Raw genomic sequence first — 45,072 nt, 5'->3', positions numbered from 1 at the left:
CTCCAAAAGGGCCGCCAACAAGACAGCGAACACCTTTTGAAGAGTTCTGACTAATTGTTCCTCCAGCTCTTTTAATAAAGGCCATTCTGTGGTAAAATGTTTCATGGACTCTCTCCCTCCTGTTTTATTGATGTTGGTCATCACCATCATAGCAGGGAGAGAGTCCTTTTTGCATGACATTTGCTTTTTTCTACCGCGCTTCGCTTGGTGGCCCCGACGAGCGTCGCGAACAAAAGTTCGCAACCCTCGTCGGGGAATCATTCCTGAATGTCACCCACAAATATTTTACTCACACAATCCAGCTTGTTTCAAATTGTACTCTAATAGAGTGACGATCGAATGCTCATCATCGACAACTAACACACGTTTCGACATAGCCATCCTCCAACAACGTAAATTTGTTACATTTTTATTATAACGAGTTACTTTGAAAGATAAAAATAAAAAAAGAGGCGATGCCCCTTTTAAAAGTTATCTAATGCTTTTTCTTCAATAAACGGATATGGCGGAACGACACGCAACGCTCCAACTAATATTTCTTCCTCATCTCGAACCGCTTGAACCGCAATATGAATTTCATTGTTTTCTTCATCAACATGCGTTACTTCAAATAAAAACTCGACATGCTCATAATGATATACGGGTCGTTTAAATTCAATCGTTTGGGAAACGATATGGCTTCCTGGCCCCGGTAAGTATTTTGAAATAGCTGATGTAATCATACCTGTTAACATAATCGCTGGTACGATTGGACGTTTCAACGGTGTTTGGGATGCATAATCATGTTGAATATAAAGCGGGTTGGCATCATTTGTGAGCCCTAAATATAACAATAAATCTTTATCTTCAATCGCTTCCGTTAATACAAGCTTCTCCCCGACCGAAATGTCCGAAATTAAACGCCCAATTTTACGCTTTTTCCCTAACATCGTCATCTCCCCTTTGTTTGACCATATACAAAAATTCGGGGAAAAATCCCCCGAATTTTTTATCATTGTAACACTTTCATCACGTTTTTCACCGATTGAACAGATTTCGCTAATGCTTCTTTTTCCTCGTCTGTTAACTGTAATTCGATCACTTTTTCGATTCCGTTGCCACCTAAAATCGTTGGCACACCTAAATAAATGCCTTCATATCCGTATTCGCCTTCTAAATAAGCGATGGCTGGAAGAACTCGGCGCTGGTCTTTTACGATCGCTTCAACCATCTCAGCAAGGGACGCAGCTGGCGCATAATAAGCGCTACCGTTGCCTAGCAAGTTGACGATTTCACCGCCACCTTTACGCGTACGTTCAACAATGGCGTCTAAACGCTCTTTAGGGATTAACGTTTCAAGCGGAATGCCTCCTGCATATGAGTAACGCACAAGCGGTACCATATCATCTCCATGACCGCCCAAAACAAATCCTGTAATGTCTTTAACAGATAAGTTTAACTCTTGTGCAACAAACGTTCGGAAACGCGCGGTATCTAATACACCGGATTGACCGATGACGCGGTTTTTCGGAAAGCCTGATTCTTTAAATACTGTATATGTCATCGCATCTACTGGATTTGTTAAGACGATAATAAAGCAGTTCGGTGAGTATTTGACGACTTCTTTCGTTACAGCTTTCATAATTTTTTGATTTGTCGTTACTAAGTCGTCACGACTCATCCCTGGTTTGCGTGCAATCCCTGCAGTGATGACAACGATGTCCGAATCAGCCGTATCCGCATAATCCGACGTACCAATAATGTTGGCGTCAAAACCAAGAACTGGGCTTGACTCAAGCATATCGAGCGCCTTGCCTTTTGTCGGATTTTCCAATTGCGGAATGTCGACAAGAACGATATCACCTAGCTCTTTTTGCGCTAAAATAAACGCTGTTGTCGCTCCTGTAAATCCAGCACCGATAATTGAGATTTTTTTACGTTTCATACCCACGTTCTTCCATCCCCTTTTTATTTTATTCGCTCATGTTTCGAATGAGGGCATCCGCAAATTCAGAGCATTTCACCTCTGTTGCACCTTCCATTAAGCGCGCAAAATCATACGTGACTACTTTGGATGCAATTGTTTTTTCCATAGAGTCAATAATGAGTTTCGCTGCCTCGTTCCAACCGAGATGTTCAAACATCATTACACCAGATAAAATGACAGACGACGGGTTCACTTTATCTAATCCTGCATATTTTGGTGCTGTGCCATGCGTTGCTTCAAAAATTGCATGACCTGTTTCATAGTTAATGTTTGCACCTGGAGCGATACCGATGCCGCCTACTTGTGCTGCAAGCGCATCAGAAATGTAGTCGCCGTTTAAGTTCATCGTTGCAACGACATCAAACTCGCGTGGACGAGTTAAAATTTGTTGTAAGAAAATATCTGCAATCGCATCTTTAATGATAATTTTTCCTGCTGCTTCTGCTTCCGCCTGCGCTTTGTTTGCAGCCTCTTTTCCATCCGTTTCAACGATGCGATCATATTCTGCCCATGTAAACACTTGATCTCCAAATTCTTTCTCAGCTAATTCATAACCCCAGTTTTTAAACGCACCTTCTGTATATTTCATAATGTTTCCTTTATGAACGAGCGTCACCGATTTGCGACCATGTTCAATCGCATATTTAATCGCTGCCCGTACTAATCGTTTCGTCCCTTCTTCTGAAATTGGTTTAATGCCAATTCCTGATGTTTCAGGGAAGCGGATTTTGCGTACGCCCATCTCATTTTGTAAGAAATCGATCACTTTTTTTACTTCTGGCGTTCCTTTCGCATATTCGATTCCAGCATAAATATCTTCCGTATTTTCACGGAAAATAACCATGTCTGTATCTTCAGGGCGCTTAACTGGAGAAGGAACTCCTTTAAAATAGCGAACCGGACGTAAGCATACAAATAAATCGAGCTCTTGGCGAAGCGCAACGTTTAATGAACGAATGCCACCACCGACCGGCGTTGTTAACGGACCTTTAATCGCAATTATGTATTCACGAATCGTATCAAGTGTTTCTTGTGGCAACCATTCACCTGTCAACTTAAACGCTTTTTCACCAGCAAGCACTTCTTTCCAAACGATTTTCCGTTCACCTTTATACGCTTTTTCAACAGCTGCTTCCAATACGCGAGAAGCGGCTGCCCAAATATCTGGACCTGTCCCATCCCCTTCAATAAATGGGATAATTGGATAATTTGGAACGTTTAATACTCCGTTTGTAACTGTAATTTTTTCTCCTTGCATCATCATACCTCCAAATCGTGTAGTGTAAAAAGGTGAGAGGCGAACTTCTCACCTTTTCTAAACAATCGTTATGCGCGTTCTTCAAGCGGTACGTACACTTGTCTCATCGGTCCTGTATATTCTGCACGCGGGCGAATGAGACGGTTGTTTTCGTACTGTTCTAAAATGTGTGCAAGCCATCCAGACATACGGCTAATTGCAAAAATTGGTGTAAATAAATCGTGATCAATTCCTAAACTATGGTAAACAGAAGCTGAGTAGAAATCAACATTTGGTGGTAACCCTTTTGTCGATGTAACAATCTCCTCAATTTTCACCGACATGTCATACCAATGTGGTTCACCTGTTAACTTCGTCAATTTTTCAGACATTTTCTTCAAATGTTTTGCGCGTGGGTCTCCGTGACGATAAACGCGATGACCGAAGCCCATAATTTTTTCTTTGTTGTTTAATTTGTTGTGAATGTACGTTTCTACATTTTCGAGCGTACCGATTTCCGTCAACATTTTCATGACCGCTTCGTTTGCTCCGCCATGAAGAGGTCCTTTTAATGCTCCAATCGCTGCAGTAATGCCAGAGTATACATCTGATAAAGTAGCAACACAGACGCGTGCCGTAAACGTTGAAGCGTTCAATTCATGATCCGCATGAAGCACAAGCGCTTTATTAAACGCTTCTTCAGCGATTGGATCCGGCTCTTTACCTGTTAACATGTATAAAAAGTTTGCCGCAAAACTTAAATCTTTGCGCGGTGGTACAGGCTCTAATCCTTTGCGAATGCGGGAAAACGCAGCAACAATTGTTGATACCTTCGCCTGTAAACGAATCGCTTTGCGATAGTTCGCTTCCGGATTCATCGCTTCCGCTTCTTCATCGTACAATCCAAGGAACGAAATCGCTGTGCGAAGCGCTGCCATTGGATGAATTTTGTCAAGCGGATACATTTTAAAATGATCAATGATTTGTTGCGGGATATCGGCATTTTCTGCCAACTGTTTCGTTAACGTTTCTAGCTCTTCTTTGTTTGGCAATTTGCGGTGCCAAAGCAAATAAACAACCTCTTCAAACGTAGCATGTTCTGCTAAATCATCGATATTATACCCAACGTACGTGAGCGTATCATCGATGATCGAACTAATTGTGGAAGTGGTTGCGACAACCCCTTCGAGACCGCGAGTTACTGTCATCTTACATCTCTCCTTTTCTCTTTTATTCCCCTTTTCCCATGTTAAAACGCGTCGTCGAGCGATTGCTCAAAACAGTTGAATAAAAATGCAAAGAAAATGCTTACATTTTGTTATATATTCACCTGTCCGCTTAACAAAGCGAGCAGGGAAATATATACGATAGTTTCGTACATGCTCCAATACCATTATAAACAATTATCAGACTTTTGTGAACTAAAAGAAATCATAATTCAAAAATATTATTATAAAAAAGTAATAAATCACGAAAATACATCGACCATTTTCATGAGCATATATGCAATACCCGCACCAATTAACGGCCCAACCGCAACGCCTTTGAATAAAGATACAGCTAAAATCGTCCCAATGACAAGCGCAGTCGTCATATGCGGGTCTTTTGCAAGCAGCGTGACGCCTCCTTTTGCTAATAAAGCGACCGCAATACCTGATAACATTGCAATCCACGCGTAAACCGATCGAACGGACTCTATCAGCTCTTTAAAACCTATTTTTCCAGAGGCAATCGGAACTAATACAGCAATCGTGATGATTGTCACCCCAAGATTGATTCCTTTTTGTTGTAAGTAAGGGAACACTTTTGAACTTAGTCCGATGCTTTTCACAACGAGTAAAAAAAGCACTGCGACAATAAGAGAATGATTTTTTGCCATCATGCCAATGACAAGAAGAATAAATAAAAAAATAAACGGCTGCATCAAATATCACCTTCTTCTTTGAAACTTTTTCTTCTTTTGCATTGTATATTATAATAGTCATAAATGACAAAAGACAGGAGGTGAAGACGTGCCAAATCAATATGTACATCGCTCCCTTCGCTTTTTATTTGTCATCTTTGTCATCATTGCTGGGTTAGCGAGTTTATATTATGTATCAACGTTAACGTATCCGTTTTTAATTGCGTTAGCGATTTCCTTTTTCATTAATCCGATTGTGGATGTATTAGAGAAAAAAGCGAAAATGCCGAGGGTGCTAGCGGTCATCGTTGTTTTAATTTTTTTACTTGCACTCGTTGCAGGGCTTGTCACTCTTCTTGTCGCAGAAATTGTGACGGGCACACAATATTTAGCAACGGTCGTTCCAAGTCATTTTCAAAAGCTTGTTGTTTACATGGAACAGTTTGTCGCCAGCCAAATTATTCCACTATATAACCAGCTAGCTACGCTCTTTAAAAATTTAGATACATCTCAACAAGATACGATTATGGCAAACATTCAGTCGGTTGGGACGAAAATTGCTACAACAGTTGGACAATTTATCCAAAATATATTACAAAATATCCCTTCGATTATCGGATGGTTGCCTAATTTTGCGACAATCTTTATTTTTTCATTGCTCGCTACATTTTTTATAAGCAAAGATTGGTATCGTCTAAAATCGTTGTTTCAAAAGCTATTACCGAACAAAGTACAAACGAGCAGCACAAAAGTGTTTACTGAACTAAAAAAGGCGCTATTCGGCTTTCTTAAAGCGCAAGCAACACTCATTTCCATTACAACGCTCATTGTATTAGTCGGGCTGCTTGTGTTGCGAGTAGAATACGCGATCACTATTGCGCTTATTATTGGCATAGTAGATATTTTGCCGTATTTAGGAACAGGTTTAGTATTCGTTCCATGGATTGTTTACGCAGCAATAAGCGGGGATACTCATTTTGCCATCGGTCTTGGCGTGCTATATATCGTTGTTCTCGTACAGCGACAAGTGATGGAACCGAAGCTTCTTTCAACTAATATCGGGCTCGATCCATTAGCTACATTAATTGCTTTATTCGTCGGTTTCAAATTGATCGGGTTTCTCGGATTAATCGTTGGCCCGGTATTGCTTGTCATTGGACGCACACTACATCATGCTGGCGTATTTCAAGACATTTGGCATTTCATTGTTGGAAAAAAAGAAGCATAAGCGACGAGCTTATGCTTTTTATTTTCGAATGTATATCCAAGTTTTCGTATAGAACATCCACTTAAACAAACGGACGAGCCACGGTTTCATTTTTTCGCGCGCAAATGGGAGAAGCAAAATAAAACCTGCTGTATCAGTAATAAATCCTGGCGTTAACAATAACGTCCCGCCAACTAAAATGCAAATCCCATCTAATAGCGCATCGCTTGGGATACGTCCATTCATCCATTCGTACTTCGCGCGCTGAAGCGTGTGCAATCCTTGCTTTTTCGCTAAAAATGCACCGATAATGCCTGTCGCCACGATGAAAGCAAATGTTGGCCATACCCCGATTGCCTTTCCAGACAAAACAAGAACGACAATTTCTAACGCTGGGATAACGATAAAAAGAAGAAAAAAGATATTACGCATACATATCCCTCCAAAACAAGAAAAGAAGGGGTTGTCCCCCTTCTTATTATAGCACGCTTGCGTGACCACGATAAATGGCACCAAAACTTGCGTCTACTGTAATATCTTGTCCGTCTTTTAAAATGGTTGTCGCATTGTTTACACCGACGATGACCGGGATGCCTAAGCTTAAGCCGACCACAGCTGCATGGCTTGTTAAGCCGCCTTCTTCTGTAATGATCGCAGCAGCTTTTTCTAACGCTTTCATCATATCCGCATCTGTTGCAGGAGCAACTAAAATGCCACCTTCAATCATTTTTTCAACTGCTTCTTCAGCTGTTTTCGCCACAACAACTTTTCCAAATGCTGATTTGCGACCAATGCCTTGGCCTTTTGCAATCATATCGCCAATCATATGCACTTTCATTAAGTTGGTCGATCCCGTTTCTCCAACCGGAACACCTGCCGTAATGACGACGAGATCACCATGTTTCACAATACGCGTATCAAGAGCTGCTTCAACTGCGATATCAAGCATTTCATCTGTTGATGTGGCATGTTGAGCAACGCGTGGGTAAACACCCCAAACGAGCGCTAATTTACGCGAAACACCTTCATTCGATGTAACAGCGATAATTGGCGCTTTTGGACGGTATTTCGAAATCATGCGGGCTGTATGGCCGCTGACTGTCGGCGTAACAATCGCTGCGACATCTAAGTTTAATGCGGTGTGAGCAACCGATTGTCCAATGGCATCTGTAATCGTTGTGCCGCTTTGTTTGCTTCGCTTCGATAATAAGTCACGGTATTGTAACGCTTGTTCTGTGCGCAAAGCAATACGATGCATCGTTTGTACCGCTTCTACTGGATAAGCACCTGCTGCTGTTTCACCTGACAGCATAATCGCATCTGTTCCATCGAAAATGGCATTCGCGACGTCACTTGCCTCCGCACGAGTTGGACGCGGATTGCGCTGCATTGAATCAAGCATTTGTGTCGCTGTAATAACCGGTTTTCCGAGCGCATTACATTTTTTAATTAATTCTTTCTGCACAAGCGGCACTTCTTCTGCTGGAATTTCAACGCCTAAATCCCCGCGGGCAACCATCAAGCCGTCTGCCACTTCTAAAATTTCGTCAATATTGTCTACGCCTTCTTGGTTTTCAATTTTTGGGATAATTTGAATGTGCAACGCGTTATGTTCTTCGAGCAATTCACGAATTTCAAGCACGTCAGAAGCGCGGCGAACGAACGATGCGGCAATGAAATCGATGCCTTGTTCAATACCGAAACGAATATCTTCTGCGTCTTTTTCAGTAATACCCGGCAATTTCACTTTTACGCCTGGGACGTTCACACCTTTTTTATTTTTCAGTACGCCACCGTTTAACACTTTCGTCCGAATTTCTTTTGCCTCTTTATCGATCGCTAACACTTCTAATCCGACTAATCCATCATCTAATAAAATAGTTGAGCCAACGTGAACGTCATCAATTAACCCTTCATAAGTGATCGAAAATTTTTCTGGCGTTCCGAGCACTTCTTTCATGGAAATCGTCACTTCAGAGCCTGCCTTTAACTCAATCGCCCCATTTTCCATGTTATGCGTACGAATTTCTGGACCTTTCGTGTCTAATAAAATCGCTACCGTTTTCCCAGTTATTTTTGACGCTTCACGAATGTTGCGAATGCGCGCTGCATGTTCTTCATGACTTCCGTGCGAGAAGTTAAGACGAGCGACGTTCATTCCTGCTTCAATAAGTTGCACAAGCTTTTCTACACTTTCACTCGCTGGACCGATCGTACAAACAATTTTCGTTTTGCGCATAAACACCCTCCTACAATTTGCATATGGAAACGATACCATAAATATACATTAAATTGAAAGCTCTTTGGACAACTGATACATTTTTTGGTCAACTGTATGTTTTTGTGCTAACGCTTCAATGATGTCATGATCAACAAGTTGATTGTTTTGAATGCCGACGCAACGTCCGCCTTTTCCTTCAAGCAACAATTCTACGGCACGAGCACCTAAACGACTTGCAAGCACACGATCAAACGCTGTCGGTGAACCACCACGTTGGACGTGACCTAATACGGTTACACGCGTTTCAAAGCCTGTTGCTTCTTCAATTCGTTTACCGAATTCCACACCGCTACCGACGCCTTCTGCAACAATAATAATACTATGTTTTTTGCCGCGTTCGTGTCCACGTTTGAGACGTGCAACAATTTCATTCATATCATAATCCGCTTCTGGAATCAAAATGCTTTCTGCTCCGCCAGCAAGACCGGCCCAAAGCGCAATGTCACCAGCATGACGCCCCATGACTTCAATGACGTATGTACGCTCATGAGATGTCGCTGTATCACGAATTTTGTCAATTGCATCAATAACCGTATTCAATGCTGTATCAAAGCCGATCGTGAAATCTGTTCCTGGAATGTCGTTATCAATCGTTCCTGGCACGCCGACACAAGGATAGCCGTGTTCTGTTAATTTTTTCGCTCCTTGATACGAACCGTCACCACCGATCACAACGAGCCCTTCAATGCCATGCTTTTTCAATTGCTCAATTCCTTTTAACTGTCCTTCTAACGTTTTAAATTCTGGGCAGCGGGCAGTATATAACATCGTTCCACCACGATGAATAATATCGCCAACATCCCCGATTTCAAGCTTTTTAATGTTTCCGGCAATTAACCCCGCATATCCGTGGTAAATGCCGTACACTTCTAATCCATGGTAAATTGCTTTTCGAACAACTGCGCGAATGGCCGCATTCATTCCTGGTGAATCGCCACCGCTCGTAAGCACACCAATTCTTTTCATCGCTCTTCACCTCTTTAAAAAAATAAAATAAGAAGTATGACCTCTTACTTTAAGATAACATGAAGGTATATGGAACACAATACATAATGAAATGTTTCACAAAACGTTGATTTTTTCACGCTACAAAAAGTTTACCCAAAGTCGCTTATTTCATGTAAATAAGAAAAGCGCAAAGCGCCCGCCTATCGGCGAAAAGCACACAAGCCCCACCGAAGAGAGCTCGAACCAATCAGTTGATTGGTTCTGCGTGAGCAAACTCACCGAAAGCTTCTCAGCGTGTCGCCGTCGCAGTGTGGGACAAAGCGACTCGAGCCGATGGAGCTTGGAGCTAGACATGAACCCGAAATTTTATACTTTCTTATTTTTTTAAAAAAAGGCCATCGAAATAGATGACCTTTTTTACATAACGGACACATGTTGTTGTAACTCGATAAAATCGCCAATTTTCTTATATTTTTCATATCGTTGTGCAATTAACTGTTCAGCGTTTAACGGAAGCAATTCACGCAACGAACGTTGAAGAACGTCATCAATATATTTCGCTTGTTCATCCACATTTCGATGCGCACCGCCGCGCACTTCTGGAATCATTTCATCAATGACGCCAAGCTCCTTTAAATCTTTTGCTGTAATTTTCATCGTTTCGGCAGCTTTTTTCGCGAGTGACGCATCTTTCCATAAAATAGCCGCCGCCCCTTCTGGCGAAATAACGGAATACGTTGAATTTTCAAGCATATGAACATAGTTTCCGACACCAAGCGCAAGCGCGCCGCCGCTTCCACCTTCACCGATCACAATGCATACGACAGGGACAGCCAACCCCGCCATTTCAAATAAATTTCGCGCGATCGCTTCACTTTGTCCGCGTTCCTCAGCAGCTTTTCCTGGATACGCCCCTTTCGTATCAATAAAACAAATAATTGGACGTCCAAATTTTTCGGCTTGTTTCATTAAACGAAGAGCCTTTCGATACCCTTCCGGATGTGGCATGCCAAAATTACGGCGAATATTTTCTTTCGTATCTTTTCCGCGTTGATGTCCGATGACTGTCACAGGCAATCCGTGATATTTCGCAATTCCTCCGACAATCGCTTCATCGTCGCCAAAGCAACGATCACCGTGACATTCAAAAAAGTTCGTAAACAACCGATCGATATAATCGAGCGTTGTCGGACGATTTGGATGTCGGGCAATTTGCACACGATCCCACGGGCTTAAATTAGCATAAATATCATTTTCAAGCTTTTCAAGTCGCGCTTCTAACTTATTGATTTCATCTGAAAAGTCGACGTCACGATGTTTCGTAAACTCTTTCAGTTCGCTAATTTTTTTGCGCAGTTCTACAAGCGGCTTTTCAAATTCTAATTCATATGCCATTCGTCTCCACCTCGCGATTGGTGAATGTCTAATACATTCGTTAATTTATCTTTTAATTCATGACGCGGAATAACAGCATCTAATTGTCCGTGTTTCAATAAAAATTCCGCTGTTTGAAAATCATCTGGCAACTCTTCCCGAACCGTTTGTTCGATGACTCGTCTTCCCGCAAAACCGATCAACGCCCCCGGTTCAGCAAAATTATAATCTCCAAGCGAGGCGAAGCTTGCTGATACACCACCTGTCGTTGGATGGGTCATGACTGAAATGATGAGTCCACCTTGTTCGCTAAACAGTTTTAATGCAGCGCTTGTTTTCGCCATTTGCATTAAACTTAATACACCTTCTTGCATGCGCGCTCCACCTGAAGCGGTAAAAATAATAAAAGGTACCGATTTTTCCATCGCTCGTTCGATGGCGCGTGCAATTTTTTCTCCGACAACTGATCCCATGCTCCCCATACGGAAACGGGAATCCATCACTGCAATAACAACAGGAAAGCCGTTTATCGTTCCTTCTCCTGTCACAACCGCTTCATTCAATTTCGTTTTCTCACGATCTTCCTCAATTTTCTCCATATACTGTGGAAAATCAAGCGGATTTTTAGAAAGAAGGTGACGATCGTATTCATGAAACGTTCCTTCATCTAACAAACACGCAATGCGTTCAGGAGCAGACATCGGATGATGATAGCCGCACGATATACAAACGCGCAAATTTTTCACTAATTCTTTCGTATACATAATTTTTTTACACTTCGGGCATTTTGTCATGATGCCTTCAGGTACATCTTGCTTTGCTTGTTCAGATGGAATGGTAGCATACTTCTTTTTTTTGGAGAACAAATCTTTCAGCACATGTTTCCCTCCCCTACTTAGTCCATTTCTACTTTACTGGATAAAGACAACTTTGTTTGTCACATTGTGTCAATTCTCTTTCGACATTTTTTGCATCACGTATTGCTCATAAACGGCTATTGCTTCTTCGCACGACCGCTTTTGGAGTGCCTTACACATCTGTTCGTAACATTCGGAAGGGAGCTCGACCGTATATACGTGTTCAAAAAAATCGCTTAATACAAGCCAAATGCGCAACAATAAATAATTATCGGTCGCTTGTACAATCCGTCGGAAAAATGAATGGTACGTATGCTCCGTTTGTAATATAAGCTCGAGCTTTTCATCTGTCAGTCGTTCGCAAGCAAGTTGTAAGCATATGCGCTCTATGAATATTTTTGTTTCTATTAAATCTCGTTTTTCCCGATTTCCTTGCAAAATAAACGAGCCAAGTAGTTGAATGAGCTGATGGTCGCCAAACGGTTTCATAAACGTTCCTTCGCCGCGGCGCGTTTCAATTAATCCGAGCAACTCTAACGCCCGCAACGCTTCACGAACAGAAGAGCGTCCGACTCGCAATCGGTCAGCTAACTCTCGTTCAGATGGCAATCGATCGCCAGGTTGAAGACCTGATTCTTCAATCATGCGATGAATTTTCCAAAACGTTTCAATGTATACTTTAGAAGTAGTCATGTTCCCCCTCACCTGCAATCAAAGCTAATTGTCGTGTTCGCTTTTCTACTTCTTTCGGATCAACAATCACTTGTGCAACCCCTGTTTCGATGGCGGCTTTCGCCACAGCAGCAGCAACAGCTGGAGCGACGCGCGGATCAAGAGGGGCAGGAATAACATAATCAGCACGCAATTCATCTTCTGTAATTAAATGCGCAATGGCTTCCACAGCGGCCATTTTCATTTGTTCATTAATTTGTTTGGCGCGCACATCAAGCGCACCTCTGAAAATACCTGGAAATGCCAACACGTTATTCACTTGATTCGGATAGTCGGAACGTCCTGTCCCAACAACTGTTGCCCCTGCTTGTAACGCCTCTTCCGGCATAATTTCTGGCGTCGGGTTTGCCATCGCAAAAATGATTGCATCCCGATTCATCGTTTCAACCATGCTCGCTGTCAATGCTCCAGCAACAGACACACCAATAAATACATCCGCACCAACGATGACTTCCTGTAACGTTCCTGCTTTTTTCTCATCGTTTGTCCATTGGGCAATCTCATGTTTTATCTCATTCATTCCATATGGACGCCCTTCATAAATCGCTCCTTTTGAATCGCACATGATGATATGTTTAACCCCGTAACAACGAAGCAGCTTCATAATCGCAATTCCTGCTGCTCCCGCCCCGTTAATGATCACTTGAATATGTTCTATTTTTTTGTTCACTAACTTTAATGCATTCATTAAACCAGCAACGGTCACAATCGCTGTTCCATGTTGATCATCATGGAAAACAGGAATGTTCATTTCTCGCTTTAATCGTTCCTCAATCGTAAAACAGTGCGGAGCAGCAATATCTTCTAAGTTAATGCCTCCAAATGTCGGCTCAAGCAATTTAACCGTTTGAATCATTTGTTCCACATCTGATGTATTTAAACAAATAGGGAATGCATCAACCCCAGCGAAACTTTTAAAGAGCACCGCTTTTCCTTCCATTACTGGCAACGCCGCGTCTGCCCCAATATTTCCAAGCCCTAACACTGCACTCCCATTGGAAACGACCGCCACTGTGTTCGCTTTTAACGTATAATCATATATTTTGCTCGGTTCCGCATGAATGGCTTTGCACGGTTCTGCTACACCAGGAGAATACGCTAAGCTTAAATCGTAAGCATTTCTTAACGGCACTTTCGCTTTCACTTCGAGCTTTCCTTGATAACACTCATGCATATGAAGCGCTTCTTTAAACAACGACACGACATATTCCTCCCTAACAAGCGGCCCACTGGTCTGACCACTTAACTTCTATAAAAATATAATAAAAATGAAAAATAGTAAAGCATTTTTATTTCACAACGACATTCCCATCCCCCAGCAATGCCGTTAGTTGATGAATGCACTCATCGTGTGGGGACACAGCATATTCATGGGAAAGCTGCACTTTTTTTCGTTCTGCTTCATAGTACAAAATGACAGGTGCATATCCGCGATGAGCGATTAACACTTCTTTTAACTTCTGCAATACAACTGGTGACGCGTGCTGTTCATCAATTTTCACGTAAACACATACCGGCTTCCTCACTTGTTGTACAATGAGATGCCAGCCATTTGGTCGCTGCTCTATTTTCCCTTCCATGTACAACACGCTTCCTTGTTGTAATAAAGAATGAAATTGACCATAAATCTTCGGAAATGCGATGGCATACCATTCATCGCTATCATCACAAATCGTCACAAACGCCATTTCTTCCCCTTTTTTTGTCCGCTTTTTCGTCACCTCCTCAACGTATGCGATCACTTTGCCAACATTCGCTTTTTCTATTTCCCATTCGTACATACGTTTTGCCCCCCACATCGAATAAAAATGGGCAAATGATTCAGCCGGATGAGGGGAAACGTATACGTTAAGCCATTGCTTTTCGTATTTTAATTGGTCGATGAGCGACAACGGTTCAGCATGAACGTATTTTGGTCGTACGTCGAGATCAGGGGTCAGAAACTCGGCATGCTCAAGCGCCACGTCAATACTTGCATAAAGGGTTGCACGCTCCACCCGAAATTCGTCAAAACAGCCGGAAAAAATAAGCGCTTCGACTATCTTTCTTTGTGAAGGCTCGATACGTAGTCGCGAAACGAAATCAAAAAAATCGGAAAATGGTTGTCTTTGACGCTCCCGAATCACTTGTTTAACAAAGGCGGAACTTACTTGTTTAATCGCTAACAATCCAAAACGAATATCGTTTCCATCAACGGTAAAATGCCCTTCACTTCGTCCGATGGAAGGAGGAAGCAAACGTATTCGTTTTTTGCGAAGTTCATGCACACATTGCATCATCTTTTCTTTTTGTCCGATGACATTTGTTAATAAAACAGCGTAAAAATCGAGCGGATAATGCGCTTTGATATATGCAAGCATATATGCGATATAGCTGTATGCTACTGCATGGCTCCTGTTAAACCCATAACCAGCAAAACGAACGATTAGCTCATACAATTCGTTTGCCATATGGGCAGCGTACCCATTTTGCATACACCCTTCAATAAAACGTTGTTTCTCTTTTTCCATTTGTCCAACGTCTTTTTTACTTATTGCGCGACGTAACAAATCGGCTTCTGCTAACGAATAGCTCGCCATTTGTTCAACAATTTTCATAATTTGTTCTTGATACACGATGACTCCATATGTTGATTGTAAAATCGATTGCAAATCATCATGCATGTAAACGATCGGCTCACGCCCATGTTTGCGGGAAATGTATGTTGGAATTTGTTCCATCGGTCCCGGCCGAAATAAAGCGTTTACTGCTACAATATCTTCAAACGTTGTCGGTTGTAATTCGCGCAACACCCGCTTCATTCCTTCTGACTCAAGCTGAAACACACCAAAAGTATCCCCTTGACTTAAAAGCGCATACGTTTGTTCGTCATCGAGCGGCATGTTTTCAAAACTCAAACGATAGCCTGTCCGCTGTTCAACGCTGTGAATCATTTGTTCAATGATCGTTAAATTTTTGAGGGCAAGTAAATCAAATTTTAATAACCCGATTTGTTCAAGTGCATCCATCGCATATTGCGTCACATACGTTGTCGTTTGTCCGACTTGAAGGGGGACGATGTCTGTTAACGGGCATGGACTAATGGCAATACCAGCAGCATGAATGGACGTATGCTTTGGCAAACCTTCAATCCGTTGTACAACGCTATGCCATGGACGTGTATGATCGAATCGTCCCGTAGCTAACGTTTGCTCTATTTCTTGTTCATCTACCTCAAACACACGACCGACTTCACGAATGGCTGAGCGTGTTCCAAATGTCCCGAACGTAATAATTTGTGCGACATAATCTTTTCCATATTTTTTTTCAATATAACGAATGACTTCTTCGCGACGATGATCAGGAAAATCGATATCAATATCTGGAAGTGATAGACGAGCCGGATTTAAAAATCGTTCAAACAAAAGCCCATATTGTAGCGGGTCGACCTGTGTAATTCCGAGTATGTAAGCAACGAGGGAACCTGCGGCTGATCCACGCCCCGGTCCTGTCAATATCCCTCGTTCGCGCGCAAAGCGAACAAAATCAGCAACAATTAAAAAGTAGTCACTAAAATTCATCTGTTGAATGATTTGCAGTTCATATTGTAATCGAGTAACATATACTTCTGGGCGATCAGGAAAACGTTTCGTGAATTGCTCCCAACACCACGTTTGCAAATATTCGTCAGCTGTTTTCCCCGAAGGAACAGGATAACGCGGCATAAACCATTTTTTAGCCTCAAACGTCACATTGCATCGCTGTGCAATACGCACCGTCTCCTCGATGGCTTCACGATACATTGAAAATAATGAGATCATTTCGTCGGCGCTTTTGAAATGGTATTCATTCGTTAAAAAACGTGGACGGCTCGGGTCGGCCATTTTCTTTCCATGTTTCATCGCAAGTAAACATTCAAAAGCAAGAGCATCTTCTTTACACATGTAACGTACATCGTTTGTCGCCACGAGCGGCATATCCCATCGTTTACTATGTTCAAGAAGTAGCGGCAACAAATATTCTTGTTCTTGTAAGCCGTGTCGCTGCACATTTATATAAAAATCGCCGCGTTGAAATAACTTCGCGTACGTGTGAACGAGCGTTTCTGCTTGACCGATTTCCCCATTCAGCAAATGCTGCTCCACTCTCCCATGTACTCCGCTTGTCATACCGATTAATTCGCTCGTGTAGCGGGATAAGTCACATAAAGAAATGCCCTTTCCGTCATTTAATTGAATGGCTGTAGCAATATGGACAAGTTGACGATACCCGTCGTTATTTTTCGCCAACAGCACAAGTTGATCTGCATGACCGTGTTCATCAATCACCGTTGCAATCATACCGATAATTGGTTTGATTCCATGCGCTTGACACGCCTTATAAAACGGAATCACCCCATACAAGACGTTTTCATCCGTTAACGCAACTGCTGAAAATTGAAGCTCACACGCCCGCATGACGAGCTCCTCAATTTTCACCGTGCTACTTAATAAGCTATAACCACTTCGCACTTGTAGATGGATAAACGACAATGTGTCTCCCACCTTTTCTATTTTTTTTTATTATATATGTTGAAAAGCAAAACATACCTTGCTTGTTTGTCCCATATACATAGTATACAGAAGGAGTGAGCAAGATGGAGATGAAAACAGCGTTTTTGCCTGCTTTTATTCAAAGCTATTTCATCGCTTTAGGTGTGTTAGTTGGAGGGGCGTTGATCGGTGGATTTGGAGCTTTTTTATCTGGAGAACCACCGCTCACAATGATGTATCGTTTTGCAAGCAGTTTAAAAATTTGGGCTTTGATTGCAGCGATCGGAGGGACGTTTGATACGTTTTATAGTGTTGAACGTGGATTTTTCCAAGGAGAAACACGAGATGTCATTAAGCAATTTTTACTCATTTTATCAGCAACGGGCGGCGCACAAACAGGTATGACGTTTATTCGCTGGTTTACACAGGAGCATAGCGCATGAGGGTCCCGCCGTATGCACGCGATCCAGAATGGCAACGTTTTTTTGCTGGAGCGGCAATCGGAGCAATCATTAGCTGGGTCGTTTTTTCACAAATTTTTGGTATTTTACAAGAAAAACAAGTTCGCCAGCTCAACGTACAACGAGAAATCATCGCCCAGTTGAAACACGATTTAAACATTTGGCAACAAGATTACATCGAACTAAATAAAGAAAATAAAAAACGACTAACGATTCAATCAATTGATGTCAAAGTCATTAACGCGCAATCATACGGCATCGATACGTACACAGCGTTTCGAATTGAAGAAGATATAAAAAAAGACATTCAACATATCACAGCGAAAGATATTGAAACAGTATATAAAAGTAAGGAGTTACTAAAAAAAGCGATTGAAAATAAAACGTATATCATCGACAACCGTACGTACCATCTTCATATCGAAACAATTTTATTTTTCACAAATATATCTATTGAACTAAAATTAAAGCAACAGTAGAGACATCTCTACTGTTGCTTACATACTTCGTTTAAATCAGCCAACACGTGTTCAACTTCTTCCCACGAATAAATGGACGCTCCTGCTGCTAGTGGATGGCCACCGCCTCGATATTTTTTTGCCACTCCGTTGACGATCGGACCTCTTGAACGAAGACGGACGCGAATTTGATCATCTTCTTCCACAAAAAACACCCATGCTCGTATTCCTTCAATATTTCCAAGGACACTAACAAGTTGCGAGGCCTCTGATGGTGTTGCATCATATTGTTTTAATAATTGTTTCGTTAATATGATATGAGCCACTCCGTGTTCAGATAGTTCGAAATTTTGCAACACATATCCGCTTAAATGCGCAATAGATAGTTTTGTACGATATAACTGATCATACAAGTCGACAAATGAAAATCCGTATTCAACTAATTCGCTTGCATATTTAAATGTTTTTGGATTCGTGCTTGGGAAAAGAAAACGACCTGTATCCCCAACAATTCCTGCGTAAATCAGTCGAGCGGCTTCTTTCGTTAAAACGAGACCGTGTTCCTTACCGACTAAATACAACTCATAAATCATTTCACTAACCGAGCTAGCGTTTGTATCTACCCATAAAATGTCACCATACGGATCTTCATTTGGATGATGATCAATTTTAATAATTTTTTTTCCAAGTTTATAACGTTGATCACATACTCGTTCTTCATTTGCCGTATCGCAAACGATCACAAGAGCGTCGTTATACGTTTCATCAGGAATGACATCCATTTTACGCAAAAATTCGAGCGACGGTTCATCTTTTCCAACGGTATATACGCGCTTCTCTGGAAACGACGCTCGAATAAGCTCTGCTAATCCCCCTTGCGAACCGTACGCATCAGGATCTGGTCGAACGTGACGGTGAATAATAATCGTATTAAATTGTTGAATATGACGAATAATTTCCAAAACCTTTTGTTCCATGGTACTTCTCCTTTTTTCTCCATTAAAACATATTTTATTATGATTCGAAAAGATGTAAAATAATCACGCAACGATTTTTTTGTTGGAGGACTGACTATGCCGATATTTGTTATACTTATCATTTTTTCACTTTCGTTTTATTTGTATTACAAAATCAAATACTTCCGCAGCAAACGGCCGATGGAGCGCAAATGGATTAGTGCCAAATCGAGCATTGCGCTTGGCTCATTTGTATTTTTCTTTGCGATCAATCAATTTTTTATTCACCGTTCGACTGTCTCCCTTATCGTTGGCATCGTCTTTCTTTTCGTTGGTGCAGGAAGCATATGGGGAGGTTATCGTGCCCATCGCTACTATTTTCCACTTGCAGTAAAAGAAGCGGAGGAAACAAAATAGGCTGCTATATGCAGCCTTATTGTCGTTCAAGCAACTGACACATCATTAACGCCTTTCCGACAAGTGTTCCTTCATTAAACACTTCGACGTCAACCTTCCCAAACTTACGACCTATTTCTAATAGCTTCGGTTTAATGTCGATGACGCTATCAATTTGGACAGGTTTAATAAAATAAATGGTGATGTTTTCTACGACGAGGTCACCTCGTTTATGTAAGCGAAGCGCACGCGTCGCTGCTTCAGCTACAATCGTTGTAAATACCCCATATGATAACGTCCCTAAATGGTTCGTCATTTGTGGAGTAATGTTGCAGCGGAAAACACCGTCAACCGTTTCAGTTAAAAACTGAGTTGTGACAATATCATCGATTGTCTCACCAATTTGCGGTTGACGTTGCACCATTTGCAATGCCTTTAATACGTCTTGACGGCTAATAATTCCTTGCAGTCGATTATATTCGTCGACGACCGGCAAAACTTCAATTCCTTCCCACACCATCATATGCGAAGCAGAAGCGACTGACGTTTTTCCGCTTACCGTAATCGGATGTTTCGTCATCACTTTCTCAATAAGCACGTCACGCTCATAGCCCATTACATCTTTTGCAGTCACAATCCCTTGCACTTTTAATTGTTGATCGATGACCGGAAAACGACTATGCTTCGTTTCACGATTGAGCTCATACCACCGTTCGACTTGATCTGTCACATACAAATATGCCGTTTTTTCAAATGGCGTCAAAATATCTTCAACGAGAACAATTTCTTTTTTAATCAACTGGTCATAAATGGCACGGTTAATCATTGTGGCAACCGTAAACGTATCATAACTTGTCGAAATAATCGGCAACTGGCGCTCATCCGCTAGCTTTTTCACATGTTCTTCTGTATCAAAACCACCTGTGATGAGAACGCCTGCCCCCGCTTCAAGCGCTAATTCGTGCGCTTTTGTTCGGTTTCCGACAATCAGCAAATTCCCTGCCCCTGTATATCGCATCATCGCTTCAAGCTTCATCGCACCGATGACAAACTTATTTAATGTTTTATGTAATCCTTCTTTTCCTCCGAGCACTTGCCCATCAACGATATTGACAACTTCGGCATACGTCAACTTTTCAATATTTTCTTTCTTTTTTTGTTCAATCCGAATCGTTCCGACCCGTTCAATCGTGCTCACATATCCTTTTATTTCAGCGTCTTTAATGGCACGATAAGCCGTCCCTTCGCTTACTCCCATTTCTTTGGCAATTTGGCGCACAGATATTTTTTCTCCGACCGGTAAGCTCTCAATATATTGTAAAATTTGTTCGTGCTTCGTAATCGTCAAGTTGCCCCACCCTTTTTCGACAGTTTCTTACTCTTATTATAAGGGTGTCCATGATCGCATTCAATGAACGTTTTCACAGTTCAATACTTTCACCAACATGCAAGACGCGCCCAACGCCCTCAATCATCGACACAAACTGCTGTGGATCTTGTTGAATGACAGGGAAAGTATTGTAATGGATAGGAACAACCATTTTCGCCTTCAACCATCTCGCTGCAACAGCCGCATCCTCTGGTCCCATCGTAAAATTATCGCCAATTGGTAAAAATGCCACATCAATGTCATTCATTTCTCCGATGAGCTTCATATCAGAAAATAACGCGGTATCTCCGGCATGATAAATCGTTTTTCCTTCGGCATGAAACAAAATGCCACTTGGCATGCCCGTGTACACGATCGTTTCGTTTTCTTCTACATAACTAGAGCCGTGAAACGCCTGCGTCAATTTGACTTTTCCAAAATCAAACGTAAATGATCCACCGATATGCATCGGATGAACACGAACACCTTTCCAGCTTAAATAAGTAGCTAATTCATAAGGAGCGATAACAAGAGCGTCGTTTCGCTTCGCTAATGAAACGGTATCACCGACATGATCGTTATGACCATGTGTTAATAAAATTACATCAACGTGAACGTCTTCTGCTTTTAAATCCGTCATTGGGTTGCCCGTAATAAACGGATCAATGAAAATCGTTTTTCCGTTCGTCTCCATTTTAACGACAGAATGTCCGTGATAAGTGAGCTTCATCTTTCCTTCTCCTTTCTCCGTTTTTTACATCATTTTGTTTCTTCATTTCTGTACTATTTCCTTCTTTTTTTATCCGTGATAATCTGAAAAAGAAAGGAAGTGAAAATGATGGAGCGAATAAGCAAACTCCAACAAAAACTGAAAGAAAAAAATGGATCATGGGCGTTCATTACATCAACAGCAAACGTTTTTTATTTTAGTGGCTTTTATAGCCATCCACATGAACGACTACTAGCCGTTGTGATCTTCCCGGATGACGAACCGTTTCTCATCTGTCCAGAGATGGATGCGAATCAAGCAAAACAGGCCGGTTGGGCTTATACGATCGTCAGCTATGATGATGTGCATCATCCTTGGCATATGTTGCGCGATGAACTAAACAGACGAAACGTGCAAACGGAACGAATTGGTATTGAAACATCTCATATGACGATAAGTCGTCTCGAGCAGCTACAATCATGCTTTTCACATGCGTCGTTTTTCGACTTAACTGATCCGCTCCATGAACTACGAATGACGAAAGATGAAAAAGAGTTACAAACGCTTCGGCAAGCAGCTGAATTAGCTGATTTCGGTGTCGATGTCGGTGTTCGTGCCCTAAAAGAAGGGAAAACGGAATTGGACATCATCGCTACTATTGAGTACGAATTAAAAAAACGAGGGGTACGCGCCATGGCGTTTGATACGATGGTGCTTACCGGAACAAATAGCGCACATCCTCATGGTGTCCCAGGAATGAATCGCATTCAATCGGGTGATTTTGTGTTGTTCGATCTCGGTGTCGTACTTGACGGATACTGTTCTGACATTACGCGTACCGTCGTCTTTGGAAAGCCAACTGAACAACAAAAGCAAATATACGATATCGTCTTACAAGCGCAACAAGAAGCTATTCATGCATGTCAAATTGGTACATCTATCGGAAGCATTGACAAGGCAGCTCGTTTACGAATTGAACAAGAAGGGTACGGGGCGTATTTTCCGCATCGAATCGGACATGGGCTCGGTATTGATGTTCATGAATATCCATCGATGAACGCAACAAATACCATGCCGCTTCAAGCTGGAATGGTATTTACGATCGAGCCTGGCATTTACGTTCCTTCCGTCGGTGGCGTACGTATTGAAGATGACATTTATATGACCGACAAAGGACCGCTTCTTTTAACGACATATCCAAAAGAACTACAAATCATATAGGCTGTCATGTTGGCAGCCTATTTTCGATAACGATGAATGACATCAAGCCCGCCTGTCACTTCAATGACTGTTCCGGTAATCATATCGGAAAAATCATCGCATAAAAATTCGACGACGCGTGCAATATCTTCCCCTGTTCCTGAACGCCCAATTGGCGTCATATCGTCTTTCATCTGGCGAGCATATGCAATCGTTGCTTCTTTCATTTCTCCAATAATATTTCCCGGACAAACCATATTTGCTGTAATGCCGTATTCTGCTTCTTCAAGTGCAATCGTTTTTGTTAATGAGACAAGCCCCACTTTCGCTGCGCTAAACGCTGATCGATACATCCATCCTGGCGCATGATCTGCCCCTTGAAAACCGTACGTCACAATGCGTCCGAAACGTTGATTCCGCATAATTGGCACAACTCGCTTAAACAAATGAAACATCGCACTTAAATTTCCTTCAATCATTTCATACCACTCATCATCCGTATAATCAGCTAGTTTTTTTCGTTCAAATATGTAAGGACCTGCATTATGAATTAAATAATCGATGCGACCGAATGTGGCAAACGCTTCATCTACAAGACGAACTAAATCTTCTTTATTCGTCACATCCCCTTGTACAAAATGAAGGCGATCATGACAATCACGATACGCTTCTTTCAACGCTTCAACAGCTTGTATGTCGCTTCGGTAATGGACAGTGACAGCATAGCCTTTGTCTAAAAAGCGTTCCGTTACTTTTTTGCCAAGCCCTTTCGTTCCTGCTGTCACAATAGCATGTCTCATCATTATCCCTCCATCCATGCTTTGTTATGTTTATCGTACTACAAATAGACGGAGGAAAACACATATTATGCTCGATTACCACGAGAAACAAAAGAGGCTTTATCGCCTCTTTCGCTCATCTTCTTGTTCAATAACCCCACTAATGTATGCATCCGTAATTTGTTCGGTCACTTCTGCGACTCCATTTTCATCGTAATACAATTGTTCTTTTTGTTCCTTTTCACGCATCGTTTTACCCCTTTCGTCATAAATTTTTCGACAATACGTAGTGTTTGTTTTACAAAAAATGATATACTTGAATTGGAAGGAAAATTTTTTATCGGGGGAGTGTTTATGTACAAGTACAAAAAAATTTTAGTAGCAGTCGACGGCTCAAAAGAAGCAGAATGGGCGTTTAAAAAAGCAATTGAAATTGCTAAACGGAACGATGCTTCACTCGTTCTTTCACACATTATCGACGTTCGTTCGTTCGCGACGATCGAAGCATACGATCGAACAGTGGCAGAACGAGCGGAAAAATTCGCAAAAGAATTGCTACAATCGTACGAAAAGCAAGCAGTCGATGCGGGCGTCAAAGAAGTCGTCACAGATATTGAGTACGGTTCCCCAAAAGTAAAAATTTCGAAAGAAGTCGCTCCGAAATATGAAGTAGATTTAATTGTTTGTGGCGCCACAGGAATGAGCGCTGTAGAACGATTTTTCATCGGAAGCGTTTCCGAACATATTACAAGATATGCGAAATGCGACGTACTCGTCGTACGCACACCTGAACAAACAGAGGCATAAAAGCGTTTGCTTTTATGCCTCTATCATTTGCTTTGCTTTCTCAATCGCTTGTTTCACTTCCGTAAACCCTGTTCCTCCTGCGCTCGTGCGACGGTTGACAGCTGTATACGGATTGAGCGCTTCATAAATATCTTCCTCAAATAAAGGAGAAGCTTGTTGATACACATGAAGCGGTAAATCAGCTAAAAAAACACCTCGCTCAATACATGTCAGCACAAGTTTTCCGACGATTTCATGCGCCTCGCGAAACGGCACACCCTTTTTCGCTAAATAATCTGCTAGTTCCGTTGCATTTGAAAAATCTTGTTTCGTTGCTTTTTCCATCACATCTGTGCGGACTGTCATCGTTTCAATCATACCAGCAAAAATTTTTAAGCTACCGATCACCGTTTGAACAGTATCAAACATTCCTTCTTTATCTTCTTGCATATCTTTATTGTAAGCAAGCGGTAGCCCTTTCATAACGGTCAATAAAGCCATTAAGTTTCCATACACTCGCCCCGTTTTCCCGCGAATGAGCTCAGCCATATCTGGGTTTTTCTTTTGTGGCATAATGCTGCTTCCCGTCGCAAACGTATCATCCATTTCAATAAACTGAAACTCCTGGCTCGACCAAAGAATAAGCTCTTCACAAAAACGAGATAAATGCATCATTAAAATAGAGCTATTACTTAAAAATTCAATAATAAAATCGCGATCACTTACCGCATCTAAACTATTTTCATATATGCTATCAAAACCGAGAAGTTGTGCTGTTAAATGGCGATCGATCGGAAACGTAGTCCCTGCGAGCGCCCCAGCACCGAGGGGTGATTTGTTAATTCGTTTGAGCGATTCGGTAAAACGTTCGCGATCCCGTTCAAACATCCATACGTACGCCATTAGATGATGGGCAAACGAAATCGGCTGCGCCCGTTGCAAATGCGTATAGCCGGGGACAAGCGTTTCAATATGTTGTTCCGCCTTTTGGACAAGCACGCGCTGCAGCTGACGAATGAGTTCAATAATCTCGATCACTCGTTTTCGCAAATATAAATGCATATCTGTCGCCACTTGATCGTTGCGGCTTCTCCCTGTATGAAGCTTACCACCAACAGGACCAACTTCATCTATTAACATTTTTTCAATGTTTAAATGAACATCTTCATAAGCAACAGAAAAAGAAAGTTCCCCTTTTTTCGCTTTTTCTAATAGCTTCATTAATCCGTTTTTGATCGTTGTGACATCCTCTTTCGGTAAAATGCCACATTCGCCAAGCATCGTCACATGCGCGATACTTCCTTCGATATCTTCTTCAACGAGCTGTTGATCGAAATGGATCGATGCACCAAAGTCATCGACCCATTGTGCTGCTGTTTTTGTAAATCGTCCCCCCCATAACTTTTTCACACGTTCACCTTCTTTTCTCCATTGACGATGCTATATACTTTTGTAGGCAAGCCAAATAGAGAAATAAATCCGACAGCCGCTTGATGATCGAATTCATCTTCTGCTGTATACGTCGCTAACTTTTCATCATATAACGAAAACGGAGATTTTCGCCCTTCTACAATCGCATGACCTTTAAACAGTTTCACACGTACAACGCCTGTAACATTTTTTTGCGTTTCTTTTAAAAATGCAACAAGCGCGTCTTTTAGTGGGGAAAACCAAAGACCGTTATAAATGACTTCCGCAATTTTTTGCTCGATGATCGGCTTGAAATGGGCTACTTCTTTTACAAGCGTTAAATCTTCTAACTCTTTATGCGCTTTAATCAGCGTCATCGCTCCAGGACATTCGTACACTTCACGCGATTTAATGCCAACGAGCCGGTTTTCAACATGATCGATGCGGCCGACACCGTGTTTTCCTGCTAGTGCATTTAATTGTAAAATAAGCTCTGCAAGCGAATACGCTTTTCCGTTAATCGTTTTCGGCACCCCTTGCTCAAAACCAATTTCGATGACATCTGGCTCATTCGGTGTATGTTCAAGCGCAGTCGTTAATTCATACGCTTCTTCTGGCGGTGCTGCCCATGGATCTTCTAAAATGCCACATTCGTTACTTCTTCCCCATAAGTTTTGATCAATGGAAAACGGGCTATCTAAATCGATCGGAATCGGAATGTTATGTTGCTTTGCATATTCAATTTCTTCTTCGCGTGACCATTTCCACTCCCGAACAGGCGCAATCACTTTTAAGTTCGGATTTAACGCTTGAATCGATACTTCAAAACGCACTTGGTCATTCCCTTTTCCTGTGCAGCCGTGCGCCACAGCAACCGCTCCTTCTAATTCAGCAATTTCAACGAGCTTTTTTGAAATTAACGGACGGGACAACGCAGAGATGAGCGGATATTTTCCTTCATATAGCGCATGGGCTTGTAAAGCAATTAACGCATATTCATCCGCGAATTCTTCCTTTGCATCAATCATATATGATTGTACAGCGCCAACTTTCAACGCTTTTTCTTTCACAAACTCTAAATCTTTTCCTTCTCCGACATCTAAACAACAAGCTACAACATCATATCCTTGTTCCTGTAGCCATTTAATCGCTACCGATGTATCTAAACCCCCAGAATAAGCGAGCACTACTTTTGGTTTTGCCATGATCGTTCCTCCCTAAAGAATAAAAATACTTATTATTTAATATTTATTCATTTTGCATATTAATAATGTAACAGCTATTTTTCTTTTTTTCAATAACTATTTTGATTAAAATAAGAATTAATAAATGAAAAGGATGGGAGAACGAAATGAGCGCACATTTTGTATATGATGAACGCCTTGGCATTCGCTTGCCACATTTAGAAAAAGCTTGGGATATGTACACAAAAGAGGAACAAGCAGAAATTTTATTAGAGTGGGAGACGATTCGTGGGAAAATTCCTGATCGAATTATTGAATTAGAACAGCAAATTAATGAAAAGCAAAGACAACTCGGAGAAGAAAACGATTTTAACCGCTCATGCATGCTCAACTTTGAAATTGCAGCTCTCGCTTCAATCATTAACGATTTATGGATTTGGTATCGAATGAATCAAACGGTAACAAATCGTATACATCAATAAGAAAAGGTGCCCGTATGGACACCTTCTTTTACGCTATGTTCGCTAATCTCATGACGTCGCGGGCAATCATCACTTCTTCATTCGTTGGGATGACTAATACTTTTACAGGCGAGTGCGGATAGCTAATGAACGCTTCTTTGCCGCGCACTTTATTTAATGCCGGATCCCAGTATACGCCCATAAATTCAAGACCACGCAATACTTTCGCACGCACGACATCGCTATTTTCTCCAATACCTGCTGTGAAAATAATTGCATCGACACCACACATACGCGCTGCGTATGAACCAATATATTTATGAATGCGCCCTGCAAACACTTCAAGCGCTAATTCGGCACGTTGATCGCCTTTTGCCGCCGCCTCTTCAATATCGCGCAAATCGCTTGAAAAACCAGTTAAGCCAAGCATACCGCTCTTTTTATTTAAAATATCAATTACTTCTTCTGCTGTTTTTCCTGTTTTTTGCATAATGTATGGGATTAGCGCTGGGTCAATATTACCAGAGCGTGTCCCCATCGCTACACCTGCAAGCGGCGTAAAGCCCATGGACGTATCAATTGACTTTCCACCTTCTACAGCTGCGATACTTGCTCCATTTCCTAAATGACAAGAAATTAAACGAAGTTGCTCGATTGGACGTCCTAATAGCTCAGCTGCTCGTTGTGTCACATATTTATGTGATGTGCCGTGAAACCCGTATTTACGAATGCCAAACTTTTCATAATACTCGTATGGCAAGCTATATAAAAACGACTGCTCTGGCATCGTCTGATGGAACGCTGTATCGAATACAGCCACAGCTGGTACGTTCGGTAACACTTCGCGAAACGCTTTAATACCAACAACGTTTGCTGGGTTGTGCAATGGGGCTAAATCTGATAAATCTTCAATTTCTTTTAACGTTTCATCTGTAATTAAAACAGAGTCGCTAAACTTTTCACCACCATGCACAACGCGATGGCCAATTCCTTCAATTTCATCAAACGATTGAATAATGCCAAGCTCAATTAACTTATCAAGCAACATTTTCACAGCAACCGCATGATCTGGAATGGATGTTACTTCTTTTATTTTTTCTCCATTGACTGTAATATTAAAAATCGCATCTTCAAAACCGATTCGCTCAACCACACCTTTTGTTAATACTTCTTCACTCGGCATGTTGAACAATTGAAACTTTAACGAAGAACTTCCCGCATTGATCGCAATGACTTTTGGCATTTGACTAAACAGCTCCTTTAACATCGTTCACAATTATTGTATGCAAATATTCGAATTTCATCGGTACGTTTCTCATTTTACGGGTCGTTCGTCGCTCTTTTCAAGTACGCAAACGTCGCGAAAACGTTTTCTTCACATATTTGTTATATTCAGAAGGTTATGAACGATTTTCCTTCAGCCATTGTTCGAGTTTCACGACCATCGCTTGCATCGCCTCTTTATTTGAAAAGCTAGGAAGTTGTGCAAGCAATGCTTGTTTTGGCGCTTTCGCATGTGCACCTTTCTTTTGTAAAATAAAAATACTTTTCGCTGCTGCTTCATTTTTAAACATCGAAAGCGGAAGCTGCAACAAGCCTTGAATAAACGTTTCCTCTTTAATCAACGCATGCAATTTTTTTGATTCATCTGATGTAAAAAGCGTATTTGGGACGAGGAGAAACAAATATCCGCTTTCTTTCGTATAACGAATGCTTTGTTCAATAAATAAATAATGGACATACGAATGACCAGTTTCAGCATGTAAACGAAACGATTTGGCATGTTCATCGTCTGGATAATATCCGATCGGCAAATCGCATACGACTACATCGACCGGTTCAATAAACAATGGCTTTAAACTATCTTGATGGAAAAATTGAATTTCATGTTGTTGTAAATTTGCATTGACATAAGCAAGTTTCAATAGTAAATCGTCCGCATCTGCTCCGTAGCTTTTTACTTTTTTATTCGTGAGTTGATTCAACACAGCCGTCATCAAATTTCCTGTTCCAACAGCAGGATCGAGAATGGATAGCGAAAAATATGTTTTTGTAAATTCATCAACTAAATAACCGATAAATACCGATACAGCATCTGGTGTCATTTGATGATGGGGCTGTACATATTGTTTCATTCCTTTTAACATCGCCAATTGTAATGCTTTACGAATGTGTTCATTTTTCCAATCATCCAAACTGACGGAAGCGTACGCCTTTTTCAACCGCTTTTTTAACAACTCGTTTACTTCTTCTTGTAAAACATCTCCATGAAATAAGTTTTCACCTGTTTCTGCGACGGCTTCTAAATACGAACATTTTAACTCCTCTTGCAACCATGTCGCCGTTTCATCGATGACTACAAATAGCTTTTCCAATGTGTTTCACTCCTTTCGGTCCGACATTTTATTTTAAAAAATATAAACGAAAAAGGCTATCCCTTTTTGAGATAGCCTCAAACAATTATTGTTGAGCCGCTTGTTTTGCTGCTTCGATCGCTGCTTCGTAGTTTGGATGATTTGTTGCTTCTGATACGTACTCAACATATGTAACGCGATCATTACGATCAACGACAAATACAGCACGAGCGAGTAAGCGTAACTCTTGAATGAGCACACCGTATGCTTGGCCAAATGATACATCACGATGGTCAGATAATGTAACAACGTTTTCTAATCCATTTGCCGCGCACCAACGTTTTTGAGCAAATGGCAAATCAACGCTAATCGTTAACACTTTTACTCCTTCAATGTTTCCTGCTTCTTCATTAAAGCGACGTGTTTGTGCATCACAAACTCCTGTATCAATCGATGGCACCACGCTAATTAAACGAACAAATCCTTTTGTATCATCTAATGTCACCGGCGATAAGTCGTTAGCAAGCACAGTAAAATTCGGAGCTGCATCACCGACTTTCACTTCATGACCGACTAATGTGACAGGATTTCCTTTAAATGTAACCTTCGCCATAGTAAGCCTCCTCTTTATTATAAGATACAGGCTCATCATAACGTAATTAGATGAAAAATTCAATTATTTCGATTGAGACTAAATATCAAAATCTGTTGCTTCGTTATGTTGTGGCTTCGGCTTTTCTTTTTTCTCAAACATTTGTTGAATTTTTTCGATCGCTTGCGGGGCGAGATCTAAAATTTTCTCGTATAAATGCGTGCTTTCATCTACATGTAATAGCTTTACGCCTGAACTGTTCACAATTAAAAAAGCAATCGGTGTAATTGATACACCCCCACCACTTCCGCCACCAAATGGATGGGCTTCTTTTTGTTGTTCATCGCCATGATTCAACATAAACTCGCTACCACCTGCTGCAAAGCCGAAACCGACTTTCGATACAGTTAAGATGACGCTTCCATCAGGTGTCTCGACCGGATCACCGATAATCGTATTGACATCAATCATTTGTTTTAAATTTTCCATCGCTGTCGTCATTAATCCTTCAATCGGATGTCCATTCATTTTCATTCCTCCTAGAAACTTTTGCATCTTTTTTCCAATGTTTTACGACCTTCAGTCCTGCTAATATAGCATAACCGATTCGAAATCGAACCATACATGTAAACGATGTACGCGATAATGCGCCTTGAAAAAAAGGAACAATAGAAATGGAAGGAGTGCTACAAACATGCATATATTTGCTCATTATTGCCACCATGTAATATTTAACCGACCAACCGATCCCGACGAGCAGCGCTGTTTTTGCCGCATCTCCGACGCCGATTTGCGTATGCCATTGAAACTGTAAAACCGAAACTTTTTGTAAAAATTTTTTTATAATCGTATGTAAATGAACGATGTCATTTAACCACCGTTTGATTTGTGCGACACGTTGGCGCGCATCAGTAACAGTAAATGTCGTTTTTTCATCTTTCCCTGTATTTGTTTTTTGCTCTGTCACTAATCCGGCTTCCCTTTTTGATATTTCAATGAGTGGAACAGTAAAACGATAACGAAGAAAACGAAGAAGGCGAATATGTATTGTTAATTGATCATCGTCTTGGGTATGTTGAAATTGAATGGTGATTCGCACATATAGAAAAGGAATAATCGCTAAGAAGGTAATAAAGATGATGGCAATCACGAAAATCATCGGTTTTTCACTTCCTTCCCGATGACATTTTCGACAAAAATGAGCAAAATTAAACGAATAAATTCGCTATGAATGGAAAATAAATGATAAAATAAACGTGAGGACATTTTAACGGAGGGAAAACGATGACTGAACGCCGTAATCGCATGTACTTCTTTCATAAGCACGATGAAGAAACGACAAAACAAGTAGAACCTCTTATTCAACTTGCCAAACAGTATGAATTTGAAGTCGTGGATAATGCAAAACATGCAAACATTATTGTAAGCGTCGGTGGAGATGGGACGTTTCTACAAGCGGTTCGAAAAACAGGATTTCGCGACGATTGTTTATATGCTGGCATTTCAACATCAGGATCGTTAAGTATGTATTGTGATTTTCATATTCACGATACAGAAAAAATGATTGAGGCGATGAAAACGGAACAAATCGAAGTGCGTAAATATCCAACGATTTATGTGACAGTCAATGATTCTACGTCATTTTATTGTTTAAATGAATGTACGATTCGTTCAAGTATTATTAAAACGTTTGTCATGGACGTATTTATCGACAATTTGCATTTTGAAACATTCCGAGGCGACGGAATGATCATTGCTACACCTACTGGAAGCACAGCTTACAATAAATCGGTTAATGGGGCAGTCGTGGATCCAATGCTTCCGTGCTTTCAAGTAAGCGAATTAGCATCACTAAACAATAATCGTTATCGCACGCTCGGTTCATCATTTATTTTAAGCGGGAATCGCAAGTTGACATTAAAAGTGGTACAAGACGGAAACGACTATCCAATTATCGGTATGGATAATGAAGCACTAAGCATTCAACATATCGAAAAAATTGATATTGCATTGAGTGGAAAAGTGATTAAAACAGTCAAACTGAAAGATAACTCTTTCTGGGAAAAAGTAAAGCGGACATTTTTGTAAAAAGAGGCATTACGCCTCTTTTTACCATTTTCTTTGATCGATGAGACACCGCTCCCTCTCATTTACATGATCAATGGAAACAAATGTCGGTGTCACACGAATAACGTTTTTTATTTTTTGTTTCGCTTCTTCATTAAGCTCTTTTTCGGTGTAAATCGTCAACTGATCATGACCATCTTCATTTGTTACTACTGCTTGAAATAGCGAGCATCCTACATCAGCCATGACTTGTTTCAACTGTTGCTCATGCACAAACATCCCTTTCACTTTCACGCTTGTTCCGACACGTCCGAGCACACCGACAATCCGTTCGCCTTTGTACCCATCGACCCAACGCGACACATCTCCCGTGCCAAAGCGAACAAGCGGATACGTGCGATCGAATATCGTAACAACTATTTCCCCCTCCTCATCAAGCGGTACTCCGCTAATCGGATCACACAGTTGAACGATAGCTCGCGAACTAATTTTCAAACCTGGTCCTTGACGATCCTCAAATGCAATGCAACCGCAATCAGCTGTTCCATATCCTTCAAAAACATGAATACCTCGTTGTTCAAACTGGTCGCGCATGTTTTCTGTTAACTTTTCTGCAGTAAAAAACGCCTTTTTCACCGTGACATGTATTCCTTTTTCATCTGCGTACTGCAACAATAAATGTAAAAAACTTGGTGTACCAACATATCCAGTCACTTGCAAATCATTCATAAGCTGCACTTGCAATTCACGATTGCCTGGTCCTGCCGGCACGACGGTTGCACCGATACGGCGAAGAGCACTATCAAACATAAAACCTGCTGGGGATAAATGATATGAAAACGTATTTTGCACAATATCATCGCTTGTAAATCCAGCGGCTCGAAGCGCTTCTGAAAATCCCCATTCATCTTGATCTTCTCCTTGTGGATCGTAAATCGGTCCTGGAGACATAAATATGCGCGCTAATTCATTAGGACGTCTTGTAATCATATTTCCGAATGGCAACTCATGTTTTTGTAAAAGAGGTAATTGTTCTTTTTTCAATACCGAAATGCGACTCAGTTGCTCAATCGTTTCTAATTCATGTGGATTGATGTTTTCAGCGTCTAATCGCTCGCGCAATGCCGTAGACCGCTCATACACTTCAATCAAAAACGATTTCCATCTTTCCATTACAACCACCGCTTTCTCCGTTTATACGACTTCACTTCTCGATAATTTTTACGCCCTTTTTCGCTCATCCCGAGGTAAAATTCTTTTACATCTTCATTTTCAAGTAATCTCTCGACAGGACCGTCCATTACGATGCGGCCATTTTCCATAATATATCCGTAGTGCGCAATCGATAAAGCGATGTTCGCATTTTGTTCGACGACGAGAATTGTCGTTCCTTCTTCTTCATTAATTCGCTTAATAATCGAAAAAATTTCTTTCACAAGCAACGGGGCAATTCCTAACGATGGTTCGTCGAGCAGTAAAATTTTTGGTTTTGCCATCATGCCGCGACCAATTGCTAACATTTGCTGTTCTCCCCCCGATAAATATCCTGCTTGGCGATGGCGTAACATATGAAGCTTTGGAAAGTAATGATACACTTTTTGTAAATCTGCTTTAATATTGTGGCGATCTTTTCGCGTATGAGCACCGACGATTAAATTTTCTTCTACCGTCAAATGTTCAAACACGCGTCTTCCTTCCATACATTGAAAAATCCCTTTTTTTACAATTTCTTCTGCATCTTTTCCCTCGATTCGTTCCCCATATAGCTCAATATATCCATCTGTTACTTCGCCATCTTCACTTCTTAGTAATCCCGAAATGGCTTTTAACGTTGTTGTTTTTCCTGCTCCGTTACTCCCGAGCAACGCAACAATTTTACCTTCTGGAATAACCATTGACATACCTTTTAACACGAGAATAACGCGGTTATACATCACTTCCACATTGTTTAACGTAAGCATTCGTCTCCCCCTTTCTGAAAGCGAAAGGGTGCTTCCTGTTGAAAACACCCTTTCATTCACTTTAATATCCGAAGTAGTCTGTAAACACCTTAAACTGTCCGTTTTCAACTTTCGCTAAACGAATTTGATTCGTTCCTGCATGATTATCAGCTGTAAACGTAACTGGTGCAGCTAAGCCGCCTAAATCAAGATCTTTTAATTTTTCTAATCCTTGACGAATGCCTTCTCCCGTCGTTGGATCATCCGCTTGCTTAATTCCTTCTACTAAAATTTTCGCTGTAACCCATCCTTGAATAAATTTTTGGTTTTTGTCCTCTAATTTTTCACCCTTGGTTGCTAAATACTCTTTCACTTCAGCCATCCCTGGTAAATCTTCATATGGAAACGCATGTGTCACCACACCGATAAATCCTTCTGCCGCATCTCCTGCAATCGGGAGTAATCCTTCACCAGTTGTCCAGTTTAAACCAATAAATTGCGTGTCAATGCCTAATTTTTTCGCATCTTTTAAAATCGTTGCTGTCGCGCCCCATGTTTGTTGAATAATCGCATAATCCGGTGCTTTTTTCTTCATGTTCAATAGTTGAGATGTCGCATCAAGCGCTTTTAAGTCAACAATTTGTTCATCCACAATCTCTACACCAATTTCTTTCGCAAAGTCTTTTGCATCTTGAATTGGTGATTTTCCAAATGCCGTGTCATTGTAAATAAGCGCAACTTTTGGCGTGCCACCTGTATGATTTTCTTTAATCCAACGAAGTACGGAGCGTGCTTGATCAGAGTAAGACGCCGCTGTTAAAAAGTTGTATGGGCTTTCTTTTATATTTTTTAAATTTTCTGAATAAGAAGCTGAAAAAAATGGTATTTTATCTGCTGCAACTTGTTGGCGCAACGCTTCAGTATCGGCTGTTCCCCATCCTAAAATCGCCGACACTTTATCGCTCGCTTTATATTTTTGATACAGCTTTTGCGCTTCAGGAATTTTATAAGCATAATCTTGTCCGATAAGCTCAATTTTATAGCCGTTTACCCCACCTTTTGAGTTAATGTATTCAATGTACGCTTTTTCTCCTTCAGCATACGGTGTACCAACATCTCCCGTTGCGCCTGTAATATCAAACAATGCACCAATTTTAATCGTTCCTTGTTCTTTTCCTCCTTCTTTTGCCGGTTCTGTCGCTGTTTTGTCACCTCCTGAACACCCGAATAACATGCTTGCCCCGAGAAGCAATGTAGCGAGTAGTGCACCTTTTTTCTTCATTCATTCATCCCCCTTATGTTTTTTGTTTGTATATAAAGCGGATATCCCGCTTTATACTACTTCGTATAAGAAAATGGCCAGAGGCGGAAATAATTTTTTATATTTGACCAAATTTTATTTAACCCATCTGGCTCATACACGAGAAATAAAATGATCACAGCTCCAAAAACGACTTCCTTCATCCCAACAAGCACTCCCTCTAATCCAGGAAATGTGCCGCTCAATACATCTACAACACTTCGTAGAACAACAGGCATAAGCGTAATAAACACAGCCCCATACAATGAGCCAAATACACTTCCTAAACCACCAACTAAAATCATGGCCAAATATTCAATTGAAACAGAAATGCTGTAAAGCTCAGGGCTTACAATCATCGTGTAATGACCAAGAAGCGCTCCAGCAATGCCGACGAAAAACGAGCTAACGAAAAAGGCAAGCACTTTATATTTAAACAAATCAATGCCCATCACTTCTGCAGCAATATCGCGATCGCGAATGGCAATGAACGCCCGCCCGACACGCGTGCGAAATAAGTTAAGTGAGAAGACGATTGTGATAAGTAAAACGACGAACATTAAATAGTAATAGCTCGTTTCACTCATAAACGTAAATGAACCGATTTGGGGACGATTCAATACGAGCCCAGCTGTCCCCCCCGTTAACGAATCCCACCTTGAAATGACAAACAAAATGATGACTTGCGCTGCCAACGTGGCAATGGCTAAATATAACCCTTTTAAACGCAAAGACGGGATCCCAAACAGAGCACCGACAAGCGCAGTAGTTAACCCAGCAAGTGGGAAAGCAATCCAAAAGCTAAGCCCTAACTTTGTTGTTAAGATGGCTGACGTATATCCGCCCACTCCTAAAAATGCACCAACCCCGATCGAAATTTGACCAGTAAAGCCCGTTAAAATATTTAATCCGATCGCACCAATAGCTGCAATCCCACATAATGTCGCCAAACCGACTACATAGTCTGTCGCGACCATAGGAAAAAGAGCAAATAGCGCTACAATCATAAAAATACGCCAACGCACGCGAGCAATTTTCCAAATGGCCATATCTTGCTTATAATCAACATGAAATTCACCACATTGCATCACAAACGGGTTTCGCACCATTTCTCACACCCTCTCAATTTCTTTCTTTCCAAATAGTCCATATGGTTTAACCATTAGAATGATGACGAGGATGACAAACGGGATCACTTCTTTCAACCCCCCACCGACAAGCGGGTCTAAATATCCTCCTGTCATACTTTCAATAATCCCGATTAAAATACCGCCAATGATCGCCCCCGGGATGCTATCAAGCCCACCTAAAATAGCGACAGGTAACACTTTTAATCCGATTAGTGAAAGCGAAGAGTTGACTCCGTTAATATTTCCTAATAACACCCCGCCAACAGCTGATACGATAGCCGCAATTGCCCAAGCAATCGCAAAAATTGTTTTTACGCTAATCCCCATAGACAAAGCTGCTTGTTGATCGTCTGCTGTCGCTCTCATTGCAATTCCAAACCGCGAATATTTGAAAAACAAAGTAAAAATCATGAGCCAAATCATAACAATGACAAACGACCATGCGTATACAGGTGCGATAATGACTTCTCCGAACTGCAACGGTTTTTCTGAAAAAACAGGTGGATATACGCGCGTTTCGTGTCCCCAAATAATATGAACGATTCCTGCAAGTACGCTCGATAATCCGATCGTTGCCATAATCATAGAAATCACTGGTTTTCCAATGAAAGGACGCAACACAACTTTTTCTACGCTCCAACCAAGCAACGCGCTAAACGCTAAAGCAAGCAACAAGGCAGCAATGAACGGAACGTTATAGCTAGCCACAAGCGTCAAACAAACGTACGTTCCGATGAGCAAAAATTCACCTTGTGCAAAGTTAATAGCATCGCTCGATTTGTAAATGAGCACAAACCCTAGCGCAACGAGCGCATATACGCTTCCAACAACGACACCAGTGACAAGCATTTGCAAGAAAAAAGCCATTTACGCTGCTCCCTCCCCTTCATCAATCGAGACGATTTTTAACGTCGTTTTAATGACTTGCTCTTTGCCATCACGATATTTAATTGTTCCTTCTACATCAATGTGATCCGTTTCTGAGTACATCCCTTCAATAAGTGAGGCATATTTTTTAGCAATAAATTGCCTGCGCACTTTTTTCGTTCTCGTCAATTCTTCATCGTCCGCATCAAGTTCTTTATAAAGCAAAACAAACTTTTTCACACGCGCCTTCTCTGGCAACGATTGATTAATTTCGTTCACTTGTTCTTGAATGAGTTGAATAACTTCTTGTTTCGCGGACAAATCGGAATATGTCGTATACACAAGCTGATTTTTCTCCGCCCATCTCCCGACATTAGCCATATCGATATTAATGATCGCCACAACGTACGGACGATCGCGACCAATGGCGACCGCTTCTTGAATGTAAGGGCTAAATTTCAGTTTATTTTCAATAAATTGTGGCGAAAACATCTCACCTGTTTGTAAACGAATAACATCTTTTAAACGATCAATAACATACAAATGGCCCGATTCATCTACATACCCCGCATCACCTGTATGAAGCCAGCCGTCTTCGATCGTCTCTCTCGTTGCCTTTTCGTTTTTGTAATAGCCACAACACACGCTCGGGCTTTTTAACAAAATTTCGCCTTGCTCAGAAATTTTCACTTCTGTTTCTGGGATTGGCATGCCAACGCTATCTACTTTAATGTCCCCATCGCGATGAACGATCGCAATTCCTGATACTTCTGTTTGACCGTAGATACTTTTTACGTTCACTCCAATGCTATGGAAAAAGCGAAACACATCTGGACCTAACGGAGCGCCACCTGTATACGCTCGCTTTAAGCGCAGCAGCCCAAAATGGTCACGAACAGCGCTAAAAACGAAATAATCAGCTAGTTTATACAAGCACTTCGTCCAAAAGGAAACGTCGCTTTTCGTAAAATGAGCTTCTGCCACTTTTTCTCCAATCGGCTTGCACCATTCATACATTTTTCGTTTAAACCAACTCGCATCTTGAATGCGCACTTGAAATTTTGAAACGATGTCTTCATAAATGCGCGGTGGTGAAAACATGACGTGTGGTCCAATCTCTCGTAAATTTTCAAACACCGTTGAAGGTTCTTCTGGAAAGTTCACAACAATGTTGCAGTGGAATGCCATTGAAATGGTCATCATTTGTTCGCCTATCCAAGCGAGCGGTAAAAATGAAAGGTATTCGTCTTGTTCGTCAAGTGGATCGATTTTTGCGAGGTTTTTTGCCATTTCGAATAAGTTGCGATAAGAAAGTTCCGTCCCTTTCGGATTGCCCGTCGTTCCAGATGTATACGATAAAATGGCAATATCATCATAACATCCTTTTTGCACTTCATCATCAAAATATGTCGGGTGCGTTTGTTCAAATTGGCGACCGAGCGTTTGTACATCTTGAAAATACAATAATTTATCGTGCTTATAGTTCCGCATACCGCGCGAATCGTAGTAAATGATATGTTTCACCTTTGAAAGCTCTTGTTCAACTTCTAACACTTTATCAACTTGCTCTTGATCCTCAACAACGACAAACGTCGCATCGCAATTGTCGATAATATATGCCAATTCATTTGGTAACGACTCTTGATAAATGCCAACGGAAATGCCGCCTAAACTTTGAGCTGCCAATTGGCTAAATACCCACTCAGGTCGATTATCACCGATAATAGCTAGTTTATCGCCACGTCGAAACCCGAGCGAAGCAAGCCCTAATGCGAGCGCTTTCACTTGCTCATAGTAGTCTCTATATGTGTATTCGTTCCAAATGCCGTAATCTTTTTCGCGCAGAGCGACTTGAGTTGGTTTTTGTCGCGCACGAGCAGTTAATAGCTGTGGAAACGTCATTTGTTCCATAAAACTCCCCCTTTATCCCGCATGTTCTTCTCCTAAATATGCTTCTATGACGCGTGGATTTGTTTGCACTTCTTTTGGCGTTCCGTACGCGATCAATTTTCCGAAATCTAACACAGCGATATGATTGGATAAATCCATCACAACGCCCATATCGTGTTCAATTAAAATAATTGTCGTCTTTTTTTCTTCGTGAATATCAATAATATAACGCGCCATGTCTTCTTTTTCTTCGTTGTTCATGCCAGCCATCGGCTCATCAAGCAATAGTAAATCAGGCTCCATCGCTAATGCACGACCGACTTCTACCCGTTTTTGTAGACCGTAAGATAGCGTACCAACAGGCACATTGCGCACATGCTCGAGCTCTAAAAAATCGATCACTTCTTCGACTTTATAACGATGCTCTACTTCTTCTTTTTGCGCTTTCCCCCAGTACAATCCACCGGCAAGCACTCCTGTTTTCATGCGCACATGCCTGCCCAGCATAAGATTGTCCAATACAGATAAATGCGGAAATAACTCAATATTTTGGAACGCCCGTGCAATGCCTAAAGCAGCCCGTTTATGTGGCTTCACATGTGTAATGCGCTCATCTTTGAAAAAGATATCGCCCGCTGTCGGTTTATACAGGCCGCTAATACAGTTCAACATACTCGTTTTTCCTGCTCCGTTTGGGCCGATCAACGAAAAAATTTCTCCTTCTTTCACTTCAAAGGAGACCGAATCAAGCGCCAATACACCACCGAAGCGAATGGACACGTTTTGCACTTTCAATATACCCACTTCACTCCCCCCTTTTTTCTTTATTTCTCTCTTTCGATAACACTTTATGGACGTTTTTATATCTTTATGACTTTACACAACGAAAAAACAAAAATGTAAGCGTTATCAAAAGAGTTTATAAAAAATATTTCTTAATTTTAAGAAAATTTCAAAAAGAATAGTACACAATTTTTTTTGGTTCGTCAAGCTTTTTTTCCGCTCCGAATGAATCGGAGCGGAACATGTTATTTTTGCATCGCTTTCATTTCACGTTCGCGCAATTCAACACGACGAATTTTTCCAGAAGTCGTTTTTGGCAGATCGTCGACAAACTCGATTTTGCGCGGATATTTATATGGCGCTGTGAGCTGCTTTACATGCTCTTGAAGTTGCGGAATTAAATTCGGATCATTTTTATCTACTCCTTCACGCAATACAATAAACGCTTTAACAACGTGTCCCCGAATTTCATCTGGACTAGCGACAACAGCACATTCTTTCACAAATGGATGTTTCACTAGCGCATCTTCTACTTCAAACGGTCCAATCGTATAGCCGGAGCTAATAATAATATCATCGCCACGACCTTCGAACCAAAAATACCCCTCTTCATCTTTTTTCGCTTTATCACCAGTAATATAATATTCCCCACGGAACTGCATCGCTGTTCGCTCCGGATCCTTATAATAGCATTTAAACAAAGCCGGTGTGTCAACATGAACAGCAATATCTCCAACTTCTCCAACGGCACAAGGCTCACCAAACTCATTAATAATTTCGACACGATTTCCTGGCGTTGGCTTCCCCATCGATCCCGGTTTTATTTTCATTCCTTTCATAACTCCGACAAGCAATGTATTTTCTGTCTGTCCATATCCGTCGCGAACTTGAACGCCAAAATAGCGCTCAAACGTATCGATCACTTCACGATTCAACGGTTCGCCAGCAGATACAGCACTATGCAAATGCGGTAATTTATATTGGGAAATTGTTGGGACTTTAGCCATGAGACGATATTCTGTCGGTGTGCAACAAAGCACATTAACGTTATATTTCTCTAATAACTGTAAATATTTCTCCGGCTCAAACCGACCGTAGTACACAAACCCTGTCGCTCCAGAGCCAAGAGTCGATAGAAATGGACTCCACACCCACTTCTGCCATCCAGGGCTTGCTGTTGCCCAAACGAGGTTTCCTTCTTCAATACAAAGCCAATTTTTTGCTGCTGTTCGTAAATGGGCATATGCCCAAGCGTGCGTGTGCACTACACCTTTTGGATTTCCTGTCGTTCCCGATGTATACGATAAAAACGCCATATCTTCCCGCGACGTTTCTACAGTCATGAATGTATCGCTTTGCTTTGCCATTTCGTCATGCAAATCGAGCCAGCGCTCAGTCGAACCGCCAACAGAAAAAGAAACGATATTTTCCATACCTTCAATCGAAGAAAATTGTTCAATATATGGAAAATATGCAACAACTCCTTTTACTTCCCCATGAGAAATGCGATATTGTAAATCTTTTGTGCGCAACATTTCAGAGCTCGGAATAACGACAAGTCCTGCTTTCAATGCTCCAATATATACTGCATATGCCTCTAACAAACGCGGAAGCATAACGAGTACTTTATCCCCTTTGTGTAACCCATGTCTAACGAAAACGTTTGCAATTTTATTCGCCTGTTTCATCAATTCAACATATGTAAGCTCTTTTGTTTCTCCTGCTTCACTTTCCCATTTTAAAGCGATTCGGTTTGGATCATCTGCATACTTTTCAAATTCACTTGTCAAATTATACTTTTCTGGTGCGATTAAATTCATTTCCCTCTCCCCCTTAACCATATGATACAAGAAAATTATACAAAAAAATCGAGTGGTTTTGTATAACTTTTCAAAAAATTTTTAAAAGATAAAAAACTCGGTAGAACGCGCTACCGAGTTTTGTTTATTATTTATTTTGACTACTTAGTTGTTGTTCTGCCATTTTCACGAGACGTTTTGTAATCTCGCCACCGACAGAACCGTTTGCTCGTGCAGTTGTATCTGGACCTAACTGCACACCAAATTCTTGAGCGATCTCGTATTTCATTTGGTCAATCGCTTGTTGCACACCAGGGACGAGCAATCGATTTCGATTTGCCATTCGTTTTCACCCCCTCGCACCTATATGTTGTGCAAAACGAATGGATTTCATACGTCATCTAAAAGAGCTCATCCAATGGTTGATCTGGTTTCAACGTAATCGTTTCGACGCGAGCAACCGTCTCCGCAATCATTTCGTCTAAAGGTAAAAACTGTTCATATTGAATGATTTTCTCTTTTTTCGGTTTCGTTTTCGGTGCTTTTGGAGTAAAAATTGTACAACAATCTTCATATGGACGAATGGAAATATGATGTGTCCCAATTCGTTCAGCAATTGCAATAATCTCCGTTTTATCCATTGAAATAAGTGGCCGAAGAATTGGTGTCGTTGTTACATCGTTGACAACAACCATGCTTTCAAGTGTTTGGCTAGCCACTTGTCCTAAACTTTCTCCCGTCACGATCGCTAGTCCATTTTCCTTTTTGCGAATTTCATCTGTAATGCGCAACATCGCACGACGAGTGGAAATGAGGGAACAGTTTTCTGGCACCTGCTTATAAATGGCTTGTTGCAACTCCGTAAACGGCACAATATGAAGGCGAATCGTTCCGCCAAATTCCGTCAAACGTTGAGCTAAGTCAATGACTTTTTGCTTTGCTCGTTCACTTGTAAACGGCGGGCTAAAAAAGTGAACTGCTTCAATTTGCAAGCCGCGCTTCATTGCTAAATATCCCGCTACCGGACTATCAATTCCACCAGAAAGCATAAGCATCGCTTTCCCACTTGTTCCAACAGGCAAACCGCCCGCTCCCGGCACGTCGTACGCTGTAATATACGTTCCTTCTTTTCGAACTTCGACACGAACATCAATGTCGGGATGATGGACATCGACCGTTAAACCTGTTGTATTTTTTAACACATAACTCCCAAGCTCATAGTTTAATTCATTTGTTGTGACCGGGAATTGTTTATCCGCTCTTCTTGCGGATATTTTGAACGTTTTCCCTTCATGCGGAAATTGTTTCACAAAATAAAGCGTTGCCTCTTTTATTTTTTCTAAATCGCTCTCCGTTTTTAACGCTAAACTTAATGATTGAACCCCGAACACTTCTTGCAATTTTTCAATGACAGGTTGCGGTGGTGTATGATGTAAACGAACGTACATCCGATCGCGCAACGCTTCAATTTGAATGTTTGGAAAATGTTTTAATTTTTTCGCTATGTTTCGTTTTAAGCATCGTACAAATTGCAAACGGTTTTTTCCCTTTGTCGACATTTCACCGTAACGAATTACAATATGATCGTACGTCATTTCGTTCCCCTCGCTACTATTTTTAATCGTTCGTATGCTCGTTTAATTGCTTCAACGATTATGGAGATGTGCTCCATTTGTTGTTCGTATGATAAGCTTATGCGAATGGAACGCTCCGCTCGCGGTTTTTCAACTCCCATAGCTAACAATGTTTTGCTTGGCACTTTTTTCCGAGATGAACAAGCTGATGTTGTTGATACATATACATGTTGTTTTTCTAATTCATGCACAAATGTCTCTGATTTGACTCCTTCTAAAGAAAAATGGATAATATGCGGAGCCGATTGTTCAAACGGGGTATGAACAACAATGTCTTCAATCGCTTGTAAACGTTCGATAAGCGCTCGCTTCATTTCTTCAAGGCGAGCAGAGGCCTCGTGATACTTTTCAACAGACAATCGCAACGCTTTCGCCATCGCTACAATGGCAGCGACATTTTCTGTTCCAGAACGCAACTGCATTTCCTGAGCCCCGCCAGATAAAAGCGGAGAAAGGCGTACACCTTCGCGCACATATAACACGCCTGCTCCTTTTAAACCGTGAAATTTATGAGCAGATATCGTATATAAATCAACATTTGCGCGCTTTAAATGAAGCGGCACCTTCGCCGCACCTTGTACTCCATCAACGTGAAAAAGCACTTTTGGATATTTTTTTAATAACATCCCGATTTGTTCAATTGGCTGAATGGAACCTACTTCATTATTGACATGCATTACAGAAACGAGAATCGTATCGTCACGCAACGCTTGTTCAATATGTGTTGGAGAAACGATGCCACGTTCATCGACGGGCACATATGTCACTTGAAAGCCAAGTTGTTCAAGCTGTTTACACGCTTCGGTAACGGACGGATGTTCAATCGTTGTTGTAATAATATGCCGCCCACGTTGCTGGTGTTGCCAAGCAACCCCTTTAATTGCTAAATTGTTTCCTTCCGTCCCACCTGATGTAAAAATCACTTCGGTCGGTTTCACCTCGAGCAGACGTGCGATTTGTTCTCTTGCTTGTGTAAGCAATCGCTCTGCCTGCATGCCTAATCCATGTAGCGACGACGGATTTCCGAAATAATCGTTCGCTACTTTCATAAAAGATTGTAACACTTCTGGAAACGGTTTTGTTGTGGCGCTATTATCTAAATACATCATCGCCCTTGCCTCCATATACGTTCATATACAAACAGCCTTCTTATATTATCACATCTTTATTCAAAAAAGAAATGATCAAAGAATATTTTAAAGATTGAAACTTTTGATAAAAACGACAAAATTTTTATTGTGTGAGTAAAATATTTGTGGGTGACATTCAGGAATGATTCCCCGACGAGGGTTGCGAACTTTTGTTCGCGACGCTCGTCGGGGCCACCAAGCGAAGCGCGGTAGAAAAAAGCAAATGTCATGCAAAAAGGACTCTCTCCCTGCTATGATGGTGATGACCAACATCAATAAAACAGGAGGGAGAGAGTCCATGAAACATTTTACCACAGAATGGCCTTTATTAAAAGAGCTGGAGGAACAATTAGTCAGAACTCTTCAAAAGGTGTTCGCTGTCTTGTTGGCGGCCCTTTTGG

General features: G+C 41.3%; 44 protein-coding genes and 1 pseudogene. 8 read left to right on the top strand and 37 right to left on the bottom strand.

The genetic code is table 11. The features are described from left to right. Window positions 1–297 precede the first annotated feature (297 nt). The 6 genes and pseudogenes from LH47_RS15080 to LH47_RS05555 all read right to left on the bottom strand — a co-directional run. Window positions 298–375, bottom strand: a pseudogene (locus LH47_RS15080) (DNA-binding response regulator); the annotation flags it as partial. An 89-nt stretch (window positions 376–464) separates the two neighbouring features. Beyond that, entirely contained in the window at window positions 465–935 is a 471-nt protein-coding gene (locus tag LH47_RS05575; protein ID WP_043965455.1) for a MaoC/PaaZ C-terminal domain-containing protein, read from the bottom strand. A gap of 56 nt (window positions 936–991) precedes the next feature. Beyond that, a complete protein-coding gene (gene mdh, locus LH47_RS05570) occupies window positions 992–1,930 on the bottom strand; it encodes a malate dehydrogenase (RefSeq protein ID WP_043965454.1) in 939 nt (312 codons plus the stop codon). A gap of 22 nt (window positions 1,931–1,952) precedes the next feature. Then, entirely contained in the window at window positions 1,953–3,227 is a 1,275-nt protein-coding gene (gene icd, locus LH47_RS05565) for an NADP-dependent isocitrate dehydrogenase (RefSeq protein WP_043965451.1), read from the bottom strand. Window positions 3,228–3,292: 65 nt separating this feature from the next. Continuing rightward, a complete protein-coding gene (gene citZ / locus LH47_RS05560) occupies window positions 3,293–4,411 on the bottom strand; it encodes a citrate synthase (RefSeq protein WP_043965449.1) in 1,119 nt (372 codons plus the stop codon). A 260-nt stretch (window positions 4,412–4,671) separates the two neighbouring features. Next, a complete protein-coding gene (locus tag LH47_RS05555) occupies window positions 4,672–5,127 on the bottom strand; it encodes a DUF441 domain-containing protein (RefSeq protein ID WP_043965447.1) in 456 nt (151 codons plus the stop codon). Between the two features lie 88 nt (window positions 5,128–5,215). Here LH47_RS05555 and ytvI point away from each other — a divergent pair, with 88 nt between their 5' ends. Further along, complete coding sequence (ytvI, locus tag LH47_RS05550; RefSeq protein WP_043965444.1) at window positions 5,216–6,334, top strand: sporulation integral membrane protein YtvI; 1,119 nt, start codon at window positions 5,216–5,218, stop codon at window positions 6,332–6,334. Window positions 6,335–6,352: 18 nt separating this feature from the next. On the opposite strand, the gene LH47_RS05545 is transcribed toward ytvI, so the two are convergent. The 8 genes from LH47_RS05545 to dnaE all read right to left on the bottom strand — a co-directional run bounded on the left by LH47_RS05545 (window position 6,353) and on the right by dnaE (window position 17,016). Continuing rightward, window positions 6,353–6,745: an FxsA family protein gene (locus LH47_RS05545; RefSeq protein ID WP_021093784.1), complete on the bottom strand. Its 393-nt coding sequence runs from the start codon at window positions 6,743–6,745 to the stop codon at window positions 6,353–6,355. A 46-nt stretch (window positions 6,746–6,791) separates the two neighbouring features. Beyond that, complete coding sequence (gene pyk, locus LH47_RS05540) at window positions 6,792–8,552, bottom strand: pyruvate kinase (RefSeq protein ID WP_043965442.1); 1,761 nt, start codon at window positions 8,550–8,552, stop codon at window positions 6,792–6,794. A 48-nt stretch (window positions 8,553–8,600) separates the two neighbouring features. Then, complete coding sequence (pfkA, locus tag LH47_RS05535) at window positions 8,601–9,560, bottom strand: 6-phosphofructokinase (RefSeq protein WP_043965441.1); 960 nt, start codon at window positions 9,558–9,560, stop codon at window positions 8,601–8,603. Window positions 9,561–9,959: 399 nt separating this feature from the next. Further along, window positions 9,960–10,937: an acetyl-CoA carboxylase carboxyl transferase subunit alpha gene (gene accA, locus LH47_RS05530; RefSeq protein WP_043965439.1), complete on the bottom strand. Its 978-nt coding sequence runs from the start codon at window positions 10,935–10,937 to the stop codon at window positions 9,960–9,962. Further along, window positions 10,922–11,794 (bottom strand): acetyl-CoA carboxylase, carboxyltransferase subunit beta, encoded by an 873-nt coding sequence (gene accD / locus LH47_RS05525; RefSeq protein ID WP_043965437.1) that lies wholly within the window; start codon window positions 11,792–11,794, stop codon window positions 10,922–10,924. The genes accA and accD overlap by 16 nt, the downstream gene beginning before the upstream one ends. A 69-nt stretch (window positions 11,795–11,863) precedes the next feature. Next, a complete protein-coding gene (locus LH47_RS05520; RefSeq protein WP_043965435.1) occupies window positions 11,864–12,466 on the bottom strand; it encodes a FadR/GntR family transcriptional regulator in 603 nt (200 codons plus the stop codon). Continuing rightward, window positions 12,453–13,706 carry an NAD(P)-dependent malic enzyme gene (locus LH47_RS05515; protein ID WP_043965434.1) on the bottom strand — a complete coding sequence of 418 codons (1,254 nt, stop codon included), beginning with the start codon at window positions 13,704–13,706 and terminating at the stop codon, window positions 12,453–12,455. Before LH47_RS05515 ends, LH47_RS05520 begins: the two co-directional genes overlap by 14 nt. Before the next feature lie 88 nt (window positions 13,707–13,794). Next, the gene (gene dnaE, locus LH47_RS05510) at window positions 13,795–17,016 is read right to left on the bottom strand and encodes a DNA polymerase III subunit alpha (RefSeq protein WP_043965432.1); all 3,222 of its coding nucleotides are present in this window, start codon (window positions 17,014–17,016) and stop codon (window positions 13,795–13,797) included. A 104-nt stretch (window positions 17,017–17,120) separates the two neighbouring features. Here dnaE and LH47_RS05505 point away from each other — a divergent pair, with 104 nt between their 5' ends. Next, on the top strand, window positions 17,121–17,459 hold the full coding sequence (locus LH47_RS05505; protein ID WP_043965430.1) for a YtrH family sporulation protein: 339 nt from the start codon (window positions 17,121–17,123) through the stop codon (window positions 17,457–17,459). Further along, window positions 17,456–17,956, top strand: coding sequence for a sporulation membrane protein YtrI (ytrI, locus tag LH47_RS05500; RefSeq protein WP_043965428.1), 501 nt, complete (start codon window positions 17,456–17,458; stop codon window positions 17,954–17,956). Before LH47_RS05505 ends, ytrI begins: the two co-directional genes overlap by 4 nt. 8 nt (window positions 17,957–17,964) lie before the next feature. On the opposite strand, the gene LH47_RS05495 is transcribed toward ytrI, so the two are convergent. Beyond that, window positions 17,965–18,912: a DHH family phosphoesterase gene (locus LH47_RS05495; protein ID WP_043965426.1), complete on the bottom strand. Its 948-nt coding sequence runs from the start codon at window positions 18,910–18,912 to the stop codon at window positions 17,965–17,967. Window positions 18,913–19,008: 96 nt separating this feature from the next. Between LH47_RS05495 and LH47_RS05490 the strand changes: the two genes are divergently transcribed. Then, complete coding sequence (locus tag LH47_RS05490) at window positions 19,009–19,308, top strand: YtpI family protein (RefSeq protein ID WP_021093773.1); 300 nt, start codon at window positions 19,009–19,011, stop codon at window positions 19,306–19,308. Window positions 19,309–19,324: 16 nt separating this feature from the next. Here the strand turns inward: LH47_RS05490 and LH47_RS05485 are convergent, their stop codons facing one another. Beyond that, window positions 19,325–20,635, bottom strand: coding sequence for a CBS domain-containing protein (locus tag LH47_RS05485; protein WP_043965425.1), 1,311 nt, complete (start codon window positions 20,633–20,635; stop codon window positions 19,325–19,327). Window positions 20,636–20,708: 73 nt separating this feature from the next. Then, window positions 20,709–21,386: a metal-dependent hydrolase gene (locus tag LH47_RS05480; RefSeq protein WP_021093771.1), complete on the bottom strand. Its 678-nt coding sequence runs from the start codon at window positions 21,384–21,386 to the stop codon at window positions 20,709–20,711. A gap of 105 nt (window positions 21,387–21,491) precedes the next feature. Between LH47_RS05480 and LH47_RS05475 the strand changes: the two genes are divergently transcribed. Then, window positions 21,492–22,586: a M24 family metallopeptidase gene (locus LH47_RS05475; protein ID WP_043965423.1), complete on the top strand. Its 1,095-nt coding sequence runs from the start codon at window positions 21,492–21,494 to the stop codon at window positions 22,584–22,586. Between the two features lie 17 nt (window positions 22,587–22,603). On the opposite strand, the gene LH47_RS05470 is transcribed toward LH47_RS05475, so the two are convergent. Together LH47_RS05470 and LH47_RS17085 are read right to left on the bottom strand one after the other, a co-directional pair. Further along, window positions 22,604–23,365 (bottom strand): SDR family oxidoreductase, encoded by a 762-nt coding sequence (locus LH47_RS05470; RefSeq protein WP_043965422.1) that lies wholly within the window; start codon window positions 23,363–23,365, stop codon window positions 22,604–22,606. 99 nt (window positions 23,366–23,464) lie between these two features. Further along, window positions 23,465–23,593 carry a hypothetical protein gene (locus tag LH47_RS17085; protein ID WP_268751133.1) on the bottom strand — a complete coding sequence of 43 codons (129 nt, stop codon included), beginning with the start codon at window positions 23,591–23,593 and terminating at the stop codon, window positions 23,465–23,467. A gap of 105 nt (window positions 23,594–23,698) precedes the next feature. On the opposite strand from LH47_RS17085, the gene LH47_RS05465 reads away from it, so the two are divergent. Beyond that, window positions 23,699–24,151 (top strand): universal stress protein, encoded by a 453-nt coding sequence (locus LH47_RS05465; RefSeq protein WP_009361531.1) that lies wholly within the window; start codon window positions 23,699–23,701, stop codon window positions 24,149–24,151. A 12-nt stretch (window positions 24,152–24,163) separates the two neighbouring features. Here LH47_RS05465 and argH read toward each other — a convergent pair whose 3' ends face one another. Together argH and LH47_RS05455 are read right to left on the bottom strand one after the other, a co-directional pair. Next, window positions 24,164–25,540 carry an argininosuccinate lyase gene (gene argH, locus LH47_RS05460; protein ID WP_043965421.1) on the bottom strand — a complete coding sequence of 459 codons (1,377 nt, stop codon included), beginning with the start codon at window positions 25,538–25,540 and terminating at the stop codon, window positions 24,164–24,166. Beyond that, the gene (locus LH47_RS05455) at window positions 25,537–26,745 is read right to left on the bottom strand and encodes an argininosuccinate synthase (protein WP_043965419.1); all 1,209 of its coding nucleotides are present in this window, start codon (window positions 26,743–26,745) and stop codon (window positions 25,537–25,539) included. The genes argH and LH47_RS05455 overlap by 4 nt, the downstream gene beginning before the upstream one ends. Window positions 26,746–26,891: 146 nt before the next feature. Between LH47_RS05455 and LH47_RS05450 the strand changes: the two genes are divergently transcribed. Further along, entirely contained in the window at window positions 26,892–27,206 is a 315-nt protein-coding gene (locus LH47_RS05450; protein WP_043965417.1) for a hypothetical protein, read from the top strand. Window positions 27,207–27,234: 28 nt separating this feature from the next. On the opposite strand, the gene LH47_RS05445 is transcribed toward LH47_RS05450, so the two are convergent. The 5 genes from LH47_RS05445 to LH47_RS05425 form a co-directional block, all read right to left on the bottom strand. Beyond that, window positions 27,235–28,428 (bottom strand): acetate kinase, encoded by a 1,194-nt coding sequence (locus tag LH47_RS05445; protein WP_043965415.1) that lies wholly within the window; start codon window positions 28,426–28,428, stop codon window positions 27,235–27,237. A 157-nt stretch (window positions 28,429–28,585) separates the two neighbouring features. Beyond that, complete coding sequence (locus LH47_RS05440) at window positions 28,586–29,560, bottom strand: class I SAM-dependent methyltransferase (protein WP_043965413.1); 975 nt, start codon at window positions 29,558–29,560, stop codon at window positions 28,586–28,588. 85 nt (window positions 29,561–29,645) lie between these two features. Then, window positions 29,646–30,152, bottom strand: a complete 507-nt coding sequence (tpx, locus tag LH47_RS05435; protein WP_009361537.1) for a thiol peroxidase — start codon at window positions 30,150–30,152, stop codon at window positions 29,646–29,648. A 78-nt stretch (window positions 30,153–30,230) separates the two neighbouring features. Further along, a complete protein-coding gene (gene ytfJ / locus LH47_RS05430) occupies window positions 30,231–30,659 on the bottom strand; it encodes a GerW family sporulation protein (RefSeq protein ID WP_043965411.1) in 429 nt (142 codons plus the stop codon). After that, entirely contained in the window at window positions 30,640–31,290 is a 651-nt protein-coding gene (locus tag LH47_RS05425; protein WP_043965408.1) for a DUF2953 domain-containing protein, read from the bottom strand. Before LH47_RS05425 ends, ytfJ begins: the two co-directional genes overlap by 20 nt. Window positions 31,291–31,415: 125 nt before the next feature. On the opposite strand from LH47_RS05425, the gene LH47_RS05420 reads away from it, so the two are divergent. Next, window positions 31,416–32,219, top strand: a complete 804-nt coding sequence (locus LH47_RS05420) for an NAD kinase (RefSeq protein ID WP_043965406.1) — start codon at window positions 31,416–31,418, stop codon at window positions 32,217–32,219. A 21-nt stretch (window positions 32,220–32,240) separates the two neighbouring features. On the opposite strand, the gene LH47_RS05415 is transcribed toward LH47_RS05420, so the two are convergent. The 11 genes from LH47_RS05415 to LH47_RS05365 all read right to left on the bottom strand — a co-directional run bounded on the left by LH47_RS05415 (window position 32,241) and on the right by LH47_RS05365 (window position 44,650). After that, the gene (locus LH47_RS05415) at window positions 32,241–33,371 is read right to left on the bottom strand and encodes a phenylacetate--CoA ligase family protein (RefSeq protein WP_043965405.1); all 1,131 of its coding nucleotides are present in this window, start codon (window positions 33,369–33,371) and stop codon (window positions 32,241–32,243) included. After that, window positions 33,371–34,159 (bottom strand): ABC transporter ATP-binding protein, encoded by a 789-nt coding sequence (locus tag LH47_RS05410; protein WP_009361542.1) that lies wholly within the window; start codon window positions 34,157–34,159, stop codon window positions 33,371–33,373. Before LH47_RS05410 ends, LH47_RS05415 begins: the two co-directional genes overlap by 1 nt. Window positions 34,160–34,220: 61 nt before the next feature. Beyond that, a complete protein-coding gene (locus LH47_RS05405) occupies window positions 34,221–35,420 on the bottom strand; it encodes an ABC transporter substrate-binding protein (protein WP_043965403.1) in 1,200 nt (399 codons plus the stop codon). A gap of 56 nt (window positions 35,421–35,476) precedes the next feature. Then, entirely contained in the window at window positions 35,477–36,547 is a 1,071-nt protein-coding gene (locus tag LH47_RS05400) for a branched-chain amino acid ABC transporter permease (protein WP_200890849.1), read from the bottom strand. Between the two features lie 3 nt (window positions 36,548–36,550). Then, entirely contained in the window at window positions 36,551–37,435 is an 885-nt protein-coding gene (locus LH47_RS05395) for a branched-chain amino acid ABC transporter permease (protein WP_043965402.1), read from the bottom strand. Continuing rightward, entirely contained in the window at window positions 37,436–39,346 is a 1,911-nt protein-coding gene (locus tag LH47_RS05390; protein WP_043965401.1) for an AMP-binding protein, read from the bottom strand. 12 nt (window positions 39,347–39,358) lie between these two features. After that, a complete protein-coding gene (locus LH47_RS05385) occupies window positions 39,359–40,129 on the bottom strand; it encodes an ABC transporter ATP-binding protein (protein WP_043965399.1) in 771 nt (256 codons plus the stop codon). Between the two features lie 224 nt (window positions 40,130–40,353). Continuing rightward, window positions 40,354–41,928 (bottom strand): acyl-CoA synthetase MbcS, encoded by a 1,575-nt coding sequence (mbcS, locus tag LH47_RS05380; protein ID WP_043965397.1) that lies wholly within the window; start codon window positions 41,926–41,928, stop codon window positions 40,354–40,356. Between the two features lie 127 nt (window positions 41,929–42,055). Next, the gene (locus LH47_RS05375; protein ID WP_009361549.1) at window positions 42,056–42,250 is read right to left on the bottom strand and encodes a small, acid-soluble spore protein, alpha/beta type; all 195 of its coding nucleotides are present in this window, start codon (window positions 42,248–42,250) and stop codon (window positions 42,056–42,058) included. A gap of 58 nt (window positions 42,251–42,308) precedes the next feature. Continuing rightward, window positions 42,309–43,502 (bottom strand): tRNA uracil 4-sulfurtransferase ThiI, encoded by a 1,194-nt coding sequence (gene thiI, locus LH47_RS05370; RefSeq protein ID WP_043965395.1) that lies wholly within the window; start codon window positions 43,500–43,502, stop codon window positions 42,309–42,311. Next, window positions 43,499–44,650 (bottom strand): cysteine desulfurase family protein, encoded by a 1,152-nt coding sequence (locus tag LH47_RS05365; RefSeq protein ID WP_043965394.1) that lies wholly within the window; start codon window positions 44,648–44,650, stop codon window positions 43,499–43,501. Before LH47_RS05365 ends, thiI begins: the two co-directional genes overlap by 4 nt. Window positions 44,651–45,072: the final 422 nt, after the last annotated feature.

The organism is Anoxybacillus thermarum (genome assembly GCF_000836725.1).
Lineage (GTDB): Bacteria > Bacillota > Bacilli > Bacillales > Anoxybacillaceae > Anoxybacillus > Anoxybacillus thermarum.
The sequence above is the reverse complement of the archived record's forward strand: the minus strand, read 5'-3'. Positions and strand labels throughout refer to the sequence as shown.

What these genes read in the sequence shown, in the direction of transcription:
- LH47_RS05450 (WP_043965417.1), top strand. Translation starts at nt 26,892, where the DNA reads ATGAGCGCACATTTTGTATATGATGAACGCCTTGGCATTCGCTTGCCA.
- LH47_RS05465 (WP_009361531.1), top strand. Translation starts at nt 23,699, where the DNA reads ATGTACAAGTACAAAAAAATTTTAGTAGCAGTCGACGGCTCAAAAGAA.
- LH47_RS05575 (WP_043965455.1), bottom strand. Translation starts at nt 935, where the DNA reads ATGACGATGTTAGGGAAAAAGCGTAAAATTGGGCGTTTAATTTCGGAC.
- LH47_RS05545 (WP_021093784.1), bottom strand. Translation starts at nt 6,745, where the DNA reads ATGCGTAATATCTTTTTTCTTCTTTTTATCGTTATCCCAGCGTTAGAA.
- LH47_RS05555 (WP_043965447.1), bottom strand. Translation starts at nt 5,127, where the DNA reads ATGCAGCCGTTTATTTTTTTATTTATTCTTCTTGTCATTGGCATGATG.
- LH47_RS05425 (WP_043965408.1), bottom strand. Translation starts at nt 31,290, where the DNA reads ATGATTTTCGTGATTGCCATCATCTTTATTACCTTCTTAGCGATTATT.
- LH47_RS05395 (WP_043965402.1), bottom strand. Translation starts at nt 37,435, where the DNA reads ATGGCTTTTTTCTTGCAAATGCTTGTCACTGGTGTCGTTGTTGGAAGC.
- LH47_RS05505 (WP_043965430.1), top strand. Translation starts at nt 17,121, where the DNA reads ATGGAGATGAAAACAGCGTTTTTGCCTGCTTTTATTCAAAGCTATTTC.
- LH47_RS05520 (WP_043965435.1), bottom strand. Translation starts at nt 12,466, where the DNA reads ATGACTACTTCTAAAGTATACATTGAAACGTTTTGGAAAATTCATCGC.
- LH47_RS05390 (WP_043965401.1), bottom strand. Translation starts at nt 39,346, where the DNA reads ATGGAACAAATGACGTTTCCACAGCTATTAACTGCTCGTGCGCGACAA.
- ytrI (WP_043965428.1), top strand. Translation starts at nt 17,456, where the DNA reads ATGAGGGTCCCGCCGTATGCACGCGATCCAGAATGGCAACGTTTTTTT.
- LH47_RS05365 (WP_043965394.1), bottom strand. Translation starts at nt 44,650, where the DNA reads ATGATGTATTTAGATAATAGCGCCACAACAAAACCGTTTCCAGAAGTG.
- pfkA (WP_043965441.1), bottom strand. Translation starts at nt 9,560, where the DNA reads ATGAAAAGAATTGGTGTGCTTACGAGCGGTGGCGATTCACCAGGAATG.
- thiI (WP_043965395.1), bottom strand. Translation starts at nt 43,502, where the DNA reads ATGACGTACGATCATATTGTAATTCGTTACGGTGAAATGTCGACAAAG.
- LH47_RS05475 (WP_043965423.1), top strand. Translation starts at nt 21,492, where the DNA reads ATGATGGAGCGAATAAGCAAACTCCAACAAAAACTGAAAGAAAAAAAT.
- LH47_RS05400 (WP_200890849.1), bottom strand. Translation starts at nt 36,547, where the DNA reads ATGGTGCGAAACCCGTTTGTGATGCAATGTGGTGAATTTCATGTTGAT.
- LH47_RS05480 (WP_021093771.1), bottom strand. Translation starts at nt 21,386, where the DNA reads ATGAAGCTCACTTATCACGGACATTCTGTCGTTAAAATGGAGACGAAC.
- mbcS (WP_043965397.1), bottom strand. Translation starts at nt 41,928, where the DNA reads ATGAATTTAATCGCACCAGAAAAGTATAATTTGACAAGTGAATTTGAA.
- LH47_RS05405 (WP_043965403.1), bottom strand. Translation starts at nt 35,420, where the DNA reads ATGAAGAAAAAAGGTGCACTACTCGCTACATTGCTTCTCGGGGCAAGC.
- icd (WP_043965451.1), bottom strand. Translation starts at nt 3,227, where the DNA reads ATGATGCAAGGAGAAAAAATTACAGTTACAAACGGAGTATTAAACGTT.
- LH47_RS05490 (WP_021093773.1), top strand. Translation starts at nt 19,009, where the DNA reads ATGCCGATATTTGTTATACTTATCATTTTTTCACTTTCGTTTTATTTG.
- LH47_RS05375 (WP_009361549.1), bottom strand. Translation starts at nt 42,250, where the DNA reads ATGGCAAATCGAAATCGATTGCTCGTCCCTGGTGTGCAACAAGCGATT.
- ytfJ (WP_043965411.1), bottom strand. Translation starts at nt 30,659, where the DNA reads ATGAATGGACATCCGATTGAAGGATTAATGACGACAGCGATGGAAAAT.
- LH47_RS05495 (WP_043965426.1), bottom strand. Translation starts at nt 18,912, where the DNA reads ATGGAACAAAAGGTTTTGGAAATTATTCGTCATATTCAACAATTTAAT.
- LH47_RS05455 (WP_043965419.1), bottom strand. Translation starts at nt 26,745, where the DNA reads ATGGCAAAACCAAAAGTAGTGCTCGCTTATTCTGGGGGTTTAGATACA.
- pyk (WP_043965442.1), bottom strand. Translation starts at nt 8,552, where the DNA reads ATGCGCAAAACGAAAATTGTTTGTACGATCGGTCCAGCGAGTGAAAGT.
- tpx (WP_009361537.1), bottom strand. Translation starts at nt 30,152, where the DNA reads ATGGCGAAGGTTACATTTAAAGGAAATCCTGTCACATTAGTCGGTCAT.
- LH47_RS05420 (WP_043965406.1), top strand. Translation starts at nt 31,416, where the DNA reads ATGACTGAACGCCGTAATCGCATGTACTTCTTTCATAAGCACGATGAA.
- LH47_RS05470 (WP_043965422.1), bottom strand. Translation starts at nt 23,365, where the DNA reads ATGAGACATGCTATTGTGACAGCAGGAACGAAAGGGCTTGGCAAAAAA.
- accA (WP_043965439.1), bottom strand. Translation starts at nt 10,937, where the DNA reads ATGGCATATGAATTAGAATTTGAAAAGCCGCTTGTAGAACTGCGCAAA.
- LH47_RS05410 (WP_009361542.1), bottom strand. Translation starts at nt 34,159, where the DNA reads ATGCTTACGTTAAACAATGTGGAAGTGATGTATAACCGCGTTATTCTC.
- citZ (WP_043965449.1), bottom strand. Translation starts at nt 4,411, where the DNA reads ATGACAGTAACTCGCGGTCTCGAAGGGGTTGTCGCAACCACTTCCACA.
- LH47_RS05445 (WP_043965415.1), bottom strand. Translation starts at nt 28,428, where the DNA reads ATGCCAAAAGTCATTGCGATCAATGCGGGAAGTTCTTCGTTAAAGTTT.
- LH47_RS05415 (WP_043965405.1), bottom strand. Translation starts at nt 33,371, where the DNA reads ATGGAAAGATGGAAATCGTTTTTGATTGAAGTGTATGAGCGGTCTACG.
- LH47_RS17085 (WP_268751133.1), bottom strand. Translation starts at nt 23,593, where the DNA reads ATGCGTGAAAAGGAACAAAAAGAACAATTGTATTACGATGAAAATGGA.